The organism is Paenirhodobacter sp., from assembly GCF_041916475.1.
Lineage (GTDB): Bacteria > Pseudomonadota > Alphaproteobacteria > Rhodobacterales > Rhodobacteraceae > Rhodobacter.
On sequence record NZ_JAYRZN010000026.1, the window covers coordinates 1 to 55,741 of the forward strand.

Below are 55,741 nucleotides of genomic sequence, written 5' to 3' on the forward strand. Positions count from 1 at the left end.
CCTCCCCACCCTCATCGCCGCCGTGATCGGGCTTGCGGGCGTGCTGCTGCTGCTGTTCGCCTGGCGCCTGCCGCCCTTCGCCTCCTCCGAGCCTACGACCGAGAACGCCTATGTCCGCGGCAAGGTGACGACGCTCGCGCCGCAGCTTTCGGGCTATCTGAGCGCGGTCGAGGTGGTGGATTTCCAGACGGTGAAGAAGGGGGAGCTGATCGCCCGGATCGACGACCGCAGCTACCGCGAGAAACTGGCGCAGGCGGAGGCGACGCTGGCCACGGCGCGCGCCGCGCTGAAGGTAGGGGCGCAGACGGTGGCCTCGGCCGAGGCGGTGCGCCAGTCCGGGGAGGCGGCGCTCGATGCCGCGCATTCGGCGGTGGATACTGCGCAGACCAATGCCGCGCGCAACCGTGCGCTGAAGGACCGCGGCGTCACCGCGCAATCGGCGATCGACCAGACCGAGCTAACCCTGCGCCAGGCCCAGGCGGCGGAGCGGCAGGCGGCGGCGCAGCTGGAGGTGGACCGGCAGAACATCCTGACGGCCGAGGTTCAGATCCAGGCGCAGCAGGCGGCGATTTCGAGCGCCGAGGCCGCCGTGGAGATCGCCCGGATCGACCTTTCGAATACCGAGATCCGCGCCCCCGAGGACGGCGTTTTGGGCCAGGTATCGGCGCGGGTCGGGCAATATGTGACGGCGGGCACGGCGCTGGTGTCGCATGTGGGCCGCGATCTCTGGGTGATCGCGAATTTCAAGGAGACCGAGCTGAACGGCATGGAGGTGGGCCAGAAGGTCCGGTTCCAGGTCGATGCGATGGGCGGGCAGGCCTTCACCGGCCGGGTGGAATCGCTCTCCCCGGCGACGGCATCGGAGTTCAGCGTGCTTGCGGGCTCGAATGCGACCGGCAACTTCACCAAGATCGCGCAGCGCCTGCCGGTGCGGATCGGGCTGGATCCGGATCAGGCGCGCGCGGGTGACCTCGCCCCGGGAATGTCGGTCGAGGTCACCGTGCGGACGCGCGGCTGAGGGAGGCTCAGGCCTCCATCGCCTCCAGCTCGTCGATGAAGCCCGCGATCATCTCGAGCCCCTTGTTCCAGAAGGCCGGGTCGGTGGCATCGAGCCCGAAGGGCGCCAGGAGCGCCTTGTGGTGCTTCGATCCGCCGGCCTTCAGCATCTCAAAATACTTCTCCTGGAAGTCCGGCAGCCCGCCCGCATAGGCCGCATAGAGCGCGTTCACCAGCCCGTCGCCGAAGGCGTAGGCATAGACGTAGAACGGCGAATGCACGAAATGCGGGATATAGGTCCAGAAGGTCTCGTAGCCCGGCATGAACTCGAACGCCGGCCCGAGGCTCTCGGCTTGCACCGACATCCAGAGCGCGTTGATGTCCTCCGGCGTAAGCTCCCCTTCGGCGCGCGCGGCATGCAGCTTGCACTCGAAATCGTAAAACGCGATCTGGCGCACGACGGTATTGATCATGTCCTCGACCTTGCCCGCGAGCAGGGTCTTGCGCTCTTCGGGGGTCTTGGCGGCATCGAGCAGCGCGCGGAAGGTCAGCATCTCGCCGAACACGGAGGCCGTCTCGGCAAGCGTCAGCGGAGTATCGGACAAGAGCGCCCCCTGGCCTGCCGCCAGCACCTGGTGCACGCCATGGCCGAGCTCATGGGCGAGCGTCATCACGTCGCGCGGCTTGCCGAGGTAATTCAGCATCACATAAGGGTGCACGGTGACCACGGTCGGATGGGCGAAGGCGCCGGGCGCCTTGCCGGGCTTCACGCCCGCGTCGATCCAGCCCTTGTCGAAGAAGGGCTGCGCGATCTCCGCCATTTTCGGGGCGAAGGCGCCATAGGCGTTCAGCACGGTGCTTTTCGCCTCTTCCCAGCCGATGGTGCGCGGCGCCTCGCCCGGCAGCGGCGCATTGCGGTCCCAGACCTGGAGCTTCTCCAGCCCGAGCCATTTCGCCTTCAGCGCATAATAGCGGTGGCTGAGCCGCGGATAGGCCGCGACCACGGCATCGCGCAGCGCCTGCACCACCTCGGGCTCCACATCGTTGGACAGGTGGCGCGCGGTCTGCGGCGTGGGCAGCTTGCGCCAGCGGTCCTCGATCTCCTTTTCCTTCGCGAGCGTATTGTGTACCCGGGCGAAGAGCTTGATATTGGCGCCGAAGACGCGGGCCAGCTCCTTCGCGGCGGCCTCGCGCTTGGCGCGGTCGTAGTCTTGCAGCAGGGTGGTGGTCGCTTCGAGGCTCAGCACCTCGCCATCCACCGTGAATTCGAGCCCGGCCGTGGTTTCGTCAAACAGCCGGTTCCATGCGGCCGATCCGGCCACCGATTGATCGTGCAGGAATTTCTCCAGCTCGTCCGAAAGCTGATAGGGCTTCATCGCCCGCATCCGGTCGGTCACCGGCTTGTAGCGCGCGAGCGCCGGATCGGCATAGAGCGCCTCATAGGCCGCATCGTCGATCCGGTTGAACTCCAGCGAGAAGAACACCAGCGGCGCGGTATAGGCGGTGATCGCATCCTGCGCGTCAGACATCTGCTTGGCGCGCACCGCATCCATCGTGTTCTGATAGTAGCGCAGCCCGATATAAGACATGATCCGCCCGGCCGCGATGTCGATCGCCTCGTAGCGGTGCGTGCAGGCGAGCATCGCGGCCGCGTCGAGCGTCGCGAGCCTGCCCTGGTAATCGGCGGCGAAGGCCGCGCATTCCTGCTCCAGCCATTTCATGTCGCGGGTGAATTCGGGGGCATCGGGCGCAGTATAAAGATCGCTCAGGTCCCATTCCGGCAGGAGCCCGAACGGGCCCGCGCCGCCAGCATTGGCATTCGCATCGGAAAGGGGCTGCGGGAAGGGTCTGGTCATGGTGTCCTCATCGCTTTGTCACATGACAGATAGGCAGGCTGCCCCCCCGGGCGCAAGGGCGCCCGGACGGCAAGGGCCGTGGCAGCGGCATCCGGGCGGTGGCGGGAGGCCCGCGGAAGGGGCGGGATGCCGCCCTGCTGCTGATCGGGATACATCAGCGCGCGCCGCGCGCGGGCGGCTGCCCCTGCGCGGGGCGGGAATGCAGGCGCTGGCGTGCCCGGGGCAGGGGCTGAGCTGATCGATCCGATGGCCGAAGTGGCCACTATGTTGCGCCGCCAAAGGCAAAAATGAGTTAAAAATAAGCAAATGCATGCATATTAATCGTAATTTGCGGCATTCAGCGGCGAAACTCCGGGACCCGCTTCCTTCCCCCGAAACCGCTGCTTAAGGTTTCCTCAAGGCCGGAGGAATCAACGCCCCATGAGCGACTATTTCAACGAAATGTATGAGCAAGGTCTGGTCCGGGCGCCCTATGCGCAGCTCGAAGACTGGACCAGGTCGATGCCTGCGGAATTCCGTCAGATGAAGCAGGCCGAGGCGGAGGCGCTGTTTCGCCGCATCGGCATCACCTTCGCGGTCTATGGCGAGGGCGGGGACCCGGACCGGCTGATCCCGTTCGACATGTTCCCGCGGGTGTTCAGCCAGCTGGAATGGCGCAAGCTGGAAAAGGGGATCAAGCAGCGGGCGCGGGCGCTGAATGCGTTCCTGCTTGATGTCTACAGCCGCGGCGAGATCGTCAAGGCGGGCAAGATCCCGGCCCGCCTCGTCTATCAGAACGAGGCCTATGAGCGCGCCGTTTCCGGCTTCACGCCGCCGCGCGGGATCTACAGCCACATCGTCGGCATCGATATCGTCCGCACCGGCCCCGATGAATTCTTCGTGCTGGAGGACAATTGCCGCACGCCCTCGGGCGTGAGCTACATGCTCGAGAACCGCGAAATCATGATGCGGATGTTCCCGCAGCTGTTCCGCGAGAACCGGATCGAGCCGGTGGATGGCTATGCCGATGCGCTGCGCCGCACGCTGGCCTCGGTCGCGCCCGCCAAATGCGACCGCGAGCCCACGATCGCGATCCTCACGCCCGGGCATTTCAACTCCGCCTATTACGAGCACAGCTTCCTGGCGGACCTGATGGGGGTGGAGCTGGTCGAGGGGGCGGATCTGTTCGTCGAGGGCGGCTTCGTGTGGATGCGCACGACCGAAGGGCCGAAGAAGCTCGACGTGATCTATCGCCGGATCGACGATGCCTTCCTCGATCCGCTCTGCTTCCGCCCGGATTCGATGCTGGGCGTGCCGGGGCTGATGGATGTGTACCGCTCGGGCGGGGTGACGATCTGCTCTGCGCCGGGGGCGGGCGTGGCCGATGACAAGGCGATCTATACCTTCGTGCCGGAGATGGTGCGCTTCTACCTCGGCGAGGAGCCGATGCTGAACAATGTGCCTACCTGGCAATGCGCCAAGGCGGACGAGTGCAAATATGTGCTCGACAATCTGGGCGAGCTGGTGGTGAAGGAGGTGCACGGATCGGGCGGCTACGGCATGCTCGTCGGCCCGAAATCCACGAAAGAGCAGATCGAGACCTTCCGCAAGAAGGTCGAGGACAACCCCGACAATTATATCGCCCAGCCGACGCTTGCGCTCTCCACCACGCCGACGTTCGTGGAAGAGGGGATCGCGCCGCGCCATGTGGACCTGCGGCCCTACTGCCTTGTCGGCGAAAAGATCGAACTGGTGCCGGGCGGGCTCACCCGCGTGGCGCTGAAGGAAGGCTCGCTCGTGGTGAACTCGTCTCAGGGCGGGGGCGTCAAGGACACCTGGGTGCTGGCGGAGTAGGACCATGCTGAGCCGGACGGCGGAAAACCTTTTCTGGATCGCGCGTTATATCGAACGCGCCGAAACCATGGCGCGGTTGCTGGAGGTGGGGGCGCGGATCGCGCTGATGCCCTCGGCAGGGCATGGCTACCGCAGCGAATGGGAGAGCCTGTTGCAGGCCTCCGGCACGGCGGCGGGCTTCGCCGCGAAATACGGCGACCCGGTGCAGCGCAACATCGAGAGCTACCTGTTCTTCGACCGCGACAACCCGTCCTCGGTGATATCCTGCCTGGAGCGGGCGCGGGAGAATGCGCGCATCGTGCGCACCGCGCTCACCGCGCAGGTCTGGGATGCGCTGAACATGGCCTTCCAGGAGATCCGCAAGCTGGAGCGCCGGCCGCGCTCGGAGCTGGAGCTCACGGAACTCACTGAATGGGTGATGCAGCAGGCGGCGATGGTGCGCGGCTGCATCGAGGCCACGATGCTGCGCAACGATGGCTACAATTTCCTGAACCTGGGCTTCGCGCTGGAGCGCGCCGACAACACCGCCCGGCTGATCGACGTGAAATACTACGTCCTGCTGCCGAGCGTGGATTTCATCGGCTCCGGGCTCGACAATTACCAGTGGCAGACCCTGCTGCGGGCGATGTCGGCGCAGCGCGCCTTCCATTGGGCCTATGGCGGCGACATCACCGCGAAGAAGATCGCGCATTTCCTGATCCTGAACCGGCAATCGCCGCGCTCGCTGATCACGGCGACGCTTTCGACCATGCAGAACCTCGACGAGCTCTCGCGCGCCTATCACAAATCCGGCCCGGCGCAGATGCGCGCGCGGGCGCTACTGGGGGAGCTCGCGGAAATGGGGGTCGAGGAGATCTTCGAGGAGGGTCTGCATGAATTCCTGACGCGGTTCATCCGCGATGTCGGTGAATTGTCGGATATGGTCTACAACACCTATCTGTCGGGAGAGGCGCGATGATCTTCACCGTCAATCACGTCACCACCTATCGCTACGATGCGCCGATGCGCTCGGCCGTGCAGTCGCTGCGGCTGTTCCCGTCGCGCTTCGACGGGCAGCGCACCGTGTCGTGGGAGGTGAAGGTCGAGGGCGGCACCCGCGGCGGCAGCTTCCGCGACGGCGCGGGCGACAAGATCGAGGGCTGGTCGATCCGCGGCCCGGTCTCGGAAGTGTCGATCGCGGTGACGGGGCAGGTCGAGACGATCGACCTCGCGGGCGTGCTGCGCGGCCATCGCGAGCTGGTGCATCCCTTCGCCTATCTGCGCGAGACCACGGCGACCTGGATCGACGATGCGCTGGACCTGCTCGCGCGCGAATCCATTGCCGGCGCGAATGACGATCTGGCGCGCGCCCATGCGCTCGCGCGCGGGGTGGGCGAGGCGATCAGCTATACCCCCGGCGCGACCGATGCCCGGACCACCGCGGCCGAGGCGCTGGCGCAGGGCGAGGGGGTTTGCCAGGACCATGCCCATGCCGTCTGTGCGGTGGCGCGGGCGGTGGGGATGCCCGCGCGCTACGTCTCGGGCTATCTCTATGCGCGCGACGATGGCGAGCTGCATGATGCGAGCCACGCCTGGGCCGAGATCTGGGTCGAGGGGATCGGCTGGATCGGCTTCGATGCCGCGAATGAATGCTGCCCGGATGCGAGATACATCCGGCTCGGCTCAGGGCTCGATGCGCGCGAGGCCGCGCCGATCAAGGGCATCGCGCTCGGGGCAGGCGAAGAGGAGCTCGATGTGACGGTTGCTCTCGAAGCCGTCCAGCAATAGAACGGCGCGGGACGGTTCGGGGCATCAGATGACGTATTGTGTAGGTCTTCTTCTGAATGAAGGCATGGTTTTGCTGAGCGACACGCGTACTAACGCGGGGCTCGACAATATCGCGACCTATCGCAAGATGTTCCTGTTCGAGGATCCGGGCGAGCGGATCATCGCGATCCTCACCGCCGGCTCGCTGTCGGTGACGCAGACGACGATCGCGCGTATCCGCGAGGCGATCGACGACAACGAGGCGACATCGGAAAGCTCGATCATGCTCGCGCCCACCATGCTGAAGGTGGCGGAGATCGTCGGCAACACGCTCTCGACGGTGCGCAACGACATCGACAGCAAGATGGAGGCGAGCAAGGTCTCCACCGCGGCTTCCATGATCGTCGCCGGGCAGCGGCGCGGCGGCGCGATGCGGATGTTCCTCGTCTATCCCGAGGGCAATTTTATTGAATCGACCGAGGACACCCCGTTCCTCCAGATCGGCGAGCACAAATACGGCAAGCCGATCCTGGACCGGGTGGTGCGGATGGACATGTCGCTCGAGGACGCGCAGAAGGCGATGCTGCTGTCGATGGATTCGACCCTGCGCTCGAACCTCTCGGTGGGTATGCCGCTAGATCTCGCGGTGATCCGGCGCGACGATTGCCGGGTATCGGAGCGGCGCCGGATCGAGAAGAACGACCCCGATTTCGCGCGGATGTCGCAGATGTGGTCCGAGGCGCTGCGCGACGGCTTCACCAAGATCACGCTCTGACGAACAGCCCCTCTACCGCATCCAGAAACGCGGTGCGGGTCGCTGGGCCCTCCATCATCACCTCATGGCGCGCCTGCGGATAGTCCAGCAGGCGGCCGCCGGGCCAGCGCGCCATTCGTTCGCGCACCGCAGCGGGGTCAATGATCTTTTCCTGCCCGCCAAGGCCCGCGATGCAGGGCAGGGCGGGCGAAGGCTGCGCCGCAAGCGCGCTGCATTCGATCAGGCTCTCCGCGATCCAGTTCACCGAAGGCCCGCCAAGTGCGAAGGCGGGCTCGCCCGCGGCCTGCTCGATCAGATAGGCCCACATCGCCGCATCCCCGGTGAGCTGATTGTCGCGGAACGCCGTGCGCAGCACATAGGGCGCGGGGCCGCTGCCGGGCAGGTAGCTCTCAGCAAGCGCGGTGCGGTCCAGCGCGCGGGCCAGGGGCAGGCTCACCGCGCGCAGCCAGGGCGGCAGGGCGATGCCCCACATCGGCGCGCTGAAGGCTACGGCGGCGAAAGGATGCGGCCCGCCGATGCGGCGCAGCAGGATCGCCCCCGCCATCGAATGCGCCAGCCCGACCCAGGGCTTCGGCAGCGCCAGCTCCGCCGCGGCGGCAAGCAGCGCCTCGATATCGTGCTGGAAATCGGGAAAGCCGAGGATATGGCCGCGCGCCGGATCCGCATGCAGATGCGTGGACAGGCCCTGGCCGCGCCAGTCCACCACCAGCACCGAAAGCCCGCGCGTCGTGAGATCGCGCGCGACGAGGCCGTATTTCTCGATATATTCCGTGCGCCCGGGCAGCAGCAGCACGGTGCCGCGCGCTTCCTCGGCGGGCCAGAGGGCGATCCGCAGCCGCAGGCCATCCTGCGTCCGGATCCACCAGGCAGAGCCGCCCGCGGGGCCGCGGGCGAGATCGTTGCGCAGGGGCGCGGCCTCCATCAGCTGAGCGCCGACCCCAGCTGCATTGCAAGCCCCATCGGCCCGTCGATCTTCAGCCGCCCCGACATGAAGGCCATCGTCGGGTTCACCTCGCCCTTCAGCATGCCGATGAACGTATCGGCATCGGCGGTCAGGGTGACATCGGCGGGCGCATCGCCCACGCGCACGCCATCGGGATCGGCGATGATCGAGCCCTCGTCCTCGATGACGAATTTCGCCGTCGAGGCAAAGCCGTCGGGCAGCCGTTTGCTCAGGGCTTCGACCGCCTTGTCGATCAGGTCGCTCATCTGTCGTGATCCTCCGGTGCGGCACGCCGAAAAGTGAAACAGCCACTCTCGCATTTCGCCGCGCATAAGTTACAGTCGCACTATGCGCAGGCTCTCGACCATTCTCAATCCTCTCCTCGCGGCAACCGCGATCACGCTTTGCGGCACGGCGTCGCGGGCGGAGACGGAGGGGCTGGAGCGGCAGTTCCAGGAGCTGGCCGATCCCGGCTATGCGGGCTGGGCGCGGGCCGAATCGGATATCGAACGGGCCTGGTCGCGCTCGGGCTCTCCGGCGATAGACCTGCTGCTGAAGCGCGGCGAGCAGGCGCTGGACGCAGGCGATGCCCAGGCCGCGATCGAGCATCTGAGCGCGCTGACCGATCATGCGCCGGATTTCCCCGAAGGCTGGAATGCGCGCGCCACCGCCTTTCTGGCCACCGGGCAGTTCGGCCCCGCGATCGCCGATCTGCGCGCCGCGCTGATCCTGGAGCCGCGGCACTGGGGGGCGCTGGCCACGCTCGGCGCCGCCTATGAGCAGATGGACCTGCGCGACCGGGCGCTGGCCGCCTATCGCGCGTCTTTCGCCTTGAACCCGCACCGGGCCGATGTGAAAGACGCGATCGCGAGGCTGGAAAAGGAGCTTGCGGGCGTCGCCCTGTGACGCGCGCATCACGAGATGGCAGGACGGATCACCGCGGTTCTCGGGCCCACCAACACGGGCAAGACGCATTATGCGATCGAACGCATGCTGGCGCATCGCACCGGCGTCATCGGCCTGCCGCTGCGGCTTCTGGCGCGCGAGGTCTATGACCGGATCGTGAAGGCGCGCGGCCCTTCGGTGGTGGCGCTGGTCACCGGGGAGGAGCGGATCGTGCCCGAACGCGCCGCCTATTGGGTGGCCACGACCGAGGCAATGCCCGAGGTGGGCGCGGATTTCGTCGCGATCGACGAGATCCAGCTTTGCGCCGATCCGGAGCGGGGGCATGTCTTTACCGACCGGCTGCTCCATATGCGCGGCCTGCACGAGACGCTGTTCCTCGGCTCCGAGACCATGAAGGGCGCCATTGCCGCGCTGGTACCGGGGGTGCAGTTCATGCGCCGCGACCGGCTCTCGAAGCTGAGCTGGGCCGGCTCCAAGAAAACCTCGCGGATGCCGGCGCGCAGCGCAATCGTCGGATTTTCCGTGGAAAACGTCTATGCTATCGCCGAGCTGCTGCGGCGGCAGAAGGGCGGCGCCGCGGTGGTGATGGGCGCGCTCAGCCCGCGCACGCGCAACGCCCAGGTAGCGATGTATCAAAACGGCGACGTGGACTACCTGGTGGCCACGGATGCCATCGGGATGGGGCTGAACCTGGACATCGGCCATGTGGCGTTCTCGGCCACGGCCAAGTTCGACGGGCGCCGGATGCGCCACCTGTTCCCGCACGAAATCGGCCAGATCGCCGGGCGCGCCGGGCGCCATACGATGGATGGCACCTTCGGGGTGACGGGCGATGCCTCGCCCCTGCCGCCCGAGGTGATCACGGCGGTGGAGGAGCACCGCTTCGCGCCGATCCAGCGGCTGCAATGGCGCAACCCGCGGCTCGAATTCGGCACTGCCGAGCGGCTGATCCGCGCGCTGGAGGAAAGCCCGCAGAACGAATGGCTCAGCCGCGGCCGCGAGGCCGACGACCTGCGCGCGCTGAAGGCGCTGGTCGCGGTGCCCGAAATTGCCGACCGACTGCGCCACCCGCACGACATCCGCCTGCTCTGGGATGTGTGCCGGATCCCGGATTTCCGCTCGATTTCCGAATCCGAGCATGCGACCCTGCTCGGGCGGATCTTCGGCTTCCTGCAGGCGGGCAAGGGCGTGCCTTCGGACTGGCTCAAAAGCCAGATCGAGCGCATTGACAAGCCGCTGGGCGACATCGACACATTGTCGCGCCGCTTGGCATTCATCCGCACATGGACCTATGTTGCGCAACGCAAGGGCTGGGTCGATGACGAAGCCCATTGGCGCGAGGAAACGCGTGCGGTAGAAGACCGACTGTCCGACGCGCTCCACGGCGCGCTGACCCAACGATTTGTGGACCGGCGCACATCCGTGCTGCTGCGCCGGCTCAAGCAGAAGGAGACCCTCGTGGCCGAGGTGAACGACAAGGGCGAAGTGATGGTCGAAGGCGAATTCGCCGGCCGTCTGGAAGGGTTCCGTTTCCGGCAGGATGGGACTTCCTCGCCCGACGAGGCGAAAATGCTGGCGCGTGCCGCCTACGAGGCGCTGAAGCCCGAGTTCAGCCTGCGGGCGGACCGGTTCTACAACGCTCCCGATACCGAGATGGATTTCACCGAACAGGGCGGCCTGATGTGGGGCAGCACTGCGGTGGGCAAGCTGGTGAAGGGCGCCGATCCGCTGAAACCCTCGGTCGAGGCTTTCGTCGATGAGGAAGCCGGGGCGGATGTGGCCGAGAAGGTCAAGCGCCGCCTGCAGCATTTCATCGACCGCAAGGTCGCGGCCCTGTTCGAGCCGCTCCTGGCGATGAGCCGGGACGAGGCGCTGACGGGCCTTGCGCGCGGCTTCGCCTTCCGCCTGGTGGAGAACCTGGGCGTGATCCCGCGCGAGAGCATCGCCACCGAGGTGAAGGAGCTCGATCAGGATGCCCGCGGCCAGCTGCGCAAGCATGGCGTGCGCTTCGGCCAGTACACGATTTTCCAGCAGGCGCTGCTGAAGCCCGCGCCGACGCGGCTGCGGCTGGTGCTGTCCTCGCTCTGGGAAGGGCTGCAGGAGTTCCCCGAAAGCCCGCCGCCCGGGCTGGTGACGATTCCCTATATCGCCGAAGTGCCGACCTCGGCCTATACCCTCTCGGGCTATCGCCCGGCAGGCAGCCGCGCGATCCGGATCGACATGCTGGAGCGGCTGGCCGATATCCTGCGTACGCAAGATACCAAGGGCGGCTTCGAGGCGGTGGCGGACATGCTCTCGATCACCGGGATGACGCTCGAGCAATTCGCCGATCTGATGCAGGGGCTGGGTTACAAGGCCGAGAAGGGCGAGCGCGAGAAGAGCCGCCCGGCCGCGGAGCCGAAGGCGCCAGTGGAGGGCGGCGAGAACCCGATCCCGGAGGAGGCCTCGCCGATCGCCGAGGCCGAGGCCGAAGCCGCCGAGACCGCGCCCGAGACCGAGGTGTTCTACACCTTTACCTGGGCGCCGCGCCCGCGCGCCCCGCGCCATGACCGCGGCCCGCGCCGCGAAGGCGGCAACCGGGAGGGAGGCAACCGCGAGGGCGGCGAGAAACGCCAGGGCGGCAAGCCCGAGTTCCGCCGCGACCGAGAGAAGGGCGATGGCGAGCGCAAGTTCGACAAGCCGAAGGGCAAGAAGCCGCATGGCAAGCCCCGCGACGAGGAGAAGGCGCGCCACTTCGAGGCCCGCCCGCCGAAGAAGGACAAGCCGATCGACCCGGATAACCCCTTCGCCGTTCTGGCCGCGCTGCGCGACCGGAAGTGAGCGAGGCCCGGATCCGGATCGACAAATGGCTCTGGCACGTGCGTCTGGTAAAGACGCGCGGGCTGGCGGCGGATCTGGTGACGGGGGGGCATGTGCGCCTGAATGGCACACGGCTGGACAAACCGGGCCGCGCGATCGGCCCGGGGGATGTGGTGACCGTCGTCGCGGGTGGGCGTGTGCGGGTGCTGCGCGTTCTGGACTGTGGTCTGCGCCGCGGGCCCGCCAGCGAGGCACAGACGCTCTACGCCGACCTCGACGCCGTTCCGCCGCAACCCGCGCCCGGAGAACAGCTTTCCTGAGCCGTGACATCTGCGCGGCAGGATGTCTTTCCGGGCCGGGTGGTCTTGATTGATGACGCAAGCGGGGCTAGGTAACGCCGCAAACGCGAAAGAATGAGCCGGGGTTTCCCATGACCTATGTCGTCACTGACAACTGCATCGCCTGCAAGTACACCGACTGCGTCGAAGTGTGCCCCGTGGACTGCTTCTATGAGGGCGAGAACACGCTGGTGATCCACCCCGACGAATGCATCGACTGTGGTGTCTGCGAGCCGGAATGCCCGGCCGACGCGATCCGCCCCGACACCGAGCCGGGGATGGATGAATGGGTCGAATTCAACCGCAAATATGCCGAGTTGTGGCCGGTCATCACCCAGAAGAAAGAGCCGCTCCCGGGCCATGAGGAGCGGGATGGCGAGCAGGGCAAGATGGAGAAATACTTCTCGCCGAACCCTGGCGCGGGAGACTGATTCCCTCCGCCCGGAGGGGCGGGGAGAAGGGGGCGATCGCGGCCGATTCTGTGCCGGAACATCCCCCGCATGAATATTTAACGGATGGTTAAAGCCTTCCTGCAGCACGATTATCGCGAAATCTCTTGATTTCACGCCTTCGTGCTGTGCTGCGGCGCTTTGAAATGCCGCGATTTTATGCTACATAACTGTCACAGAATTCAACCTCCCCCAAACCGGCGGTCCTGATCGCGATGCCGGAGTATTTCACTGTCAGGCCGTGACATCGCGGCGCTTCGGCGCCGAGGGTGTTTTCTGCGCTGTAGCGGGGGGCGGAAGGACCGGCTGCAAGGAAGTGACTGAATGACCAAGACCAAGAAGACCGAGTTTCGTCCGGACGATTTCGTTGTCTATCCCGCGCATGGTGTCGGCAAGATCATTTCGATCGAAGAACAGGATATTGCGGGGCTGCGCATGGAGCTTTTCGTGATCTCGTTCGAAAAGGACAAGATGACGCTGCGCGTGCCCACCGCCAAGGCGCTCGATATCGGCATGCGCAGCCTGTCCACCCCGGATGTGGTGCTCAAGGCGCTGGAAACGCTGAAGGGCAAGGCCAAGGTGAAGCGGGCGATGTGGTCCCGCCGGGCGCAGGAATACGAGCAGAAGATCAATTCCGGCGATCTGCTCTCGATCGCCGAGGTCGTGCGCGACCTGCACCGCGCCGACGACCAGCGCGAGCAATCCTATTCGGAGCGTCAGCTCTATGAGGCGGCGCTGGAGCGCCTGACCCGCGAAGTGGCGGCCGTGTCCGGCACCGACGAAGCGGGCGCCGCGAAGAAGGTGGACGACGTTCTGGTCGGCCGCGCGGCCTGATCCGGCTTTCAGAAAACAGAACGGGCGGTGCGCTGGCGCCGCCCGTTTTGCATGTCCGGCTAGCGATGGAGAGGGTATAGGAGAGGCTCCTGAAACTCTCTGATCTTGCGAAATGCCAGATCCTGCAGGCGCAGGCCGAAACGCGGTTTGACACTCGGAAAGGTGCTGGCAAGCCGCGGGTCCTGATCCCGTCGGGCTTCGGCTTCATGGCGGAAGTCGGGGCGCTGCCGCGCGCAGCCGAGCTGCGCAAGCAGGTGGAGACTCAGACACACCAGGCGCGCGCGGGGCTGATGTGCGATGCAAAGTCACCACAGTGCCTCGATGCGGCGGCTCTGTCGGCTAGTCGATGTGCAGGGTCTTGTCGTCGCCTTCCGGCTCTTCCTTCAGGTCCGCGCGGCGCGAGAACCGGGCCATCATTGCCGCCTCCAGCTCCGAATTCAGCTCCTTGGACCGCTTGATGTAGTCCACATTTTCCTGAATCGGCACGCCCGGCTTCCAGTGCTGGGCGAGGTCGCGCAGCGAGGCCCGGTCGAACTTGAAATAAAGCCGCTCGAGCTCCGTCGCCTCGAATTCGCTCAGGCCGACGTTTTCGAGCACATAGCGCCCGGCGCGCAGACTCGAATCGAACATTTCACGCACGATGTCATTCGCGCCGGCCTTGTAGAGCTCGAACACATGCTCGCGGTCGCGTGCCCGCGCGACGATATGCAGATCGGGCCGCATCTGCCGTGCATAGGCCACCAGCCGGTTTGCGGAGGCGCGGTCGTCGAGGCTCACCACCAGCACCCGCGCCTTCGACAGGCCCGCGGCCGCGAGCAGGTCCGGCCGCGTCGGGTCGCCGTAATGCCCCTTGAAGCCGAAGGTGCGCATCACCTGGATCGTCTGCAGGTCGGTATCGAGAACCGTGGTCGGGAAGCCCGACATCGTCACCATCCGGTTCACCACCTGGCCGAAGCGCCCGACACCGGCGATGATGATCGGCTGCTGTTCGTCGATCGTGTCTTCCTCGGGCGCATCATCAGACTTCAGCAGACGGGACAGATGCTCATTGGCGATGAACAGCAGCGGCGACACCATCATCGACAGCGCGATCACCACCAGCACCTTCTCGGCGATCGGGCCGGGCAGGATCCGCTGGCCCACAGCGAAGGAGACCAGCACGAAGCCGAATTCACCGGCCTGCGCGAGGCCGAGCGCGAACAGGCCACGATTGGGGCCGTGCAGCTTGAACGCCACCGCGAGGCCATAGAGGATCGCGGCCTTCAGCGCGATCAGCGCAATCACCAGCCCCGCGATCTGGAACGGCTGTGCGGTGATCACGTCGAACTTGATCCCGGCGCCGACGGTGATGAAGAACAAACCCATCAGGAGGCCCTTGAACGGCTCGATGTCGGATTCGAGCTCGTGGCGGAATTCGCTGTCGGCGAGCACCACCCCGGCGAGGAAGGTGCCGAGCGCGGGCGACAGGCCGACCAGGTTCATCAGCGAGGCAATGGCCACCACGATCAGCAGCGCCATCGCGGTATTGATCTCGCGTAGGCGGGCGAGGTGCACGAAGCGGAACAGCGGCCGCGCCAGATAGTGCCCGGCGATGACGATCAGCGCCACCGCGCCCAGCGTCATCAGCGTGACGCCCCAGCCTGGCAGATCCTGAATGAAATGGACCGCCGCATGCTCGCCATTCTCGGCCTTGGCGAGCGCGCGCGCCCCCGGCAGCGCCAGCAGCGGCAGCAGCGCCAGCATCGGGATCACCGCGATATCCTGCATCAGCAGCACCGCAAAGGCCGAACGCCCGCCCGCCGTCTGCAACAGCCGCTTTTCGTTCAGCGTCTGCAGCACGATCGCGGTGGACGAGAGCGAGAAGATCATCCCCACCGCGACCGCCGTCGGGAAATCCAGGCCGAAGGCCAGCATGGCCGCTGTCACCGCCGTCATCGTCAGCAGCACCTGCAGCCCGCCGAGGCCGATGAGCTTGTCGCGCATCTGCCACAGCGCCTTCGGCTCCAGCTCCAGCCCGATCAGGAACAGCATCATCACCACGCCGAATTCGGCGAAATGCTGCAGGCTGCTGATCTCCGATCCGGCCAGATGGAACACCGGGCCGATCAGGATCCCGGCGCAGAGGTATCCCAGTACCGAGCCGAGGCCCGCGCGCGTGGCGAGTGGCACTGCGAGCACCATGGCAAACAGGAACAGGGTCGATTGGAGCAGGAAGCTGATCATGGCTCAGGCGGTGTCCGGGTCAGGATGTCCGGTGCGGGCATGTGGGGTCTATGCCCCAGCCATATCGCAAATGCCTGTATCGGCAAGTCGGAAAACCCGGAAAAGGCCTCCGATTGCGAAGCTGTGAAACCCGGCGCCTCAGCTGCCCTGCAGCAGCTTCAGCTGATAGAGTTTCGAGCCCTTCTGATAGGTCAGCTGCCCGTCGCCGATCGCGGTGACGCGGCCACCATCCAGCACGTCGCCGAGGCCGACCTTGATCATCTTGCCGCTCGGCATCCGGATCAGGGCGCGGCGGTTGCCCTGCGCGCCGTAAAGCCCGATCAGGTTCATGTCGCGCAGCTTGATCGCATCCTTCTGCGTGGCCTGCTTTGCCACCGAGGCGGTCGTGGGCATCGCCCGTGTCGGTTGCGTCGGCTCGGGTTCGTCGAGCTCTATCACCGGGTCGCGGCTCGCGACCTGGGGCGCGGGCTGGGCGGCGGGCGCGGGCTGAACGCGCGCAGGCTGCTGGGCTGCAGGCTGGGTGCGGGGCTGCGGCGCCGGGGCTGCGGCTGGCGCAGGAGCAGGAGCAGGCTGTGGGGCGGGCGCTGCCGGAACCGGCTCCGCCGCGATCGCAGCAGCCAGGGCCTGCTCGACCGAGGCGCGGTAATTGCGCGGCCGCGAGACTGGCCGGCGCGAGACCGAAACCGCCTGCAGGGTCGGCGCTTCGGCCGCTTCCGCGGCCTGCCGCGCGGCTTCTTCTTCGGCAGCCTTTTCCAGGGCCTTCCGCTGCGTCTCCGCAGCGGAGACGACGGACATCGGGCGGCCTTTCGGGCGCCGCGCCGGGACCTGCGCCTCCACGGCTTCGGCCGCGGGCTGGGGGGCTGCCTCGGGGGCGGGCTCAGGCTGGGCTGCGGGGGTAGGCGCCTGCGCGGCCTTCAGAATGGCGGCCGGGCGTGCCGCAGGCACGCGCGGGGGCTTCCCGGCATAGAGCGTCACGCCAGTGGCGGTCACCGTCCCGGCGGCGGTGGGCTCTGTGGTCGTCGTCTCCGCAACGCGCAGGAGGGTTTCGGGCGCGGCTTCGGCCAATTCCGGCGTCGGGGCTGGCGCGGCTTCGGGCGCCTGAGGGGCCTCCGGTTCCGCCTGCGCCATGTCGGCCGGGGCGGGCGCTTGTGGCTCGGGTTCGGCGGGCGTTTCCGGCGCGGCATCCAGCGCCGCGAGATCGGTCTGATCGGCTTCGGCCTCTGCACCGGGCGCGGCCTGAAGCGCTGCCGCCGCGGGTTCTGGTATGGGCTCCGGCGTTTCGACCGGCGCCAGGGCCAGGGTTTCGGGCGCAGGCTCGGCGCGTTCCTGCGCGGGCCCCTGCGCGAGCGAGGCCCAGAGCGCAGCCGCGGCCATCGCCCCGATCAGGCCGCCGGTCATGGTCAGGAGCAGCTTGCGCGACCCTGGCCGCCCCTCGGCCGGAGGCATGTCCGGCCCGGGGCGTTTCGTGGCATCAGGCCGCTTTGCGGCGGCGGATTTACGCTCGGGCAGCACGCGTTGCGGTGCCACGACGGGTTTGTCGCGCATGGCGCCGGGCAGGGCGGTGGTGCGCAGGGCCACCAGCGCGGGGGGCGCATCCGGCAGGGCCGCCTCGGTCGCCGTCTCCTGCTCCGGCGCTCCGGCGGTTTCTTCCGCGCTGGCGACCGCTTCATCCTTCGTGGTCTCCGCCGTGTCAGCGGAGCCTTTGGGCGCCAGCCCATCGTCTTCGCTACGCGCTTCGTCCGCCGCGTCGATTGCGTTTTCGGCGGCGGGCGTCGCGTCCTCAGGCAGGGCCGCAGCGCTCTCCGCCCCAGGCAGCGCTTCGGTCTCGCCCTCAGCAATCCACTCGGGCAGGAGATCCGGAGCTTCTTCAGCGTCCTCCGCCAGGGCGCTTTCGGCTTCGGCCGCGTTGTCTGCCGCATCCTCTGGCGCGGCGGCCTGCGCCTCGGTGCGCGCCTCCTCCTCGGCGGGGGCTTCCTCGGCAGGAAGCGCCTCGGCGAACAGGGGCGCGTCGATTGCGGCCTGCGCTTCCTCTGCAGGGGCTTCTGCCTCCTGCTGAATTTCCTCTTCCGCCGGAGGTTCCGGGCTTGCCGGTTCCGTCTCCGTGGCTTCCAGACCCGGATTCAGGGCCAGATCTTCCGCCGGAACCGTCGCGCTTTCCACCGGCTCGGAGGACGGGTCCTCGGGGGGGCTCAGCTCCGTTGCGGCCGGGCTCTCCGGTTCTGCGGGCGACGTTTCGCCTGGCAGTTCATCGGCCCCGCTCTGATCCACGGCCAGATCTGCCGGCTCCGCCGCCGCCGCGACCACATCGGGGGGGGGCACGGCCGCGTTCGCGTCTTCCGGCACTGCGCCCAATTCGGTCGCAGCAAGACCAGCCGCTGCCTTGGCCAGCCGATGCAGCGGCACCGGATCCTGATCGCGGTCGATCCGCGTGCCCTCGGTCTCCTGCGCGGCGGCCGCCGAACTCACGCCGAACCAGGGCTCGCCCGCGAAGGCGCCATGCTCCGGCACCGCCACAAAGGACACCGGGTTGAACCCCCAGTCCGCCGCAAAGGCCTCGGCCTCGCGCAGGGTTTCCCGGGCGACAACGGCCACGCGCACGGTTTCGGAATGGCCGGACCAGTCGAACACCAGATCCGTCACCGGATAGGGGGTCAGCCCTTCCAGCGCGGTCGCGATCTGGCGCCGCCGCGCCGCCGCCCGCGGCCCGGGCGCCTCGACCGACGTATACAGGATCTGCGAATTCGGCAGGATGATCTTGGTGCTGATCGGCCCCTCGGCGCGCGCTTCGGCGAGCGCGCGCAGCCGCCCCAGACGTTCGCTCAGATCGGGGGCATCAAGCGATACTTCGCCCAGATGCTCCCAGCCCGCCGCGGTGCGTTGCAGCAGGCCGATGCCGTCATGCGAGAGGTTGAGCGCAAAACCAGGTTTCATGAGGAGGCTCTAGCAGAGGTCGCAGCGCCGCGCGGGCGGCACAGGGTTCGCATCTTTGGTAGAGCAGATTTCCGCCCTTGAAAAGCCATACGCGACACAATGAATGGGGAGCCGGGTTGATCCGGCCCCCAGATGTTGCCAATTCAGGCAGTTGCCGCGCTGAGGGCGCGATCGAGATCGGCGATCAGGTCGGCGGCGTCTTCCGTCCCGATCGAGAGCCGCACCACGTTCGGCCCGGCGCCCGCGGCCACCTGCTGCGCTTCGGTGAGCTGGCGGTGCGTGGTCGAGGCCGAATGGATGATCAGCGAGCGCGTATCGCCCAGGTTCGCGACATGGCTGAACAATTTCAGGTTGTCGACCAGTCGCACGCAGGCCTGATAGCCGCCCTTCACCGCCACGGTGAACAGCGCGCCCGCACCCTTCGGGCAGATCCGGCCGACGCGGTCATGCCAAGGCGAGGAGGGCAGGCCCGCATAGGTCACATAGTCGATGCGCGGGTCGCGCTCCAGCCATTCGGCCACCGCCTGCGCATTCGCCACATGTTTCTGCATCCGCAGGCTCAGCGTCTCGATCCCCATCAGCGTGTAATGCGCGCCCTGCGGGTTCATCGTCATGCCGAGGTCGCGCAGGCCGATGGCGATCGAATGGAACGTATAGGCCATCGGCCCGAGCGCCGCATGGAACACCAGCCCATGATAGGCGGGCTCCGGTTCGCTGAGCGAGGGGAACTTGCCGGAAGCGGACCAGTCGAACTTGCCCGAATCCACGATCACGCCGCCCGTCACCGTGCCGTTCCCGGTCAGGTATTTCGTGGCCGAATGCACGACCAGCGTCGCGCCATGCGCGATCGGGCGGCACAGATAGGGCGAGGCCAGGGTATTGTCCACGATCAGCGGCAGGCCGACCCGCTCCGCCACCGCTGCCACCGCATCGAGATCTGTGATGTAGCCGCCGGGGTTCGAGATGGATTCACAGAAGATCGCGCGGGTATCGTCGTCCACCGCCGCGGCGATCGCCTCGGGGTCGTCGAAATCGACGAAGCGCGGGCTCCAGCCGAAGCGTTTGATCGTCTGGCTGAACTGCGTGATGGTGCCGCCATAGAGCCGCGTGGAGGCGACGATGTTCAGCCCCGGCCCCATCAGCGGGAACAGCGCCATGATCTGCGCCGCATGGCCCGAGGAGCAGCACACCGCCCCCGCGCCGCCTTCCAGCGCCGCCACCCGGTTCGCCAGAGCCGAGACCGTGGGGTTCGTCAGGCGGGAATAGATGTAGCCCACTTCCTGCAGCCCGAACAGCCGCGCCGCGTGATCGGCGTCTTTGAAGACATAGGCCGTGGTCTGGTAGATCGGCACCTGGCGCGCGCCGGTGGCCGGGTCGGGCTGGGTGCCGGCGTGGATCTGCATCGTGTCGAAGGAATAGTCGGTCATCATCTCCTCCCCTGGAAATCGCGCGGAGCCTAATGCGCGCGGTCGCCCCGCGCAATGCGGCACGCACGCCCCCCGGCATGGCGGGGTTCGGGAAGGGCCTCCGCCTTCAGGCTGCCCGCATCCGGTGCCAACGGCGCCCCGCACGCGGGCAGCCCTGCGCCGATCCCGGCAGATACGGATCTCCATCCGGCTGTGCGGGCGCCGCGCCCCACTGCGCCTGAACTCGGGTGAGGGCGGCCCTGGCGCGCCATCCCGCGGCCTCGGATGCGGCATGCGCCAGAGCGGCCCGGCTCGAAAAGCCCCGCCCTTGCCGCGCCGGGCGAGAAATAAATCTCGGAATTTTCGAAGCAAACGGAAATTTTATGACCGGGGGCGGTTGATTCTCCGGGCCGTGCTGGGGCAATTTGGGATCAGTTCCTCAGCCAGGCAGAGCGCGGCTATTTCGGGGCGGCCCCGGGGCGATGCCCCGCCGCCCGCGCGCCGGTGGCTTGTGGCCTCATGCACCCTCGGGAAAGGATATCCGCCGCCGATGATCGAACAGAACCTGCTCCTGATCCTGGTGCTGCTGCCGTTTCTCGGCGCGATTGCGGCCGCGACTCTGCCGGTCAATGCGCATAATGCGGCGGCCTGGCTTTCGGGTTTCACCATGGTGGCGGGCGGGGTGATCCTGACGGGGCTCTACGGCCCGGTGATGGCGGGGGCTGTGCTGCGCAGCCAGGTCGAATGGGTGCCCGCAATCGGGCTGAACCTCGATCTGCGCATCGACGGCTTTTCCTGGCTCTTCGTCACGCTGGTGCTCTCGATCGGGGCGCTGGTGGTGCTTTATGCGCGCTACTACCTCTCGAAAACCGATCCGGTGCCGCGGTTTTATTCCTTCCTGCTGGCCTTCACCGGGGCGATGCTGGGGGTGCTGGTCTCGGGCAACATCCTGATGCTGGTGGTGTTCTGGGAGCTGACCTCGTTCTTTTCCTTCCTGCTGATCGGCTATTGGGTCGGCAATCCGAATGCGCGCGACGGGGCGCGCACCGCGCTGGTGATCACCGCGGGCGGCGGCGTCTGCCTGCTCGCCGCGATGCTGCTCATCGGGCAGATCGTTGGCAGCTACCGGCTGGAAGATGTGCTGGCGGCGGGCGATACCATCCGCGCGCACCGGCTCTATCTGGTGGTGATCTGCCTGTTCCTGCTTGGCGCCTTCACCAAATCCGCGCAGTTTCCGTTCCATTTCTGGCTGCCCGGCGCCATGGCCGCGCCCACGCCCGTATCGGCCTTCCTGCATTCGGCGACGATGGTGAAGGCCGGGGTGTTCCTGCTGGTGCGTTTCTCGCCCGCGCTCGGCGGCACCGATATCTGGTTCTATGTCGTCACCGGCACCGGCATGGCGACGCTGGTCATTGGCGCGGCGATCGCGCTGTTCCGCCACGATCTGAAGGGCCTTTTGGCCTATTCCACCATCAGCCACCTCGGCCTGATCACCGCGCTCGCGGGCATCGGCGGCCCGGCGGCGATCCTGGCCGCGATCTTCCACATCGTGAACCATGCCGTGTTCAAGGCCTCGCTGTTCATGGCCGCGGGCATCATCGATCACGAGACCGGCACCCGCGACATGCGCCGCCTGTCGGGCCTGATCCGGGTGATGCCCTTCACCGGCGCGCTCGCGATCGTCGCGGCCTCCGCCATGGCGGGCGTGCCGCTGCTCAACGGCTTCCTGTCGAAGGAGATGTTCTTCGCCGAAGCGGTGGACTGGCACAACGGCACCTGGCTCGACGATGCGCTCCCCTGGCTCGCGACCCTGGCCGGGGTCTTCGCGGTGGCCTATTCGGCGCGGTTCATCTTCTCCGTCTTCTTCGGGCCCCAGGCGCGGGATCTGCCGAAGGCCCCGCACGAGCCGCCAGCCTGGATGCGCCGCCCGGTAGAGGCGCTGGTGCTGATCTGCCTCGTGGTGGGCGTCGCGCCGAACCTGCTCGGTGAGGTGCTGAACACGGCGCTGGCTTCGGTCACCGGGCCCGGCACGCCGCATTACGATATCGCGATCTGGCACGGCTTCACCCGGCCGCTGCAGATGAGCCTCGTGGCGCTGGCGCTCGGGGCCGGGCTCTATGCGCTCACCGGCCGCTGGGTCGCTGCGGGGCCGGAGGGGCTGCCGCTGCTGCATGTGATCCGCGGCCAGAAGATCTACGAATGGCTGATGCTGCGGCTCAGCTGGAAATGGCCGCGGCTGGTCTATAATCAGGTCTCCACCGAACGGCTGCAGCCGCAGCTGAGCATCCTCGTGCTTCTGGCCATCGTCTTCGCCTTCGGCGCGCTCTGGGGGCATGACTGGATCGGCCCCGGCCTGCGCCAGACCCCGCCGAGCCTCGCCTTCGCGCTGATGTGGCTGGTGGGGGCGGGCTGCGCGGTGGCCGCCGCCTGGCAGGCGAAATACCAGCGCTTCGCGGCGCTGATCCTGCTCGGCGGCGCGGGCACGGTGACCTGCCTGACCTTCGCCTGGTTCTCCGCGCCCGATCTCGCGGTGACGCAACTGCTGGTCGAGGTGGTGACGACGGTGCTCCTCCTCCTCGGGCTGCGCTGGCTGCCGAAGCGGCGCTCGGAAATCACCGCCGACAGGCTTTTGCCCGCGCGGGTGCGCCGCGCGCGCGACCTGGTGATCGCCGTGGTCTCGGGCACCGGGATTGCCGCCATCGCCTATGCGGTGATGAGCCGCCCGCTGGTGCCCAATATCGGCGACTGGTTCCTGCGCAACGCCTATTACGAGGGCGGCGGCACCAATACCGTGAACGTCATCCTGGTGGATTTCCGCGCCTTCGATACCTTCGGCGAAATCACCGTGCTGGCGATCGTGGCGCTCACCGTCTATGCGCTGCTGCGCCGCTTCCGCCCGGCGCCCGAATCCATCGCCGCCCCCGAGCAGCAGCAGGGCTCCACGCCGAAGATGCTCGGCAATTACCTCCATGTGCCCGGCGTGATCATGCAATACATGTTCCCGGTGCTGATCGTGGTCGCGGCGGATCTCTTCTTCCGCGGGCACGACCTTCCGGGCGGCGGCTTCTCGGCCGGGGTCACCGTCTCCATCGCGCTCCTGCTGCAATATATCGCCACCAATGCGAAATGGGTGGAGGCGCGCATCGTGGTGCTGCCGATCCGCTGGATGGGCTTCGGGCTTCTCATCGCGGGGGCGGTGGGCATGGGGGCCTGGCTCTTCGGCTATCCGTTCCTCACGGCGCATGCGCGCTACATAGACCTGCCGCTCATCGGCAAGACCCCATTTGCCACCGCGATGCTGTTCGACCTCGGCGTGTTCGCCACCGTGGTCGGTGCGGTGGTGCTGATGCTGATCGCGATCGCGCACCAGTCGCTGCGCGCGGCGCGGATGCGCGAAGCCGAGGACGAAGACGAAAAGGAGGCCGCGTGATGGAGCTGGTCCTCTCCGCCGCGATCGGGATCCTGTCTGCCTCCGGCATCTGGCTGCTGCTGCGCCCGCGCACCTTCCAGGTGATCATCGGGCTCAGCCTGCTCAGCTATGCGGTGAACCTGTTCATCTTCTCGATGGGCCGGCTCACCGTGGGCGTGCCGCCGATCATGCCCAAGGGCGGCTTCGTCGATCCGACGCGCTACGCCGACCCATTGCCGCAGGCGCTGGTGCTCACCGCCATCGTCATCAGCTTCGCGACCACCGCGCTGTTTCTGGTGGTGATGATGGCCTCGCGCGGCATGACCGGCACCGACCATGTCGACGGGAAGGAAAAGGAATGATCGCCGCCCAGCACCTGATCATGGCGCCGATCGTGATCCCGCTGATCACCGGGGCGCTGACGCTGCTCTATGACGAACGCCAGCGGCGGGCGAAGCTGGGCCTCAGCCTGGTCTCGGCGCTGGCGCTGCTCATCGTCTCGGTCGAGCTGATGAGCCGCACCAAGGGCGCGGGCCTCGCAGGCGGCGGCGAGACCACCTTCTACCTGCTCGGAGACTGGACCGCGCCCTTCGGCATCGTCATCGTGCTGGACCGGCTCGCCGCGATGATGGTGATGCTGACGGCGCTGCTCGCGATCCCGGTCCTCATTTATTCCGGCACCGGCTGGCACAAGCAGGGCCCGCATTTCCATGCCATGTTCCAGTTCCTGCTGATGGGGCTGAACGGCGCCTTCCTCACCGGCGATCTGTTCAACCTGTTCGTGTTTTTCGAGGTGCTGCTGGCGGCCTCCTACGGGCTTTTGCTGCATGGCTCGGGGCAGCTCCGGGTGCGCGGCGGGCTGCACTATATCGCCATCAACCTCGCCGCATCGCTGCTGTTCCTGATCGGGGTCAGCCTGATCTATGGCGTCACCGGCACGCTCAACATGGCGCATCTGGCCAAGATCGTGCCGGGGCTGCCCGCGTCGGAGCTGCCGCTGTTTCGCACCGGGGCGGCGCTTCTGGGGCTGGCTTTCCTCGTCAAGGCCGGGATCTGGCCGCTGTCGTTCTGGCTGCCCACCGCCTATATGGCCGCGGCCGCGCCGGTGGCGGCGATGTTCGCGATCATGACCAAGGTCGGCGTCTATGTCATCTTGCGGCTCTCCATGCTCACCTTCGGCGTCACCGCCGGGGCCTCGGCGGGCTTCGGCGCCGAGGTCCTGATCGCGGGCGGCGCGCTGACGATGATCTTCGGCGTCGCCGGTACGCTCGCCTCGCAGGGGCTCGGGCGGATGGTGGCGCATCTGATCGTGCTCTCCGCGGGCACGCTGCTGTCGGTAACCGGGCTCGCGCTCATGGGCGGCGGCGAGAAGATGCTCGGCGGCGCGCTCTATTATCTCGTGAGCTCCACCCTCGCCTCAGGCGCGCTGTTCCTGCTGATCGAGCCGATGAGCCGAGAGGAAGGCGGCATCGCCGCGCTGCTCGCGCTCACCGCCGATGCCTATGGCATCGACCAGCCCGAGGAGGACGGCGCGCCCGAAGTGGGCCTTGCCATTCCCGGTACGCTAATGGTGCTGGGGCTGAGCTTCGCGGGCTGCGTGCTGGTGCTGGCGGGGCTGCCGCCGCTGTCGGGCTTCATCGGCAAGGTGGCGATGCTCTCGGGGCTCCTTGGCAATCCGGCGCTGCCGCCCTGGCTCGGCTGGGGCTTCGGCGCGCTCCTGCTGCTCTCCGGCTTCGCCACGCTGATCGGGCTCGTGCGGATCGGGATCCAGACCTTCTGGGCCTCCGATGGCGCTGTGCCGAAGGTCTTCGCGCTCGAAATCGTGCCGGTGATCGTGCTGCTTTCCATGCTGGTGCTGATGACGCTGAAGGGGCAGGATACGCTGCGCTATATGGAGGATACGGCGCAGGCGCTGCTGAACCCCTCGGTCTATGCCAACGGCGTGCTGGCTGCGCCCTCGGTCGAGCAGGAGGCCGCGCGCCAGGAGGTGGTCCAGTGAAACGGCTGTTCCCGCATCCGCTGATGACGCTGGCGCTGCTGCTGATGTGGCTGCTGCTCACCCGCTTTTCGCTCGGCCAGCTCGTGCTCGGCGCGGCGGTGGCTTCGGTCGCGGGCAAGGCGCTGGCACTGGTGCAGCCCGAGGGGCCGCCCCTGCGCAAATGGTGGAAGGTGATCCCGCTCTTTTTCGTCGTCGGGCATGACATCGCGCTCAGCAACCTGAATGTCGCGCGCCGGATCCTGTTCGGCCTCGGCGGCGAGGGGCGCGGCTCTGCCTTCCTGCGGGTCCCGCTGCGGCTGCGCCATCCCGCGCAGCTTGCGGTGCTGGCGCTGATCATTACCGCCACCCCGGGCAGTGTCTGGGTCGATTTCGACCCGGAGAGCGGAGACCTCACCCTGCATGTGCTCGATATCGGCGAGACCGATTGGGTCGCGCTGATCCGCGAACGCTACGAACAGCCCCTGATGGAGATCTTCGGATGAGCGCCACGATCCTGTCTTTCGCCCTCGTCTATGCGCAGGTGACGCTCGCGCTGTCGGCCTGCCTCTGCGCCGCGCGGCTGATCCGCGGCCCGCGCGCGCAAGACCGCGTGCTGGGCGCGGATTCGCTTTATGCCTGCACGCTCCTGCTGTTCGTGGTGACGGGGATGCGGATGAACACCGGCTTCTTCTTCGAGGCGGCGGTGGTGATGGCGGTGATGGGCTTCGTCACCTCGGTCGCCTTTGCGAAATTCCTGTTCCGCGGCGAGGTGATCGAATGATCCCGCTCTGGCTCGCGCTGCTGCTTTCGGCGCTCCTCGTCATTGGCGGCACGCTGGCGCTGATCGGTGCGCTCGGCCTGTTCCGGCTGCCGAGCTTCTATCAGCGCATGCATGCGCCCTCGCTCATCACCAGCTGGGGCACCGGGGCGATCATCCTCGCCTCGATGGGCTATTTCAGCTGGCTCGACGGGCGCCCGGTGCTGCACGAACTCATCATCGGCGTCTTCGTGATGATCACCACGCCGGTGACGATGCTGCTTCTCGGGCGCGCCGCCGTGCAGCGCGACAGTGCCCAGAGTCTGTCGGAGCTGGCCGCGCCGCCGAAGCCGAAGGACTAGTCCGGGCAGGGAGCCTGCCCGGACGGACGTCTCGCGCAGCCGGAGCGCGGGGGCGGGCAAGAGGCAGGCCCTTACGCCTCCGTCTGCGCGTGGTCATGCGCGCAGAGCGTATGGTCCCCCAGAACCTCGATCACCCGGCAATCGCGGATCGCGCCATGCGCGCATTGCGCGACCATGCGCTCCAGCTCCCCCTCCAGCGCGCGCAGCTGCGCGATCCGCGCCCGCACCGCGCCAAGCTGCGCGCGCGCGATGCCATCGGCCGCCGCGCAGGATTGCTCGGGCCGGTCCGAGAGCGACAGCAGGTCGCGGATCGCCTCCAGCGGAAAGCCCAGCTCGCGCGCATGGCGCACGAAGCGTAGCCGCTCCAGCTGGCCCTTGCCGTAGAGGCGCTGGTTCCCGGCGCTGCGCTCCGGCGCGGGCAGCAGGCCGATCTGCTCGTAATAGCGGATCGTCGGCACCTTCACTCCGGTCGCCTCCGCCAGTTTTCCGATCGTGCGCATGAAACGCCCCTTGAAGCTATAGTTGCTAGAGAGATTAGAGTGTGAGTCGGCTGGATCAATAGGGCCGGAGACGAGCATGGCAAAAGACGAAATCCACTGCGAATGGCAGGTGACGGGGATGGACTGCGCGGGCTGCGCGCAGAAGGTCCGCGATGCGGTCGGCCGCCTGCCGGGGGTGCAGCAGGTGAATGTGCGGCTGATGTCGGAGAAGCTGACGCTCACGCTCGATCCTTCGGAGACCCCGCGCGAACGGGTGGAGGAGGTGGTGCGGTCGCTGGGCTATGGGCTGGGAGCGGGTGCGCCTGCGCACCACGATCCCCACGATCATGATCACGGCGGGCATGACCACGGCGCCGGGGATCATGAAGCCCAAGATCATGAAGGCAAAGATCACGGGGGGCACTCTGCGGGCGGGCATGGCCACGATCACGGGCCGCTGGATACCGTCTGGTACCGGAGCGCGAAGGGGCGGATCCTGCTGGCCACGGGGGCGGTGCTGGCGCTGGCCTGGGGCATCGGCTGGCTGGTGCCCCGGCTGGGCGATGCGGCGTTCGTTCTGGCCTGCCTGCTCGGGCTGATCCCGGTCGCGCGGCGCGCCTTCGCGGCGCTGCGCCTCGGGCAGCCCTTCACCATCGAGGCCCTGATGACCATCGCCGCGGTGGGCGCGCTGGCCATCGGTGCGGCCGAGGAGGCGGCGGTGGTGGTGTTCCTCTTCGCGCTCGGCGAGCTCCTTGAAGGGGTGGCGGCGGGGCGCGCGCGGCAGGGCATCCGGGCGCTGTCGGCCCTTGTCCCGACCGAAGCCCTGCTGGAGGAGGGCGACACCGCCCGCACCGTGCCAGCCGCCACGCTGGCGCCGGGGCAGGTGGTGCGCGTACGCCCCGGAGACCGGATCCCGGCCGATGGCGAGATCGTCGAGGGGCTTTCGGGTGTCGATGAGAGCCCCGTCACCGGCGAGAGCGTGCCGCGGCTTTGCGGGCCTGGGGATGCCGTCCATGCCGGGTCGATCAACACCGAGGCCGCGCTGCGCATCCGCGTCACTCGTGCCGCCGCCGACAATACCATCGCGCGCATCATCCGCCTGGTGGAGGAGGCCGAGGAGGCCCGCGCGCCGACCGAGCGCTTCATCGACCGGTTCAGCCGCTGGTACATGCCCGCAGTGGTGGGCGCGGCGCTCCTCGTGGTGCTGGTGCCGCCGCTGGCGATGGGGGGCGATTGGGGCACCTGGCTCTATCGCGGGCTGGCGCTCCTGCTGATCGGCTGCCCCTGCGCGCTGGTGATTTCGGTGCCCGCGGCCATGGCCTCGGCGCTGGCCACGGGGGCGCGGCGCGGGCTGCTGATGAAGGGCGGCGCGGTGGTCGAAACCGCGGCACGGGTGCGCCATGTGGCCTTTGACAAGACCGGCACGCTCACCCGCGGCACCCCGGTGGTGACGGATGTGATCTCCGCCGATCCGGCGGAATTGCTGCGCATCGCCGCCGGGGTGGAGGCGGCATCGAGCCATCCGCTCGGCCGCGCGATCCTCGCCCATGCCGCGGCGGCGGGGATTGCGCCCCCGCCCGCGACCGAGGCGCGCGCGATCCCGGGCAAGGGCGCGGTGGCGCTGATCGCGGGCGCGGAGGCCATGGTTTCGGCCCCCGAGGCCGCGAATGCGGAGGTCACGGCGTTGCAGGCCGAGGGCAAGACGGTGGTCACGGTGCACCATGGCGGGCGGATGCTCGGGCTGGTCGCGCTGCGCGACGAGCCGCGCGCCGATGCCGCCCAGGCCATTGCGGAGCTGCGCGCTATGGGGCTCGGCGCGACCATGCTCACCGGCGACAACCCCCGCACCGCCGCTGCGATCGCAAGCGGCCTCGGGCTGGAATACAAGGCCGGGATGATGCCTGAGGACAAGCTCGCCGCGATCCGCGCGCTTTCGGCCGAGGGCGGCGTGATGATGATCGGCGATGGCATCAACGATGCCCCGGCGCTGAAGCAGGCCGATGTCGGGGTGGCGATGGGCTCGGGCACCGATGTCGCGCTGGAAACCGCGGATGCGGCGCTCCTGCGCGACCGGGTGCGCGACGTGCCCGCCCAGATCCGCCTCGCGCGCGGGGCGATGGCCAATGTCCGTCAGAACATCGCGATCGCGCTCGGGCTGAAGGGGGTGTTCCTCGTCACCACGGTGCTCGGCATCACCGGCCTGTGGCCCGCGATTCTGGCGGATACGGGGGCAACGGTGCTGGTCACGCTGAATGCGCTGCGGCTTTTGCGCTTCGATCCGGAGCGCGGCTGATCAGGCCTCGACGACGAACTGCGCGGCCACGATCTCCCAGCCGCTCTCATAATGGCCCATCGTCGCGCAGAGCAGCGCGCCGATGCGGCCCGCGTCGGTGCCATCGGCATTCACGATCCCCGAAAGCACGAAGCGCTGCGAGAGCACCACCACCTCGGTGCCCACCGGCCGCACCCGGGTCTTGCCCGTCACCAGGCGCGCGCGGGAGAAGGCGCCCGCAAGCTCGCCCGCAAGCAGCTCGGCGATCTGGTCGCGGCCCTCGGCGATACCGCCGGTCAGGCTCAGGAATTCCGCATCCCGGGTGAACAGGTCGGAGAGCGCCACCGCATCGCGCGCGCCCCAGGTATGGGCGAAGGCGCGCGGCAGCTCCTCGGGCGATGCCAGCCCCATCAGACCGGCTCCGCATCGGGCACGACCTTGCCCGGGTTCAGGATCCCCTTCGGATCCAGCGCGCGCTTGATCTCGCCCATCACGTTCCAGGCCTCGCCATGCTCCTCGGCCATCAGGCCGCGCTTGCCAAGGCCCACGCCATGCTCGCCCGTGATCGTGCCATGCATTTCCAGCGCCATCGCGGCGAGATCATGCGCCAGATCGCGCGCGGTTTCGAGCTCCTGCGGGTTGTCGCGGTCCAGCAGCAGGATCGCGTGGAAATTGCCATCGCCGACATGGCCCAGGATCGGCCCCACCAGCCCGGCGGCGGCGATCATGTCGCGCGCGCGCTCGACCGATTCCGCCAGCCGCGAGATCGGCACGCAGATATCCGTCACCAGCCCCATGCAGCCCGGGCGCGAGGCCACGCAGGAGGAATAGGCCTGATGGCGCATCTTCCACAGCCGGTTGCGGTCCTCGGTGGTGGTGGCCCATTGGAAATCGGCGCCGCCCATCTCCTCCACCACCTCGCCGAAGCGGCGGCTGTCCTCGGCCACAGCCGATTCCGATCCGTTGAACTCGATCAGCAGATGCGGCTTTTCGGGCATCTGGGTGCCGTTGATCTTGTTGAACACCCGCGCGACCTCGGCATCGACGAATTCGATGCGCGCCATCGGGATGCCCATCTGGATGGTCAGCTGCACGGTTTCCACCGCCGCCTCCAGCGTATCGAAGGCGCAGACCGCGGAGGACACCGCCTCGGGCTGGCCATGCAGGCGCAGCGTGAGCTCGGTGATGATCCCGAGCGTGCCTTCGGAGCCGAGGAACAGCGCGGTCAGATCGTAGCCCGAGGAGGATTTCACCGCGCCCGATCCGGTGTGGATGATCCGCCCGTCGGCCAGAACCACCTCCAGCGCGGCGGTATTGTCGCGCATCGTGCCGTAGCGCACCGCGGTGGTGCCGGAGGCGCGCGTGGCGGCCATGCCGCCCAGCGTCGCATTGGCGCCCGGATCCACCGGGAAGAACAGCCCCGTCGCGCGCAGGTCGTCGTTGAGCGCGACCCGCGTCACCCCGGGCTGCAGCCGTACCAGCCGGTCCTCGGTATCGGTCTCGAGGATCTTGTCCATCCGCGACATGTCGAGCACGACGCCGCCCTGCACCGGCAGCGCATGGCCCTCGAGCGAGGTGCCCGCGCCCCAGGCCGTAATCGCCACGCCCTCGCGCGCGCAGATCTTCACGATCTCCGAGACCTCGGCCGTGGTCTCCGGCCAGGCCACGACATCGGGCGGCGTGAGCGGATACCAGGTTTCCGAGGCGCCATGGGCGTTGCGGTCCGCGCGCTTGGCGCTGAGCCGGGTGCCGAGCAGCGCTTCCAGCGCCGCCACTGCCTGTTCGAGTGCCATGTTCTCCTCCGATGCTTTTGACCTGTCATAAGCCCGAATGCGCGGCGGGAAAAGAGGGCGGCGCCCCGGGGCCGCGCGATGCTGCCGATGGGGCTGCCGATGGGGCGCGCCTGCGGTCCGATGCCGCGACGCAGCAAAATCGTTTCGCAATCGCGCCATTCTCGCGGATCATGACGCGAGCGCAAGGAGAGCGGGATGATTCTGGAAAGCCTGACCTGGGAAGAACTGCAGCCCGGCATGACCGCCGAGCTGCGGCGGCTGTGTACGGTCGACGATTTCTATGCCTTCGCCGCGGCCTCGGGGAACCACAATCCGGTTCACCTGTCGGACCGCGACGGCGATGGCGACGGGCGCCCCGATGCCACTGCGCCGGGGATGTTCGTGGCCTCGCTGATTTCGGCGGTGCTGGGCAACCTGCTGCCGGGGCCGGGCACGCGCTACCGGGCGCAGACGCTGGAGTTTCACGAGCTGGTCTCGGCCGGAGACGAGCTCATCACCCGCATCACCGTGAGCGACAAGGACCCCGATGGCACGGTGGCGCTCGCCACCGAAGTGCGGCGGATCGCGGATGACAAGGTCGTGCTGAGCGGGGCCGCGCGGGTCTCGGCGCCGCCGGTGAAGCTCCGGTTCGACGATGTGGAGGTGCCGGGGCTGGTGGTGCAGCGCCACCGCCATTTCGATGCGATGATCGAACAGGCCGAGGCGCTGCCCGATCTGCTTACAGCAGTGGTTTGCCCGGAGGAGGAGCAATCTCTGGGCGGCGCGCTCCTGGCGGCGGAGCGGCACCTGATCGCCCCGATCCTGATCGGCAATGCCGACAAGATCGCCGCTATCGCGCGCGGCATGGGCAAGTCGCTCGCGGGCTGCGAGGTGATCGCGACCGGATCCGACGAGGAGGCCGCGGCCTGTGCCGTCGATCTGGTGAATGTGGGCCGCGCGCATGCGGTGATGAAGGGGCATCTGCATACCGATGCGCTGCTGCATCCGATGCTGGACCGGGCCCGTGGCCTGCGGATCGGGCGGCGGTTCACCCATGTGTTCGTGATGGATGTGCCGGGGGTGGAGCATCCGCTTCTGGTTACTGATGCTGCGATCAATATCGCGCCCGATCTCGCGACCAAGGTCGATATCGTACAGAACGCGATCGACCTCGCGCTCTCGCTCGGGATCGAGATGCCGAAGGTGGGCGTGCTGTCGGCGGTGGAGACGGTGAACCCCGCGATCCCATCCTCGATCGACGCGGCGCTGCTTTCGAAAATGGCCGAGCGCGGCCAGATCCGCGGCGGCATGGTGGACGGGCCGCTGGCGATGGACAATGCGGTCGACCTCGGTGCCGCGCGCACGAAGGGCATCAAGAGCGCGGTCGCGGGCCGGGCCGAGGTGCTGGTGGTGCCCGGGATCGACGCGGGCAACATGCTGGCCAAGCAGCTGGCCTATATCAGCCATGCCGAAGGGGCGGGGCTGGTGCTGGGCGCGAAGGTGCCGGTGATCCTGAATTCACGCTCCGACAGCGCCAAGGCGCGGCTCGCCTCCTGCGCCGTGGCCGCGATCCACCATCACCGGAGCACGCAATGAAGGCGATCCTGACCGTCAACTCCGGCTCCTCCTCGCTGAAGCTCGGGCTGTTTGCCGAGGATCTCTCGACGCTGGCCATGTGCCATGTGGACCGCATCGGCCGGCGCGAGGCGGCGATGAAGATCCATGATGCCAAGGGCCGCGGCCTGCCGATGCCTGACCATGCGCCGAAGGCCTTCGCCACCAATACCCAGGCGCTGCGTACCGCGTTGGAAGTGTTCCGCGCGGATTTCCCGGGGCTGGAGGTGGTGGTGATCGGGCACCGGGTGGTGCATGGCGGCATCAGCCATGCCGCGCCGGTGCGCCTCGATGAGGAGACGATGAAAGACCTCGCGCGCCTCGCCCCCTTCGCGCCGCTGCACCAGCCGCACAACCTCGCGGGCGTGCGGGCCGCGGCGGAGCTGTTCCCGGGCACGCCGCAGATCGCCTGCTTCGATACCGCCTTTCACCGTGGCCATGATTTCGTGAACGATACCTATGCGCTGCCGCATGCCTATTATGCGCGCGGCGTGCGGCGCTATGGCTTCCACGGGCTGAGCTACGATTATATCGCGGGCGAGCTTGCGCGCACGGAGCCTGCGCTCCATGCCGGGCGGGTGGTGGTGGCGCATCTGGGCTCGGGCGCCTCCATGTGCGCGATTTCCGGCGGCCGGTCGGTGGATTCGACCATGGGCTTCTCGGCGCTCGATGGCCTGCCGATGGGCACCCGCAGCGGCCAGATCGACCCGGGCGTGCTGCTCTATATGCTGCAGAACGAGGGCATGGATGCCGGCCAGCTGACCGACCTGCTCTATAAGCAATCCGGGCTGCTCGGCATGTCGGGCGTGTCGAACGACATGCGCACGCTGGAGGGATCGGACGATCCGCATGCGGCCGAGGCGATCGCCTATTTCTGCCACCGGATCCGGCGCGAGATGGCGGCGCTCGCGGCCTCCATGGGCGGGCTCGATGGCGTGGTGTTCTGTGGCGGGATCGGCGAGAACTCGGCCCCTGTGCGCGCGCAGGCCTGCGCGGGCATGGACTGGCTCGGCCTGAGCATCGACGCCGCCGCCAATGCTCAGGCCGCGCGCGATATCGGCGCCGGGCGGGTGCGGGTGCTGGTGATCCCGACGAACGAGGAGATCATCATCGCACGCGCCGCGAAGCAGGTGATGGGCTAGATCGGCGCGCAGGCCCGGTCCAGCCAGGCCAGCGCCTCCGGCCCGACGAGCGGCCCGATCCGGGTGCGCACCTCGGCATGATAGGTGTTGAGCCAGCCGCGTTCCTCTTCGGAGAGGAGCGCGGGGATCACGAGGCGCGTGTCGAAGGGCACCCAGGTGAGGTTGCGCAAGCACAGCATCCGGCGCTGCATGTCGCCCAGCGGCAGCGCGGGCTCCACCAGCACCAGGTTCTCCAGCCGGATGCCGAAGGCGCCTTCGCGGTAATAGCCCGGCTCGTCCGACAGGATCATGCCCGGCACCAGCGGCACCTCCGACACGCGCGAGAGCCGCGCCGGCCCCTCATGCACGCAAAGCGCCGCGCCCACGCCATGGCCGGTGCCGTGGTCGTAATCCAGCCCCGCAGCCCAGAGCGGCGCGCGCGCCAGCGCATCCAGATCGCGCCCGGCAAGCCCCCGCGGCCAGCGCGCGCGGGCGATGGCGATGGTGCCGCGCAGCACCCGGGTGAAGGGCTCGCGCGCGGCCTCCGGCACCGGGCCCACGGCGACGGTACGGGTGATGTCGGTGGTGCCGTCGATATACTGGGCGCCCGAATCCACCAGCAGGATCTCTCCGGGCGTGACCGGGCGGTTGGTCTGTTCGTTGACCCGGTAATGCACGATCGCGCCATTCGGGCCCGCGCCGCAGATCGTGTCGAAGCTGATGTCCATCAGCGCATTGGTCGCGGCGCGGAAGCCTTCGAGCGCGCGCACGACGTCGATCTCGGTCAGCCCGCCGTTCGGGGCCTCCCGGTCCAGCCAGCTGAGGAACTCGACCATGGCCGCGCCGTCGCGCAGATGCGCGGCCTCCATCCCGGCGATTTCGGCCGGGTTCTTCTGCGCCTTGGGCAGGATGCAGGGATCCTCCCCCGCCAGGGCCTCCGCCCTGATCGCATGCCAGACGGCAAGGGGCGCGGAGCCCGGATCCACCTGCACCCGCCCGGTGAGCGCCGCGAGCGCCGCGGTGAAGCCCGCGATGGGATGGAGCGAGACCTCCGGGCCCAGAGCCGCCGCAATCTCCGGGCCGGCCTTCGCCGGATCCACGAACAGATCCACCCGGCCATCGCGGTGCAGCACCGCGAAGCCCTGTACGATCGGGTTGCGCGGCACATCGGCTCCGCGGATGTTCAGCAGCCAGCAGATCGAATCCGGCAAGGTGATCACGGCCGCATCGGCCGCCAGCGCGGCGCCAAGGCGGCGGCGCTTCTCGGCGCTGGTTTCGCCTGCGAATTCGGGCGGGTGCAGCCGGATCGGGGCCGCGGCCGGGGCAGGGCGGCCGGGCCAGACCGCATCCACCAGGTTCGCGCATTCCACCAGCGCGATCCCGGATCCCTCCAGCGCGCGGGCGATCTCTTCGATCTGTGCGCGGGTATGCAGCCAGGGATCGAAGCCCACGCGCCCGCCATCGGCCAGGGCCTCGCGCAGCCAGGGGCCGGGCTTCACCTCGGGCCAGTCCACCGGGGTATAGGCCGCAAGGTCCACCTCCGCGCGCACCTGTACCCGGTAGCGGCCATCCACGAACACACCCGCGCGCGCCGCGGTGGCAATACAGAACCCGGCCGATCCGGTGAAGCCGGTAAGCCAGGCGAGGCGGGCGTCAGCTTCAGTTACGTATTCGCCCTGCCAGGCATCGGCGCGCGGCACGATGAAGGCATCGACGCCCGCTTCCGCCATGGCGGCACGCAGCGCGGCCAGCCGCGCGGCCCCGGTCTCGGGCGAGGTTTTCGCCGAAAAATCCTGAAACATCAGCGTGCCGTCCGCCCAAGAGCCCGCGCCCGCGCGCGCGGATCCGCGTCAAACAGCGAGGCAAGCTGCTCCGTCATCGCGCCCGCGAGCTGCTCCACATCGGTGATCGTCACCGCGCGCTGATAGTAGCGGGTCACGTCGTGGCCGATGCCGATCGCGATCAGCTCCACCGCCTTGCGCCGCTCCACCATGGCGATCACGTCGCGCAGGTGCTTTTCCAGAAACACCGCCGGATTGACCGACAGCGTGCTGTCATCGACCGGGGCGCCATCCGAGATCACCATCAGGATCTTGCGCGCCTCGGGCCGCCCGAGCATGCGCCGGTGCGCCCATTCCAGCGCCTCGCCGTCGATGTTCTCCTTCAGCAGGCCTTCCTTCATCATCAGCCCGAGGTTCGAGCGCACCCGCCGCCAGGGCGCATCGGCGGATTTGTAGATGATGTGGCGCAGGTCGTTCAGCCGCCCCGGCGATTGCGGGCGCCCCTGCGCGAGCCATTTCTCGCGCGACTGGCCGCCCTTCCAGGCGCGGGTGGTGAAGCCGAGGATCTCGGTCTTGACCGAGCAGCGCTCCAGCGTGCGCGCCAGCACATCGGCGCAGATCGCGGCGATGGAAATCGGGCGGCCGCGCATGGAGCCCGAATTGTCGAGCAGCAGGGTCACCACCGTGTCGCGGAACTCGGTGTCCTTCTCGATCTTGAAGCTGAGCGGTGTCGTCGGGTTCGCCACCACGCGCGCGAGCCGCCCGGCATCGAGCGTGCCTTCCTCGCGGTCGAATTCCCAGCTGCGGTTCTGCTGCGCCTGCAGGCGGCGCTGCAGCTTGTTGGCAAGGCGGCTCACCGCGCCCTTCAGCGGCTCCAGCTGCTGGTCCAGATAGGCGCGCAGGCGCTCGAGCTCCACCGGCTCGGCCAGATCCTCCGCGCGGATCTCCTCGTCATATTCGGTGGTGAACACCCGGTAGAGCGGATCGGCGGCCGACGCCGGGGGCGGCGCGGGCGGCTCGGGCGGGCTGTCGGACTGCGGCATGTCGACTTCCTCGCCGAGGTCGTCGTCCGTGGTCTCGTCCATCGTGGCCGCGGCCTGCTTCTGGTCCTGCTGCTCCTCCTGCGAGCGCTCGGAGGAGGCGTCGCTGTCCTCCTGCTCCTCCTGGGACTGGTCCTGCTGGTCGCCGGTCTCGGGGTCGTTCTCGGCGTCCTCGTCGTCGGCCTGATCGTCCATCTGGTCGTCCGGGTCCTCGCCCAGCTGGTCGCCATAGCCGAGATCGGAAATCACCTGCCGGCTGAGCTTGGCAAAGGCCGTCTGGTCGGCCAGCAGCGCCCCCACCTGATCGAGCGCGCTGCCCGCCGATTGCTCGAGGAACGGGCGCCACAGATCGAGCACATGATCGGCCCCCGCGGGCAGCTTGCGCCCCGTGGCCATCTCGCGCACCAGATAGCCCGCCGCCACCGCCAGCGGCGCCTCGGACTGGCTGCGCATCTGGGCATAGCCGCGCCGCTCCGCCTCCTGCGCGATCTTGGCGTCGATATTGGTGAGCGTGCCCGGCATGTCGCGCGCGCCCAGGGCCTCGCAGCGCGCGCTCTCCATCGTCTCATAGAGCGCACGCGCCATCTCGCCCTGCGGCAGATAGCGGTTTGCCACCGATGCATCGTGGTGGCGCTGGCGCAGTGCCAGCGCATCCGCCGTGCCCCGGGCCAGAAGCACCTCCTCGCGCGTCATCCGCCGGCTCACCTGCGGCAGGCGCATCGTCTCGCCCGAGAGGCCCGCCGGATCGACCGAATAGGTCACGGTCAGCTCCGGGGCATGGGCAAGCGTTTTCGTCGCCTCGGCGAGGGCGCGTTTGAACGGATCGGCGGGGTTGTCGGCGGGCTTCTTCATGGCTCAGGTAAAGCACCCCGCACCGCGCCGGGCAAGGGGCATCGCGCCCGGATCGCACCGCCGCGGTGCAGCGGCGCGCAGAAACTTTTCTCGCCTTGTCACGTTGCGGGTCTATCTTCGGCGCATATCAATGGCCCGGCATGGGCGAGGGAGTACGGATATGAGTGACAAGCTGAACATCGCGATCATCATCGGATCCACGCGGGCTGCGCGCTTCGCAGACAAACCCGCGGCCTGGTTCTTCGATTTCGCGAAAAAGACGCACCCGGAGGTGAATTTCGAGCTGGTGGACCTGCGCGATTTCAACCTGCCGCTGTTCGACGAGGCGGCCTCGAACGCCTGGGTGCCGTCGAAATCGCCTGAGGCCGTGGCCTGGCAAAAGAAGATCGGCGGGTTTGACGGCTACATCTTCATCACCGCCGAATACAACCATTCGATGACCGGATCGCTGAAGAACGCGCTCGATCAGGCCTATGTCGAATGGGGCAAGAAGCCGATGGGCGCGGTGGGTTACGGCGGCGTGGGGGCCGCGCGCGCGGTCGAGCATCTGCGCCTCGTGGCGGTGGAGCTGCAGATGGTGCCGGTGCGCAATGCCGTCCATATCGGCGGCGGCGATTTCTTCGCGGTCTCGCCCCTCGGCAAGAACGGCGACATGGCGGAGATTGCGGCCCATCTGGAGGGCTCGGCCAAGGCGCTGCTGGGCGATGTGATCTGGTGGGGCAACGCTACCAAGGCCGCGCGCTGAGCCATGCCTCCGAGGCGCGTCCGGGCTTTACTGGGCGCGCCGCAAGAAGGGCTCGACCATGGTCCAGCATTGGGCAAGCCCGCCGCCCGCGCCTTCGGGGCCGGAGGCCTTCGCGCCGAAATCCAGCATGCCGCTCTGGCCCATCAGCGATTTCGCATCGGCGGCGCCGCGGCTTTCGGCGCGCTTCAGCGGGAAGCCCAGGCTCCAGCCCTTGGTGCGGGTTTCGGCCTCGGCCATCAGATAGGCGTCGATCTTGGGCGAAATCACCGAGACCATGCCCGGATCGAGCTCGCGCAGCTTGCTCAGCATTCCCGCGCAATAGGCGAGGTCCTCGCCGGTATAGGCGGCATCGAGCGTGGGCGTGGGGGCCTGCGCCGGCGCAGCCTCCTGCTGGGCCGTGGCCAGCGCGGGCCACAGCAGCAGGAGCATCGTCAGGGCAGCTCTCATCTTCCGGCGATCACCGCCGCCGATTCCGGCAGTTCCTCGTCGAACAGGCGCTGGTAGAACTCGGCCACGGTGGAGCGCTCCAGCTCGTCGCATTTGTTGAGGAAGGTCAGCCGGAAGGCATAGCCGATGTTGCGGAAGATCTCGGCGTTCTGCGCCCAGGCGATCACCGTGCGCGGGCTCATCACCGTGGACAGATCGCCCGCCATGAACGCCTGCCGGGTCAGAGCTGCCACATGCACCATCTGGTTGATCTGCTTGCGGCCTTTCTCGGTGTTGTAATGCGGCGCCTTGGAGAGCACGATCGCCACTTCGGCATCGTGGCTCAGGTAGTTCAGCGTCGCCACCAGCGACCAGCGGTCCATCTGGCCCTGGTTGATCTGCTGGGTGCCGTGATAGAGGCCGGTGGTGTCGCCCAGGCCCACGGTGTTCGCGGTGGCGAACAGGCGGAAATACGGGTGCGGCGTGATCACCTCGTTCTGGTCCAGCAGCGTCAGCTTGCCGTCGGCCTCCAGCACGCGCTGGATCACGAACATCACATCGGCGCGCCCGGCGTCATATTCGTCGAAGATGATCGCGGCCGGGTTGCGCAGCGCCCAGGGCAGAATCCCCTCCTGGAACACCGTCACCTGCTTGCCGTCGACCAGCTTGATCGCATCCTTGCCGATCAGGTCGATCCGGCTCACATGGCTGTCGAGGTTCACTCGCACGGTGGGCCAGTTCAGCCGCGCCGCGACCTGCTCGATATGGGTGGATTTGCCGGTGCCGTGATAGCCCTGGATCATCACGCGGCGGTTGTAGGCGAAACCGGCCAGAATGGCGAGCGTGGTATCCTGATCGAACTTGTAGGTGTGGTCCAGATCCGGCACCCGGTCGGTGCGGTCGGCAAAGCCCTTGACCTTCATGTCGCTGTCGATGCCGAAGACCTCGCGCACGTCGATTTCTTCGGTGGGTTTCGCAGTGGTATCGAGCATGGCGAATATCCTTTCAGCGCTTGCCTAGCCTTTTGGACCATCGCCAGAAGCGGTGCAAGAGGGCGCGCGCGCGCAGGGGCTGCCGCGCGGGCGCCGCGCCCGGGCGCGGCGCGAGCCGGGTGACGGAGCGATCGAGATACCGGCTCCGCCGTGGCACCCCGCGCAGCCGCCCTCGCAGCGTGGCGATTTCGGCCTGCAGCCGGGCCTGATAGCCGGGGGCCATCGGGAAGCTCGCGTCGTCCATATCGACCTTGTCGAAGAAGTCGAGGTCGCGCAGGCGGTCGGCGCGGGTGGCGCGGCCGCGCGCCATCTTCTTGTGGATGAATTCCGCGCGCGATTTGATGATGTAGTGGCGCAGCCGCGCCACCCCCCAGACATAGGATTTCGCAAGCCCGCTGCTCTCGGCCACGCGCAGCGGCGCGCCCGCGCTGTCGACGCTGCGGAAGCCCTCGCGCGGGACCGGGTGATGCGGGTTGTCGAAGCCGCGGATCGCGCCTGTGCGCACGATGGATTTGTAGTAGCGGTTCATGCCGCCGGCCTTGGCGGTGCCGCGCTCGAACCGGGCCGTCACCGTGCCGCGCCCGGCGCTCTCGCGCCCGGAGGAGCCGAAGACCAGCCAGTTCAGCGCCACCACCCCCACATCCGCAGGCAGCGCCCTGAGCCAGTCTTGCAGCGGCGGCTGCCCGGGCATCGGCTCGATAAATTCATCGGCGTCGATCAGCGCGAACCATTCCGCCTCCGCGCCATGCGTATGCAGGATTTTGGTATAGGCCGGGAGCTGCGCCGCGACCGGCACGGGGAAGGGGATATGGGTGATCACCCCCGCCTGGTCCAGCGCCGCCAGAAGCTCCGTGGAGCCATCGTCGCTCAGATTGTCGCAAATATAGATCGCCTCGATGCCCAGCAGCCGGTGATGCGCGATCCATTCCAGGATATAGGGACCTTCGTTGCGGAAGATGGCGCCAATCGCGAGCGGCACGCGGGCAGGCAGGGACAATGGCATCGACAGGTCCTGAAATGTTCCGATATTGCGCGTTTATAGCCCGAGTCGGCGCCGATTGTCAGCGCTGTTCCTAGAGGTTACGCTGACGGAAACGGAGAGGTGCATATGAGTGGTTTGCTCGCGCTGCTGGACGATGTGGCGGGGATCGCCAAGATCGCGGCGGCTTCGGTCGATGATGTGGCGGGGCAGGCCGCGAAGGCGGGGGCGAAGGCTGCGGGCGCGGTGATCGACGATGCCGCGGTCACGCCCAAATATGTGCATGGCTTTGCCGCCGCGCGGGAATTGCCGATCGTGGGCAAGATCGCGCTCGGCTCGATCCGCAACAAGCTGCTGATCCTCCTGCCGCTGGCGCTGCTGCTTTCGGCCTTCGCGCCCTGGGCGATCACGCCGCTGCTGATGATCGGTGGCGCCTATCTGTGCTTCGAGGGGGCGGAGAAGGTCTTTCATGCGCTGGTCCCGCATGCGGCGCATGAGGAAGGCGCCGAGACCGGCAGCGCGGAGCATCTGGAGCAGGCCAAGGTCGCGGGTGCAGTAAAGACGGATTTCATCCTCTCGGCCGAGATCATGACGATTGCGCTTGCCGCGCTGCCGCAGGGCCAGCCGCTGTGGATGGAGGCGCTGGTGCTCGCCGTGGTCGGCATCGGCATCACCGCGGCGGTTTATGGCGGCGTGGCGCTGATCGTGAAGATGGACGACATCGGCCTGTGGCTCGCGCAGAATGCGCGCTTCGGCCTGACGCGCAGCTTCGGGCGCGGGCTGGTGCGGGCGATGCCGGTATTCATGCGGGTGCTCACGGTGGTGGGCACGGCGGCGATGCTCTGGGTCGGCGGCAATATTGTGCTGCATGGCGCGGCCGCCACCTTCTGGGCCGCGCCCTATGACGCGATCCACCATCTGGCGGAGGCGGCCGCGCACCGGGTTTCCGCGGCATGGGCGCCGGCGGTCTCCTGGGCGGTGACGGCGCTGTGCGACGGCATTTTCGGCATCGTCTTCGGCTGCGTGCTGATCCCGCTGGCGCTTTATGTCGTCAATCCGCTGATCGGGCTCCTGCGCCGGGCGCCTGCAGGGCATTGAGGCCGCCCGCGCGGGATTTCGGCGTTGACACTCCGCGCTCGCCTGTGGTCTCAGCAGCCCAGAGCATCCGCGCGCCGGTTCCGGCCGCGCGGGCTGTCCAGAACGGAACGCACGACCGGAGAGGATGTCGGATATGGCAGGATCGGTGAACAAGGTCATTCTGGTGGGCAACCTGGGGCGCGACCCCGAGGTGCGTACCTTTGCGAACGGCGGCAAGGTGTGCAACCTGCGCATCGCCACCTCCGAGACCTGGCGCGACCGCGCCTCGGGCGAGCGCAAGGAGCGCACCGAATGGCATTCGGTCGCAATCCTGAACGAAAACCTGGCGAAGATTGCGGAGCAGTACCTGCGCAAGGGCTCCAAGGTCTATATCGAAGGCCAGCTCGAAACCCGCAAATGGCAGGACCAGTCGGGCGCCGACCGCTATTCGACCGAAGTCGTGCTGCGCCCGTTCCGCGGCGAGCTGACGCTGCTTGACGGCCGCGAGGGCGGCGGTGGCGGTGGCGGTGGCGGCGCATCGGGCGGCGGCTATGGCGGCGGCGGTTACGACGACGGCCCGTCCTATGGCGGCGGGGCCTCCTCGGGCGGCAGCCAGAGCGGCGGCGCTGGCCGCGGCGGCTTCGACGACGAAATCCCGTTCTAGGCCGGAACGCAGCAGATTTTGTAAAATTTCCTGTGCTAGAGCGCTGTTTTACAGCGCTCTTTTTCTTGACAAATTCGTCGTCGCTCTACAGCTTGCTGTTAGGTTAGGGCGGAACGCTGATTCTTGTCAAAAAACACCCGAAACCCATATGCAGTACGATGGGCGAAATTCGCCGACGGAGAGCGCATGCCGTTTCTCGTCCGTGTGGCGACGGGCCTACCGCTGCAATCGGCGACATACTGGATCGTATCGAAGCGCCGCCCCTCAGGAAGTCAGCCGAATACGCTGCACAATGATCTTCGGGCGCTGATGTACCTGTATCTCTGGGCAGACGCCCGCGGCGTAGACCTGCAAGAGCGTTTCGAATCCGGGGCACTTCTCACGCTGACCGAAGTCACCGACCTCGACACTTTCTGCGGGCGATATCTCAAAGAAGCCTTGGTGGAACTGCCCGGGCAGACAAGCGGCGTTACGCGCCTCGAGCTCCAGAGCTCCCAGGCACGCCGCCGCGCGGTCAATCTCCTCGAAAAGCGGCACCGGCTCACGGCTATTCACTCCTTCATCGAGCACACAAGCGCCGACCACCTCTCCCGCCTCAACCTCTGGCCTGACAGATGGAGCCACTACAACAGCGTCCGCGACAACTGCCTCCAATGGATTATGTCCCGATATAAGGGAATAAAGAAGCCGCAACGCAATGATGTTGGCGCTCGGGAAGGGCTCGCGGAAAAGGAAATCATACAGGCACCATAGGATTGCGGTTGCGGGCCCGCCAGAAATAGTCGCGTTGGTATAATGACATAAGGCCGAGAGGTCAGTGATGGCCAAGACCGGGCGCTGGGTCAATGGGGTTGAGCGGCAGAGAGCGCCGGGTCGCTAACCGACGTCTGGATGGCCGCTACATCCGAGCCTTTCAACATCTGCCGAACCGCCGTGGCGGTTATGATCTTGCTGCACGGCGTCTGAGCGGCCGCTTCGACGCATGCCGCCGGACAGCACCTGTGATGATCGACTGGCCGGTTAGGGCCGTCTTGCGTCGGCCGATGGAGTCGATGCGCGGTTCGCTCCCAGACAGGTGGCGACCGCCGTTCGGCGCAGAGTCCACCGCTTACAGATCGTCTACGGCGGCGGCATCCGCCGTGATCCCGATCCCCTCACAGACAATCTGCATTCGATCAGAGGGAAACGGTCGCAGGAGACGCGCAGCATCCTCGGCGCTGCCAGCGAGCCAGGTGTCATAATCCTGCTCGTCCAGGATCACCGGCATCCGTGTCGGATGCACTGGCTTGACCAGATCGTTGGCCGTTGTCGTGACCATCGTATGGGTCAGCCAATCGCCAGCCTCACCGTCGATGCCTGGCTGCCCCGCGCGCCAGAAAGTGCAGACTGCTGAGGGAAAGCTATTTCTGTTCGTCGGCATCGACCGCACAAGCAAGTTTGCCGTGACCCAGCTCGTCGATAAGGCGGATAGGAAGACGGCCTGGGAGTTCCTGCAACACATGCTTGAAGCAGTGCCCTATCAGGTCCACACCATTCTCACCGACAACGGCATTCAGTTCGCCGAGCAGCCGCGGAATCGTAACACCATCTCTTCCCGGCCCATGCGCTTCGACATGATCTGCGAGGCCAACGGTATCGAGCACCGCCTCACGAAGCCAAACCACCCTTGGACCAATGGCCAGGTCGAGCGGATGAACCGCACGATCAAAGACGCAACGGTAAAACGCTTCTATTACGAAGACCACAACCAGCTCCGCACCCATCTCGCCGACTTCATGGACGCTTACAATTTCGCCCGGCGGCTCAAGACCCTCGGCGGCCTCACGCCTTATGAATACATCTGCAAGATCTGGACATCCGAGCCAGACAGATTCATTCTCAACCCGATCCACCAGATGCCGGGACTGAACACCTAAGATCTTCCTCTCGGCAATCGCCCTCGCAGCAACCGTCATCTACTGGTTATGAATCCTGACCCTAGAGAATCAATGATTTTTGTGTAATATGTTTCTTAAAGAATACGCTTTTCTGCTGCATTTTCTCTGACTCGGTCCAGTGTTTTTCCATCTGTTGAGTGAGGTCGATAATGCTAAGACCTTCGTTTTTCGCCATTGCTTTTCTGATTGCACCCGGCATTTCGCTTGCCGAGCAAGGCAAGGCCCCTGTCGACGGTGGCCCGATGGACTGTGCGGCTTTGCAGTCCGCTGCACCTGATGGTGGCGGGCGCACGATCTGTGCCGATGTCGTGGCGATGGATCAGATGCTGGTCTATAACCGTTTCGGTTCTTTCAACCCCTTCGGGATGATCTTCGCGCTTCGGCGAGATGTCGTGCCGATGGAGACGCCGATCCTTGCAGCAACGGCTGAAGATTGCGATTCCCGCTTGGGCACCGAAACGGTGACGGGCGCTTTGCAGGCGGGGCAGGTGCGGCTGAAGGACTGCAAGCGGCCTCGACCGATGGTGCTGCGCGCCAATGTCGGCGATACGTTGCACATCCGCCTGACGAACCTGCTGCTGCCAAACCAGCCTGATCTGTCGTCGAGTTTCTGCCGTAATAACGATCAGCGCGGGCAGGACTGGACCAATGTCCGGCCTCATGTTTCCGACAGCGAGACCGTGACGCTTGGCGATGCGCTTTGTCCTTCGGCCGGGCCGTCGGCCGAAGCCGAAGAGCCGGATCAGAACTGGCCCCGCAGCCGCGGTCTGAATTTTGCGGTGCAGGGGTTGCAGGCCTTTGCGCCCGAAGGCCAGGTTGTCGACGCGGCCTGTCTGGGGCTAAGGGCTGTTCCCGCGAACACCCCGATCAACTGCTATTATCGGATCGAGCGCGAGGGGCCTTTTTTCCTGACCTCGACCGCCGCGCCTTCGGGGGGCGAGGGCGACGGCGGGTCGCTGACCCATGGGCTGTTCGGTGCTGTGGTCGCGCAGAAGGCGGGCACCAGTTGGTATCGCAGCCAGCTTAGCCCCGCCGCTTTCGAGGCATTCCGCGACCGTCTGACCAGCCTGGGCAAGTTGGTGGAAGCGGCATCGGGTGCCTTTGATCTGACCGCCTATGACACGACCGTTGACCAGAACGGCATTCCGGTTCTGGGCTTTCTGCAGTCGCGGGGCGGCACGGCCTATGAGATCGTGCATTCCGATCTGAACGCGGTTGTCGCCAACCCGGCCCATGCCGATGATCCGCGCGAAGGCGACAAGAAGCCCCCGGCGGCGTTCCGCGAATTCTCGGTTTTCTTTCATGACGAGCTGAAAAGCTTCTATACCCGCAATTTCGAGGAGCTGGCGAATTTTTCCCAGCTTGCCGGGGCGCGTGACGGGTTTGCGATCAACTATGGCGCCTCGGGCATGGGCACCGTGCTTCTGGCCAACCGCAAGGGCATCGGTCCTTCGGCCAATTGCGCCGAGTGTTTTTACGAGGAATTCTTCCTCACCTCATGGGCCAATGGCGATCCTGCCCTGTTGGAACAATATTCGGACGACCCGTCTAATGTGCATCATTCCTATCTGAATGATCCGGTGGTGTTTCGGAATTTCCATGCCGGGCCCAAGGAAACACATGTGTTTCACCTGCATGCCCATCAGTGGTTCGCAGGCAATGATGCCGGACGGGGGGCGTTTCTGGACAGCCAGACGGTCGGTCCGCAACAGGCCTTCACCTATGATATCGACGGTGGCCGGATGGAGGTCTATCACCCCGCCGCAGCCGACCGCCCCGGCTGGATGGAGGTTCTGGGGTCCGGGAACCGCAACCGGACTGTGGGGGATTCGATCTTCCATTGCCATCTTTAACCGCATTTCGCGCAAGGCATGTGGGAGTTGTGGCGCGTTCATGACGTGATCGAGGATGGAACGCGTAAGCTGCCCGACGGTCAGCAGAAACCAGGCCTGTCGCTGGAACAACAGGTTCTGGACGATGGAACGCCTGCGCCGGTGCTGCGGCGAACAGGTTCGGTGGATCGCCTGACCGGTCAGCAGATCGAACCGTCCGGGCGGCGCGACGCGCTTGGCACGCCGATCCCCGGACTGGTGCCGCTGCCCGGAGAGCCATGGCCGCTTCAACCCAGCTATGCCTCGGCTGATGCGGCCGAGGGGGCTGAAATCGACGCCTTTCCCGGCTATCCGTTCTATATTCCAGGCCAGCCCGGCCACCGTCCGCCACAGGCGCCGATGGATCTGGCACGTCGGATCGCGGCTGATGGCAACAGCCTGACCGATGAGGTGATGGATGGCGGCCTGCCGCGGCATGTGGTGACGGATGCGGCCACCCGCGTTCTGCCCTTCGATATCTCCAAGGCGGAACCGAAGCTGGCCTCGGCTGACCGGCACGAACGTGAGACCGCCCAAGCGCAGATCGTGGCCAAGGCGCTGGCGCTTGGCGACATGACGATGAAGCTGGAAACGGCCCCGCTTGAGTTGATCGACTATAACGGCTCGCCGTTGGAACGTGCGGCGATGCGGTTCCATTCCGACGGCGAGGGGCTGACGCTGAGGACGGTGGACGGTCGCAGCGTGTCGCAGCAGGGCGACGGGCTTTATCGTCCGGCGGGGGCGGCGAAGGGGTTTGCAGTCAACGGCTCGGCCCCGAAACCGGGTGCGCCCTTTGCCGATCCCTGCGGCAGGCCGCGCGGCATCGCCGGGGTCCAGCCGGGCACGGAATGGCCGCCGCTGCTGGCTGAACTGGCGGATCCGCTCTGGCGCTTCGGCAGGGCCGAGGACCGCCCGATTGCCCCGACACCGGGCTTTGTGGGCTTCCGCCGCTATGAGGCCTCGGCGGTGCAACTGGATCTGGTGACTAACCGTGCGGGCTGGCACGATCCACAGGCGCGGATCAATGTGCTGACATCGCAAGCGGCGCTTTACAAGGATGGCGCCGCCGTCACGGGTGACAGGCGCCTGCGCCGCTGGCCTGTTGCCGATGATGCCCGCCCCGATGTCTGGGCGCCGGTGGTGTCGGCGGATGAGGCACCGTTCTTCTTCCGCGCCGTATCGCGCGAATGCATCGAGTTCCGCCATCGCAACGAATTGCCGCATGTGTTGGAGCTTGACGATTTTCAGGTCCGCACTCCGACCGATACCATCGGCCAGCATATCCATCTGGTGAAATTCGACGTGACTTCGTCGGACGGGTCGTCGAACGGCTGGAACTATGAGGACGGCACCTTCGCCCCTGATGAGATCGCCCACCGCATCTGCGCCGCCAAGGCCGCCGGGATGGAGACCGTCCCGACAGGCAGCCGCAACGGCAGCCTGCAATTGGGCGAGGTCGAGGGGCTCTGCGAGGGCGGCCATGTCAGCCCCCGCTATGCCGACCGCATCTGGCGATTGCCATCCGATACCGACGCGACGCGCGATCTGTTCCAGACCACGGTGCAACGCTGGTTCGCGGATCCGATCCTGTCGCAGACTGGCATGACGGTGAACGAATCGCCTGAACAGCCGTTCGACCGCACGTTGCGCACCGTTTTCAGCCACGATCACTTTGGCCCGTCCTCGATCCAGCAGCACGGCTTTTACACCGCCCTGATCGTCGAACCCCGCACGGCCCGGATCTGCGATCCTGCAAACCTCGACAGTTGCGAAGCCCTGCGGCCCGACAATGATGCGGGCCTGCGCGTTGCGACCGCGAACCATGTGGGCGACCGCAAGTCGATCCGCGACATGGGCGCGCTGGACGATCAGGATCAGGATTACCGCGAATTCGCGCTGGCTGTCGCCGATTTCGCGCTGCTCTATGATCCGCGCGACCGTATCGGCGGGCGGGCGGCTGATATCACCGCCGCAGCCGGTCGCCATGACTGGACCACGCGGATGCCATCGGACCATGGAAAGGGCATGGCCGCGCTGTTCTGCGAGGGTCTGAACCCCGCAGATCCCGCCCGCTGCGAGACTGAAAGACCCGATGAGCCGGTCCTGATCCCCGCCAGCATCGCGGCGGGCTATCACCCGCAGCATCGGGCCGACCTGATCCCGGGGCTGCTGGACCGATCCGAAATCGCCCTGCGCTTCGCGGATGATCAGCATCCGACCGGCGCGCTGACCCTGGGCGATCACCTGCTGCGCTGGCGGCGGATGGCTGCGGGCTATCAGCCACATGATGCGGATGCGCCACTGGCCCGCCCGGTCGCGGCGCCCGACCGACCCGAAAGCATCTCGGTCGATCATCACGACCCCTATCTGCTGAACTATCGGGGTGAGCCGATGCCCCTGCGGCTGGGCACCAGCACCCGCGCGGGCGACGATTGCAGCCTGATCCCGATTGCGGACTGGCTTGACCCGCTGGTCGAGGGCGCCACCCAACGCTGCGAGATCAGCATGCAACGCCCGCTGCCCGAGGGTGAATCCGCCAATGTCTTCGTCTCGGCCGGCGAGGTCGCCCATGGCGATCCGGCCCTGCCGCCCCTGCGTGTGAACGAAGGCGACCGGGTGATGATCCGTCTGGTGCAGGGCGCGCAAGAGGTGCAGCACGCCTTCACGCTGGAGGGCATGACCTTCCCCCGCAACATGGACCACATTTTCCCCTCGGCCATGATCCCGCTGGATAATCGGTTGAACAAGGGGACGCTGGCTGCCGCCTGCTGGGATTTCTATACGGCCTCGGGCGGGCACGCGCGCGATTATCGTGAATGGGCGCGGCAGGAACCCGTCACCGACGCGCCGTTCTGGCAGGATTACAAAAAGATGCTGGCCCAGTGCTTCAACGCCGAGGGCCGGATCTCGACGCAGGAAGTCGGTATTTCGGAACATTTCGAGTTCAAGGGAGCCTATGTCGCGGGCAGCAATATCGGCGCGCGTTCCATGTTCCCGGCAATGGCAGCTTCGGCCAATGCCAAGATGGCCGCCGAAATCCAGCGACTGCGCCCACACGGTGACACTCTGCTGCATTTCGGATCGGTGGATTCGCTGTGGAACGGCGCGTGGACCTTCCTGCGCGTGTTCGACCAGCCTGAACCCGTGTCGCGCCTGCAAAGAAACCCCGAGCCGGTCGAGCCAAGCGACGCCGAACCGGCACGCGCGATCCGCGAGGCGCTGACCGGTCAGCCCGAGGATGTCAGCGATCAGGCAAAAGAAGCGGCCAATGACTTGCTGGCATCGCTGAATATCGACAAGCCCCTGCCTTTCGGCGGCGAAACGCCGGTCGCGCTGATCCCGCCCGACATGTGCCGCGGAACCGCCACGGTCGAGGCTGTGGTGGCGGCGGTGTCTGCGCGGCGTGCCTTTCCAAGCAGCGGCGGCACGGGCTATTCGGACAGGCTGACGGACCCGGACGGCCTGTTCCTTGCGCTGATCGACCCGGCCAACCTGCCCGAGGCCCGGCGCACCAATCTTCCCGGCGCGACCGAGGGTGAGGTTCTAGCGGCGATCCGTGGCTCTTATGACCGGCCCGAGCCGCTGGTGCTGCCGTTCAGGGCGGGTGAATGTCTCAGGGTGCAATGGGTCAACCTGCTGGTGCCACACGCGCGCAATGCCAGCACGGTGATGCAGGGGCTGATGGATCACTATGGTGATGCCAGAATGCCGGGCATCACCTCGCTTGATGTGGATCGCGATTCTGACAGCCCATGGGCGCATGATGTGCGGCCATCGGCCCGTTTCGCGGTCTCGCTGGCGCTGCCGGTGATGGGCGATATGCGCAGCCTGCCAAATCCCTTCGGGATCAACGCGGGCCCGGCACTGGCGGCGGCATCGGGGCGGGAGGATCAACCCTTGCAGGCCTATTCGCCCGATAATCTGAACGGCCAGATCACCACCATCGACTATTACGGCGGTCAGGTCATCGTGCCACGCGGCAAGTCGGAACTGGAGGCCTTGACGACGCTGTTTGCCCCCACGACCTGGGCCGAGGTGCAGTCGCTGGACGCTGCCGCGCAGGACGATTTGATCGCCGCCCTGCTGGCCGACAGAAACCTTGACCAGCCCGGCCTTGTCGCCCCGGCGGCGGATCTGATGCGGAACCTTTTGCCCGCCACACCCGGCGAAACCCCCGAACAGGTTCTGGATCGCGTTGCCGCCGATATGGCCAGCGGTCCGCTTTTGCAGCGCAAGCGGGCCGAGGATACGGTCAGCCTGCTGGCCGCCTCGCAGGTGCATTTCATTCCCTATGCATATGGCGCGATGCCGATCCGGGCGACCGGCGATCTGGTCCAGCATGTCCTGCATGGCATGAACGGTGCCGTGCTGGTGATGCCGAAAGACGCCGAGGTGACGGAATCGGGGATCGAACGGCGCGTTGATGGTGCGCGGACGCTGCTGGTCCGCGCGCACGACGGGGACGAGCGGCTGCCGACCTGGGTCACGCGGATCACCACCAACGACCCGGACGAGCAGTCACATAGCATCCGTCAGTTCACGCTGTTCTGGCAGGATGGGCTGAACTTCCGCCAGAACGGCACACCTGTCCCCGATTGCCGGGTCTGTGGCGACAGCTATGACCGGGGCGAGGCCGGGGTGAACATGAAAAGCGAACCGTTCTTCGTGCGTCTTGCCCGCGCTGGCCACTCTACGACGATGGAGACCGATCTGAACGGGATTGATTTCGGTCCCGATTTCTTCCGCCTCGCCCCCAACGAGATTCCCGACGCGACCCCCATGCCGGTCCTGCGGGCAGAGGAAGGCGAGGAAATCACCATCCATGTCGTCCATCCCGGCGGCCGGGCGCGGCAGCGCGCCTTTGCGACCATCGGGCAGGATTACGAGGATCTGTTCCACGGCTTCGGCTTCCCGCGCGCGGCGCTGCTGGCGCCGGGCAAGACGGTCACGGCGCAACTGCTACACAAGGCGGTTCCCGGTTGCTATCTGTGGTTCGACGGTCCGACCACGCTGCGCGCCGGAGGCACATGGGGGCTGCTGGACGTGGTCAGCACGGGCGCAGGGCCGCAGGAAACAAGCTGCCGACGCGATGCGTCCCTGCCAAGCAAGTAGGTGGGCGATGAACCCGCTGCGTCCGGCACTCCTGTCGCTGATGATCGCCGCCGCGCCCGCGCTGGCGCAGGATGACCCGCCTGCAACTGATGACAGCGCCCTTCAGATGGTGCTTCATCTGTCCGATCCGGTCACCGGGCAGGCGGCCCAAGCGCAGGCGGACAGTCCGGTTCGCCTGACGGTGCGGTTCACCGATGTCGTGACCGGCGCGCCGCCACGGGGGCTGTCACCGCGCTTTTTCGCCCGGCCCGCCGCCCCCGGCATGTCCACCTGCGAGATGGCGGGGCGCGCTTTCCTTGCGACCGGGCGCACCCCGGCGGGGGCCACGGGTTTCGTCAGCCCGCTCTTGGCCTATCTGGTCGAGGACGGCGCGGTCGGCGTCGCCGATCCGCGTCTGAACCTGCAAAGCGCCAATATGATCGCGGCGTTGCGCCCGTCTTCCCCGCCCGCCGACATCCTTGCCGATCCGGCGCAGGGGCGGCTGATCCTGTCGCAACCCGAAACCCGAGAGGTCGTGGCCATGCCCGTCACCGGCGGCGCGGCGCAGGTTCTGGCGTCGGACCTTGCCGACCCGAGGGATCTGGCGCTCTGGCCCGATGGCATCGCGGTGGGCGTGAACGGCGGTGTTGCGGTGATTGCCACCGATAGCACGGTGCAGCGCCATGCGCTTGGTGCCGGGCCGGGACGGCTGCGCGGGCCGCTGGCCTTTACCGGCGACGGGGTTACGCTGCTGGACGGTGCCCGTCTGGACCTTGGTCCGCTGGCCGATGCGACGCCCGCAGGACCGGGGGCCGTCCTGTCGGTCGCCCCGGATGCCGATACCGCGCGGCTGACCTATACCGATGCGCCGCAGCAGCCGCTGACCATTCCGCTGGGCCGCAGGTTTTCGCGGCTGGATGCGGATCAGGCCGGGCGTGTCGCGATCGCCTGGACGCCGGGGGATGGCGCCTTCGTGCTGATTGATCTGTCGCTTGGGCAGGTGGTGCAGGCGGCCTCGCTGGACCCAGGCTCGACCTTGGCCGAGGTGCTGATGACCGGCGACCGCATTCACCTGCTGTCGGTCGATGGCGGCTTTGTCGGGTTGATCCAGAAAAGCAGCATCGCCCCCGGCCGCTCGGTCGAGCTGTCGCGGGTGATGCTGGGCGGGGCGGGTCCGCTGCCGCAGGGCCATGCCGCGCCGCGGCTGATGGTGCCCTTGGGGCCGCAGGGGCCGGTCGTCGCGATCAGCACGGCGGCTGAAACGGCCTTTGTCATCGACCCGATGCTGGCACTGAACGGCCAGCCCGCCAGCGACGGCACCCGGCTGCGGGGCGGCAGGCCGCTGCGGCTGACCGCCTATCCGCGCGACTTCACCGAAATCGAGACCGCCCGCTTTCAGACGGTCTGGGCCTTTGCCGCCGGCGAATGGGAGCTGGTCGTGACCACCGGTCCGCTGGGCATCACCCGCTGCCTACCGTTCACGGTCAACGGGCCGCGTGCGGCGCTGGCCCTGCCGGTGCGGGTGATCGCGCTGCCCGACCGGCTGCGCCCGGGGGTGGATACGGTGATCGCACTGCAACTGATCGACGATAGCGGCGCGCCCCTGCCGGTCCCGCCACAGCTTCCGTTACGGGTGGGGTCGCTGCAATCGGGCTGGCGCCTTGATACCGAGGCCCGCGCCACCGGCGCCGGGAATATGACAGTGTTAATCCGCCTGCCGCATGCGGGGCCATTCACCGTGGTTCCGGCGGCACTGCCGCCCGGCATGGAACTGCGCGGCGGCGCCAGCCTTCAGGCAGAGGAAACCGCACCATGAGCCATGCCCCTTGCACTGCCGCCCTGCTGGCCCTGATGCTGGCCGGTCCGGCCCTGTCGTCCGACTTCGACCGGATGCGCTTCACCCCGCCGGATGTCACGCTGACGGACGGGCGCCAGCAGCCGCACCCTTTGCCGGATCTATTCGCCACCAAGCCGGTGGTGATGACCTTTTCCTATACGACCTGCGCGTCGATCTGCCCGATCGGCAATGCCGTCATGGCCGAGCTTGACGACATGCTGGGACCGGATGTCAGCATCCTGACGGTAACCATCGACCCCACGAATGATACGCCCGCCCAGATGGCGCGGGCGGCGGCGGAATTCGGCGCCTCGGATCGCTGGTTGTGGCTGACCGGAGATCGGGACGATATCGGCAGGCTGCTGCGCGCGGTCGGCGCGCCCGAAGGCCCGTTGGAGTTTCACGACCCGATCTTCGTGATCTGGTCGCCCGGCTCCCGCCGCATCCATCGCAGCCTGTCGATCCCCGAACCGGCCGAGATCGCCGCGCTGTTGCCTCCGGCGTAATCGTGGCGGGATGGCGATGCGCATGGCCCTGATCGCTGCAATCATCGCACTGCCTGCCTCTGCCGATCCCGGTCTCTATACCGGGCAGGACGGGTCGGGCAGCCTGTCGCGCTTTCCCTGTCACAGCTGCCACGGTCGCGACGGTCGCGGCGGGATCGAGGGCACCGCGCCCGATCTGGTGGCGCTTGCGGGGCGCTATGACGCGCCGTCGCTGCTGCGGGTGCTGGCCGAGGGCGTGGCCTCGGATGGTCGCGCATTGTCGCGCAGTATGCCGCGGTATCGCGATGTGACCGAGGATCAGGCGGCGGGCCTGCTGCGAGAGATCGACGATCTGCCGCGCCGCGACCGCATTGGCATCAGCCCCGATAGGGTCATTTTAGGGGTCATTGCTGACGGCCCGGATGATCCCTATCCGGCGATGCTGGATTCCGCGCTTTCGCGCGCGTTGTCGGGCGCGCGACTTTACGGGCGCGGGATCGTTCTGCAGCGCTTTGTAAGCGCCGAACAGGCGGCTGAACAGGCGCTGGCCCTGATCGGACCGCCGTCAGGCGCAGAAGCCGCTGCGATCAGCGCCGGGCTGCCGGTGCTTTTCCCCCGCGCGTCGCTGGAGGGCGACGAGGATCCGACGGTCCGTCGCTTCAGAGGGGCACCAATGGCCGGGATAGGTCACTGCATATCGGCCTCGATTTCGTCAACACCCAGACCTATTCGGGTTGGGACGGACGCCTTTTCGGATGCGTGTCGGATTCCGAGCGGATGCAGATCATCGCCGAGACCCAGGGCTATACCGCCCGAGCGCTGCACAACCAGCAGGCCACCCGTGATGCCGTTCTGGCGGCCATGGCCGTGGATGCGGAACAGTTGGTCGAGGGGGATCACTATCTGCTGACCTTCGCCTGCCATGGCGGGCTGATCACCGATTTCAACAATGACGAGGACGATCAGCACGACGAGGCGCTGTGCCTTTACGATTACATGCTGGCCGATGACGAGATGTTTCTGGAGTTGGCCCGCTTCAAACCCGGCGTCCGGATTCTGACGGTGATCGACAGCTGCAATTCCGGCACGATCGTCCGCAAGGGGATGCCCGATCCCTTCGCGCCGCCGACCTCGGTCGGACTGGTGCGGGCCATGCCGCGCGATGTCGCGGACCGGGTGAACGCCGATCACATCAACGACTACAAGGCTCATGCCACCCGATACCAGCAGATCCGCGAGGATGTCGTTCACGGGCCGATGGGGCCGCTCCGCGCCTCGCTGATCCATCTGGCGGCCTGTCAGGACGATCAGAGCGCGCTGGAAATCAACGGTGGCGGTCGGTTCACCCGTGCCTTGGGCGAGGTCTGGGCGAATGGCGCCTTCACGGGCGATCATCCGACATTTCTGAACCAGATCCGAGATCGGCTCAGCGGCTATCAGGTGCCGAAATACACCACCTATGGCCCGGATGATGCGGCCTTCGTGGCGCAGATCCCGTTCACGCTACGCTCTAACCCGCGCGGCAATCCGGTGGTCGTGGCGGTCGAACAGTCCAAGGGCAAGACCGGCGTGCCGGTCGGCGCCCGCGATCCGTTGCCGAAGGAACCCGCGCCCGCCGTGTCGGGGTTCCAGACGGGGGGGGCGGGGCCGGGCGATCCGACAGCGCTTCTGGCCTGGCTCGCGGCGCTGAAACTGACGCATTTCGCCGCCGAGGAGTTTCTGGCCATGGGCGGGCCGAACGCACCGGACGGTTCCTGCGCCGGGCTTAACACGCTGCCCCCGCCCGAGCTTTGGCCGAATATCGAGCCGACGGCGCGGGTGCTGGACCGTCTGCGCGGCAGGTTGGGCCGCCCGGTGCTGATCATCTCGGCCTATCGCAACCCGGATTATAACGCCTGTATGGGGCGCGGCGAGGACAGCGCGCATCTGCGGTTTGCAGCGGTGGATTTCATGGTTCAGGGCCAGTCGCCCGCCGTGGCCGGGGCCGAACTCTTGCAGATGCGCGACATCGAAGGATTGTTCGAAGGCTCGGTCGTAGTGCACGACAAATATGTGCACTTGGATACGGCTCTGATGATGTGACCGCCCCCCGACGGCATCTCTGTGCCAAGGTGGGTCTGCGATGATCCACAAAGGAGGACGGTCATGTCGGAGATTATCACGGT

Annotated in this window: 43 protein-coding genes and 1 pseudogene; 29 read left to right on the plus strand and 15 right to left on the minus strand. The window is 67.1% G+C overall.

What is annotated here, in order from left to right; genetic code table 11:
* A partial coding sequence (locus ACOMG5_RS11745; RefSeq protein WP_420343989.1) for an HlyD family secretion protein occupies positions 1-1,018 on the plus strand: 1,018 nt, incomplete at its 5' end.
* Positions 1,019-1,025: 7 nt separating this feature from the next.
* Here the strand turns inward: ACOMG5_RS11745 and ACOMG5_RS11750 are convergent.
* A complete protein-coding gene (locus ACOMG5_RS11750; protein WP_420343990.1) occupies positions 1,026-2,852 on the minus strand; it encodes a M3 family oligoendopeptidase in 1,827 nt (608 codons plus the stop codon).
* Positions 2,853-3,272: 420 nt separating this feature from the next.
* On the opposite strand from ACOMG5_RS11750, the gene ACOMG5_RS11755 reads away from it, so the two are divergent.
* The 4 genes from ACOMG5_RS11755 to ACOMG5_RS11770 are packed head-to-tail and all read left to right on the plus strand — an operon-like array spanning position 3,273 to position 7,206.
* A complete protein-coding gene (locus ACOMG5_RS11755; RefSeq protein ID WP_420343991.1) occupies positions 3,273-4,685 on the plus strand; it encodes a circularly permuted type 2 ATP-grasp protein in 1,413 nt (470 codons plus the stop codon).
* Between the two features lie 4 nt (positions 4,686-4,689).
* Positions 4,690-5,643 carry an alpha-E domain-containing protein gene (locus tag ACOMG5_RS11760; protein ID WP_420343992.1) on the plus strand — a complete coding sequence of 318 codons (954 nt, stop codon included), beginning with the start codon at positions 4,690-4,692 and terminating at the stop codon, positions 5,641-5,643.
* Entirely contained in the window at positions 5,640-6,452 is an 813-nt protein-coding gene (locus ACOMG5_RS11765; protein WP_420343993.1) for a transglutaminase family protein, read from the plus strand. Before ACOMG5_RS11760 ends, ACOMG5_RS11765 begins: the two co-directional genes overlap by 4 nt.
* A gap of 28 nt (positions 6,453-6,480) precedes the next feature.
* Complete coding sequence (locus ACOMG5_RS11770; protein WP_420343994.1) at positions 6,481-7,206, plus strand: proteasome-type protease; 726 nt, start codon at positions 6,481-6,483, stop codon at positions 7,204-7,206.
* On the opposite strand, the gene ACOMG5_RS11775 is transcribed toward ACOMG5_RS11770, so the two are convergent.
* Together ACOMG5_RS11775 and ACOMG5_RS11780 are read right to left on the minus strand one after the other, a co-directional pair.
* Complete coding sequence (locus ACOMG5_RS11775; RefSeq protein ID WP_420343995.1) at positions 7,196-8,128, minus strand: alpha/beta fold hydrolase; 933 nt, start codon at positions 8,126-8,128, stop codon at positions 7,196-7,198. The two genes, ACOMG5_RS11770 and ACOMG5_RS11775, sit on opposite strands and share 11 nt — an antisense overlap.
* Positions 8,128-8,415 carry an SCP2 sterol-binding domain-containing protein gene (locus tag ACOMG5_RS11780; protein WP_420343996.1) on the minus strand — a complete coding sequence of 96 codons (288 nt, stop codon included), beginning with the start codon at positions 8,413-8,415 and terminating at the stop codon, positions 8,128-8,130. The genes ACOMG5_RS11775 and ACOMG5_RS11780 overlap by 1 nt, the downstream gene beginning before the upstream one ends.
* Before the next feature lie 82 nt (positions 8,416-8,497).
* Here ACOMG5_RS11780 and ACOMG5_RS11785 point away from each other — a divergent pair, with 82 nt between their 5' ends.
* From ACOMG5_RS11785 to ACOMG5_RS11805, 5 genes are all read left to right on the plus strand, one after another.
* The gene (locus tag ACOMG5_RS11785; RefSeq protein WP_420343997.1) at positions 8,498-9,055 is read left to right on the plus strand and encodes a hypothetical protein; all 558 of its coding nucleotides are present in this window, start codon (positions 8,498-8,500) and stop codon (positions 9,053-9,055) included.
* A 15-nt stretch (positions 9,056-9,070) separates the two neighbouring features.
* On the plus strand, positions 9,071-11,875 hold the full coding sequence (locus ACOMG5_RS11790; RefSeq protein ID WP_420343998.1) for a helicase-related protein: 2,805 nt from the start codon (positions 9,071-9,073) through the stop codon (positions 11,873-11,875).
* Positions 11,872-12,174, plus strand: a complete 303-nt coding sequence (locus ACOMG5_RS11795) for an RNA-binding S4 domain-containing protein (RefSeq protein ID WP_420343999.1) — start codon at positions 11,872-11,874, stop codon at positions 12,172-12,174. Before ACOMG5_RS11790 ends, ACOMG5_RS11795 begins: the two co-directional genes overlap by 4 nt.
* 110 nt (positions 12,175-12,284) lie before the next feature.
* Complete coding sequence (gene fdxA, locus ACOMG5_RS11800) at positions 12,285-12,623, plus strand: ferredoxin FdxA (protein ID WP_420344000.1); 339 nt, start codon at positions 12,285-12,287, stop codon at positions 12,621-12,623.
* 342 nt (positions 12,624-12,965) lie between these two features.
* Positions 12,966-13,475, plus strand: a complete 510-nt coding sequence (locus tag ACOMG5_RS11805; RefSeq protein ID WP_420344001.1) for a CarD family transcriptional regulator — start codon at positions 12,966-12,968, stop codon at positions 13,473-13,475.
* A gap of 339 nt (positions 13,476-13,814) precedes the next feature.
* On the opposite strand, the gene ACOMG5_RS11810 is transcribed toward ACOMG5_RS11805, so the two are convergent.
* The 3 genes from ACOMG5_RS11810 to ACOMG5_RS11820 all read right to left on the minus strand — a co-directional run bounded on the left by ACOMG5_RS11810 (position 13,815) and on the right by ACOMG5_RS11820 (position 20,056).
* Entirely contained in the window at positions 13,815-15,698 is a 1,884-nt protein-coding gene (locus ACOMG5_RS11810; protein WP_420344002.1) for a monovalent cation:proton antiporter-2 (CPA2) family protein, read from the minus strand.
* Between the two features lie 138 nt (positions 15,699-15,836).
* Positions 15,837-18,629, minus strand: a complete 2,793-nt coding sequence (locus ACOMG5_RS11815) for a hypothetical protein (protein WP_420344003.1) — start codon at positions 18,627-18,629, stop codon at positions 15,837-15,839.
* Positions 18,630-18,772: 143 nt separating this feature from the next.
* Positions 18,773-20,056, minus strand: a complete 1,284-nt coding sequence (locus ACOMG5_RS11820; RefSeq protein WP_420344004.1) for an O-acetylhomoserine aminocarboxypropyltransferase/cysteine synthase family protein — start codon at positions 20,054-20,056, stop codon at positions 18,773-18,775.
* A 529-nt stretch (positions 20,057-20,585) separates the two neighbouring features.
* Between ACOMG5_RS11820 and ACOMG5_RS11825 the strand changes: the two genes are divergently transcribed.
* Genes ACOMG5_RS11825 through mnhG form a run of 6 tightly spaced genes read left to right on the plus strand, consistent with a single transcriptional unit; the run spans position 20,586 to position 26,541 of the window.
* A complete protein-coding gene (locus ACOMG5_RS11825) occupies positions 20,586-23,465 on the plus strand; it encodes a monovalent cation/H+ antiporter subunit A (RefSeq protein WP_420344005.1) in 2,880 nt (959 codons plus the stop codon).
* A complete protein-coding gene (locus tag ACOMG5_RS11830; protein WP_420344031.1) occupies positions 23,465-23,806 on the plus strand; it encodes a Na+/H+ antiporter subunit C in 342 nt (113 codons plus the stop codon). Before ACOMG5_RS11825 ends, ACOMG5_RS11830 begins: the two co-directional genes overlap by 1 nt.
* Entirely contained in the window at positions 23,803-25,443 is a 1,641-nt protein-coding gene (locus ACOMG5_RS11835) for a monovalent cation/H+ antiporter subunit D (RefSeq protein ID WP_420344006.1), read from the plus strand. The genes ACOMG5_RS11830 and ACOMG5_RS11835 overlap by 4 nt, the downstream gene beginning before the upstream one ends.
* The gene (locus ACOMG5_RS11840; protein ID WP_420344007.1) at positions 25,440-25,925 is read left to right on the plus strand and encodes a Na+/H+ antiporter subunit E; all 486 of its coding nucleotides are present in this window, start codon (positions 25,440-25,442) and stop codon (positions 25,923-25,925) included. The genes ACOMG5_RS11835 and ACOMG5_RS11840 overlap by 4 nt, the downstream gene beginning before the upstream one ends.
* Entirely contained in the window at positions 25,922-26,203 is a 282-nt protein-coding gene (locus tag ACOMG5_RS11845) for a K+/H+ antiporter subunit F (protein ID WP_420344008.1), read from the plus strand. Before ACOMG5_RS11840 ends, ACOMG5_RS11845 begins: the two co-directional genes overlap by 4 nt.
* Positions 26,200-26,541 carry a monovalent cation/H(+) antiporter subunit G gene (gene mnhG / locus ACOMG5_RS11850; RefSeq protein WP_420344009.1) on the plus strand — a complete coding sequence of 114 codons (342 nt, stop codon included), beginning with the start codon at positions 26,200-26,202 and terminating at the stop codon, positions 26,539-26,541. Before ACOMG5_RS11845 ends, mnhG begins: the two co-directional genes overlap by 4 nt.
* Positions 26,542-26,612: 71 nt before the next feature.
* On the opposite strand, the gene ACOMG5_RS11855 is transcribed toward mnhG, so the two are convergent.
* Positions 26,613-27,041, minus strand: coding sequence for a MerR family transcriptional regulator (locus tag ACOMG5_RS11855; protein ID WP_420344010.1), 429 nt, complete (start codon positions 27,039-27,041; stop codon positions 26,613-26,615).
* Between the two features lie 76 nt (positions 27,042-27,117).
* Here ACOMG5_RS11855 and ACOMG5_RS11860 point away from each other — a divergent pair, with 76 nt between their 5' ends.
* Positions 27,118-29,313 (plus strand): heavy metal translocating P-type ATPase, encoded by a 2,196-nt coding sequence (locus ACOMG5_RS11860; RefSeq protein ID WP_420344011.1) that lies wholly within the window; start codon positions 27,118-27,120, stop codon positions 29,311-29,313.
* Here the strand turns inward: ACOMG5_RS11860 and ACOMG5_RS11865 are convergent, their stop codons facing one another.
* Complete coding sequence (locus ACOMG5_RS11865) at positions 29,314-29,703, minus strand: YybH family protein (RefSeq protein WP_420344012.1); 390 nt, start codon at positions 29,701-29,703, stop codon at positions 29,314-29,316. It abuts the gene before it with no gap.
* The gene (locus ACOMG5_RS11870; protein ID WP_420344013.1) at positions 29,703-31,085 is read right to left on the minus strand and encodes an FAD-binding oxidoreductase; all 1,383 of its coding nucleotides are present in this window, start codon (positions 31,083-31,085) and stop codon (positions 29,703-29,705) included. Before ACOMG5_RS11870 ends, ACOMG5_RS11865 begins: the two co-directional genes overlap by 1 nt.
* A 195-nt stretch (positions 31,086-31,280) precedes the next feature.
* Between ACOMG5_RS11870 and ACOMG5_RS11875 the strand changes: the two genes are divergently transcribed.
* Positions 31,281-32,660, plus strand: a complete 1,380-nt coding sequence (locus tag ACOMG5_RS11875) for a bifunctional enoyl-CoA hydratase/phosphate acetyltransferase (RefSeq protein ID WP_420344014.1) — start codon at positions 31,281-31,283, stop codon at positions 32,658-32,660.
* Entirely contained in the window at positions 32,657-33,820 is a 1,164-nt protein-coding gene (locus tag ACOMG5_RS11880) for an acetate/propionate family kinase (protein ID WP_420344015.1), read from the plus strand. The genes ACOMG5_RS11875 and ACOMG5_RS11880 overlap by 4 nt, the downstream gene beginning before the upstream one ends.
* Here ACOMG5_RS11880 and ACOMG5_RS11885 read toward each other — a convergent pair.
* Both ACOMG5_RS11885 and cobT read right to left on the minus strand, forming a co-directional pair.
* Positions 33,817-35,601 (minus strand): aminopeptidase P family protein, encoded by a 1,785-nt coding sequence (locus ACOMG5_RS11885; protein ID WP_420344016.1) that lies wholly within the window; start codon positions 35,599-35,601, stop codon positions 33,817-33,819. The genes ACOMG5_RS11880 and ACOMG5_RS11885 overlap by 4 nt on opposite strands.
* Positions 35,601-37,472: a cobaltochelatase subunit CobT gene (cobT, locus tag ACOMG5_RS11890; RefSeq protein ID WP_420344017.1), complete on the minus strand. Its 1,872-nt coding sequence runs from the start codon at positions 37,470-37,472 to the stop codon at positions 35,601-35,603. The genes ACOMG5_RS11885 and cobT overlap by 1 nt, the downstream gene beginning before the upstream one ends.
* Before the next feature lie 160 nt (positions 37,473-37,632).
* Between cobT and ACOMG5_RS11895 the strand changes: the two genes are divergently transcribed.
* Positions 37,633-38,217, plus strand: coding sequence for an NADPH-dependent FMN reductase (locus ACOMG5_RS11895; RefSeq protein ID WP_420344018.1), 585 nt, complete (start codon positions 37,633-37,635; stop codon positions 38,215-38,217).
* A 27-nt stretch (positions 38,218-38,244) separates the two neighbouring features.
* Here the strand turns inward: ACOMG5_RS11895 and ACOMG5_RS11900 are convergent, their stop codons facing one another.
* Genes ACOMG5_RS11900 through ACOMG5_RS11910 form a run of 3 tightly spaced genes read right to left on the minus strand, consistent with a single transcriptional unit; the run spans position 38,245 to position 40,638 of the window.
* Positions 38,245-38,646 (minus strand): hypothetical protein, encoded by a 402-nt coding sequence (locus tag ACOMG5_RS11900; protein ID WP_420344019.1) that lies wholly within the window; start codon positions 38,644-38,646, stop codon positions 38,245-38,247.
* A gap of 14 nt (positions 38,647-38,660) precedes the next feature.
* A complete protein-coding gene (cobS, locus tag ACOMG5_RS11905; RefSeq protein WP_420344020.1) occupies positions 38,661-39,635 on the minus strand; it encodes a cobaltochelatase subunit CobS in 975 nt (324 codons plus the stop codon).
* Between the two features lie 13 nt (positions 39,636-39,648).
* Positions 39,649-40,638 (minus strand): glycosyltransferase family 2 protein, encoded by a 990-nt coding sequence (locus ACOMG5_RS11910; RefSeq protein ID WP_420344021.1) that lies wholly within the window; start codon positions 40,636-40,638, stop codon positions 39,649-39,651.
* Between the two features lie 105 nt (positions 40,639-40,743).
* Between ACOMG5_RS11910 and ACOMG5_RS11915 the strand changes: the two genes are divergently transcribed.
* The 3 genes from ACOMG5_RS11915 (at position 40,744) to ACOMG5_RS11925 (ending at position 43,108) form a co-directional block, all read left to right on the plus strand.
* Positions 40,744-41,712, plus strand: a complete 969-nt coding sequence (locus tag ACOMG5_RS11915; RefSeq protein ID WP_420344022.1) for a DUF808 domain-containing protein — start codon at positions 40,744-40,746, stop codon at positions 41,710-41,712.
* 133 nt (positions 41,713-41,845) lie between these two features.
* Entirely contained in the window at positions 41,846-42,355 is a 510-nt protein-coding gene (ssb, locus tag ACOMG5_RS11920; protein WP_420344023.1) for a single-stranded DNA-binding protein, read from the plus strand.
* A 186-nt stretch (positions 42,356-42,541) separates the two neighbouring features.
* Complete coding sequence (locus ACOMG5_RS11925; RefSeq protein ID WP_420344024.1) at positions 42,542-43,108, plus strand: hypothetical protein; 567 nt, start codon at positions 42,542-42,544, stop codon at positions 43,106-43,108.
* Positions 43,109-43,463: 355 nt separating this feature from the next.
* Here the strand turns inward: ACOMG5_RS11925 and ACOMG5_RS11930 are convergent, their stop codons facing one another.
* Positions 43,464-43,673, minus strand: coding sequence for an SOS response-associated peptidase family protein (locus ACOMG5_RS11930; protein ID WP_420344025.1), 210 nt, complete (start codon positions 43,671-43,673; stop codon positions 43,464-43,466).
* 58 nt (positions 43,674-43,731) lie between these two features.
* On the opposite strand from ACOMG5_RS11930, the pseudogene ACOMG5_RS11935 reads away from it, so the two are divergent.
* The 6 genes and pseudogenes from ACOMG5_RS11935 to ACOMG5_RS11960 all read left to right on the plus strand — a co-directional run.
* Positions 43,732-44,271 (plus strand): annotated as a pseudogene (locus tag ACOMG5_RS11935) (integrase core domain-containing protein); the annotation flags it as partial.
* A 170-nt stretch (positions 44,272-44,441) separates the two neighbouring features.
* Positions 44,442-46,145 carry a hypothetical protein gene (locus ACOMG5_RS11940; RefSeq protein WP_420344026.1) on the plus strand — a complete coding sequence of 568 codons (1,704 nt, stop codon included), beginning with the start codon at positions 44,442-44,444 and terminating at the stop codon, positions 46,143-46,145.
* A gap of 18 nt (positions 46,146-46,163) precedes the next feature.
* Complete coding sequence (locus tag ACOMG5_RS11945) at positions 46,164-51,275, plus strand: hypothetical protein (RefSeq protein WP_420344027.1); 5,112 nt, start codon at positions 46,164-46,166, stop codon at positions 51,273-51,275.
* Positions 51,276-51,282: 7 nt separating this feature from the next.
* Positions 51,283-53,070: a hypothetical protein gene (locus ACOMG5_RS11950; protein WP_420344028.1), complete on the plus strand. Its 1,788-nt coding sequence runs from the start codon at positions 51,283-51,285 to the stop codon at positions 53,068-53,070.
* Entirely contained in the window at positions 53,067-53,597 is a 531-nt protein-coding gene (locus tag ACOMG5_RS11955; protein WP_420344029.1) for an SCO family protein, read from the plus strand. Before ACOMG5_RS11950 ends, ACOMG5_RS11955 begins: the two co-directional genes overlap by 4 nt.
* 738 nt (positions 53,598-54,335) lie before the next feature.
* Positions 54,336-55,658, plus strand: coding sequence for a D-Ala-D-Ala carboxypeptidase family metallohydrolase (locus ACOMG5_RS11960; protein ID WP_420344030.1), 1,323 nt, complete (start codon positions 54,336-54,338; stop codon positions 55,656-55,658).
* Positions 55,659-55,741: the final 83 nt, after the last annotated feature.

Excerpts from the sequence above, each read along its gene's own strand:
- ACOMG5_RS11750 (WP_420343990.1), bottom strand. The coding sequence starts at position 2,852 with ATGACCAGACCCTTCCCGCAGCCCCTTTCCGATGCGAATGCCAATGCT.
- ACOMG5_RS11755 (WP_420343991.1), top strand. The coding sequence starts at position 3,273 with ATGAGCGACTATTTCAACGAAATGTATGAGCAAGGTCTGGTCCGGGCG.
- ACOMG5_RS11760 (WP_420343992.1), top strand. The coding sequence starts at position 4,690 with ATGCTGAGCCGGACGGCGGAAAACCTTTTCTGGATCGCGCGTTATATC.
- ACOMG5_RS11765 (WP_420343993.1), top strand. The coding sequence starts at position 5,640 with ATGATCTTCACCGTCAATCACGTCACCACCTATCGCTACGATGCGCCG.
- ACOMG5_RS11770 (WP_420343994.1), top strand. The coding sequence starts at position 6,481 with ATGACGTATTGTGTAGGTCTTCTTCTGAATGAAGGCATGGTTTTGCTG.
- ACOMG5_RS11775 (WP_420343995.1), bottom strand. The coding sequence starts at position 8,128 with ATGGAGGCCGCGCCCCTGCGCAACGATCTCGCCCGCGGCCCCGCGGGC.
- ACOMG5_RS11780 (WP_420343996.1), bottom strand. The coding sequence starts at position 8,415 with ATGAGCGACCTGATCGACAAGGCGGTCGAAGCCCTGAGCAAACGGCTG.
- ACOMG5_RS11785 (WP_420343997.1), top strand. The coding sequence starts at position 8,498 with ATGCGCAGGCTCTCGACCATTCTCAATCCTCTCCTCGCGGCAACCGCG.
- ACOMG5_RS11790 (WP_420343998.1), top strand. The coding sequence starts at position 9,071 with ATGGCAGGACGGATCACCGCGGTTCTCGGGCCCACCAACACGGGCAAG.
- fdxA (WP_420344000.1), top strand. The coding sequence starts at position 12,285 with ATGACCTATGTCGTCACTGACAACTGCATCGCCTGCAAGTACACCGAC.
- ACOMG5_RS11805 (WP_420344001.1), top strand. The coding sequence starts at position 12,966 with ATGACCAAGACCAAGAAGACCGAGTTTCGTCCGGACGATTTCGTTGTC.
- ACOMG5_RS11810 (WP_420344002.1), bottom strand. The coding sequence starts at position 15,698 with ATGATCAGCTTCCTGCTCCAATCGACCCTGTTCCTGTTTGCCATGGTG.
- ACOMG5_RS11815 (WP_420344003.1), bottom strand. The coding sequence starts at position 18,629 with ATGAAACCTGGTTTTGCGCTCAACCTCTCGCATGACGGCATCGGCCTG.
- ACOMG5_RS11820 (WP_420344004.1), bottom strand. The coding sequence starts at position 20,056 with ATGACCGACTATTCCTTCGACACGATGCAGATCCACGCCGGCACCCAG.
- ACOMG5_RS11825 (WP_420344005.1), top strand. The coding sequence starts at position 20,586 with ATGATCGAACAGAACCTGCTCCTGATCCTGGTGCTGCTGCCGTTTCTC.
- ACOMG5_RS11830 (WP_420344031.1), top strand. The coding sequence starts at position 23,465 with ATGGAGCTGGTCCTCTCCGCCGCGATCGGGATCCTGTCTGCCTCCGGC.
- ACOMG5_RS11835 (WP_420344006.1), top strand. The coding sequence starts at position 23,803 with ATGATCGCCGCCCAGCACCTGATCATGGCGCCGATCGTGATCCCGCTG.
- ACOMG5_RS11845 (WP_420344008.1), top strand. The coding sequence starts at position 25,922 with ATGAGCGCCACGATCCTGTCTTTCGCCCTCGTCTATGCGCAGGTGACG.
- mnhG (WP_420344009.1), top strand. The coding sequence starts at position 26,200 with ATGATCCCGCTCTGGCTCGCGCTGCTGCTTTCGGCGCTCCTCGTCATT.
- ACOMG5_RS11855 (WP_420344010.1), bottom strand. The coding sequence starts at position 27,041 with ATGCGCACGATCGGAAAACTGGCGGAGGCGACCGGAGTGAAGGTGCCG.
- ACOMG5_RS11860 (WP_420344011.1), top strand. The coding sequence starts at position 27,118 with ATGGCAAAAGACGAAATCCACTGCGAATGGCAGGTGACGGGGATGGAC.
- ACOMG5_RS11865 (WP_420344012.1), bottom strand. The coding sequence starts at position 29,703 with ATGGGGCTGGCATCGCCCGAGGAGCTGCCGCGCGCCTTCGCCCATACC.
- ACOMG5_RS11870 (WP_420344013.1), bottom strand. The coding sequence starts at position 31,085 with ATGGCACTCGAACAGGCAGTGGCGGCGCTGGAAGCGCTGCTCGGCACC.
- ACOMG5_RS11875 (WP_420344014.1), top strand. The coding sequence starts at position 31,281 with ATGATTCTGGAAAGCCTGACCTGGGAAGAACTGCAGCCCGGCATGACC.
- ACOMG5_RS11880 (WP_420344015.1), top strand. The coding sequence starts at position 32,657 with ATGAAGGCGATCCTGACCGTCAACTCCGGCTCCTCCTCGCTGAAGCTC.
- ACOMG5_RS11885 (WP_420344016.1), bottom strand. The coding sequence starts at position 35,601 with ATGTTTCAGGATTTTTCGGCGAAAACCTCGCCCGAGACCGGGGCCGCG.
- cobT (WP_420344017.1), bottom strand. The coding sequence starts at position 37,472 with ATGAAGAAGCCCGCCGACAACCCCGCCGATCCGTTCAAACGCGCCCTC.
- ACOMG5_RS11895 (WP_420344018.1), top strand. The coding sequence starts at position 37,633 with ATGAGTGACAAGCTGAACATCGCGATCATCATCGGATCCACGCGGGCT.
- ACOMG5_RS11900 (WP_420344019.1), bottom strand. The coding sequence starts at position 38,646 with ATGCTCCTGCTGCTGTGGCCCGCGCTGGCCACGGCCCAGCAGGAGGCT.
- cobS (WP_420344020.1), bottom strand. The coding sequence starts at position 39,635 with ATGCTCGATACCACTGCGAAACCCACCGAAGAAATCGACGTGCGCGAG.
- ACOMG5_RS11910 (WP_420344021.1), bottom strand. The coding sequence starts at position 40,638 with ATGCCATTGTCCCTGCCTGCCCGCGTGCCGCTCGCGATTGGCGCCATC.
- ACOMG5_RS11915 (WP_420344022.1), top strand. The coding sequence starts at position 40,744 with ATGAGTGGTTTGCTCGCGCTGCTGGACGATGTGGCGGGGATCGCCAAG.
- ssb (WP_420344023.1), top strand. The coding sequence starts at position 41,846 with ATGGCAGGATCGGTGAACAAGGTCATTCTGGTGGGCAACCTGGGGCGC.
- ACOMG5_RS11925 (WP_420344024.1), top strand. The coding sequence starts at position 42,542 with ATGCCGTTTCTCGTCCGTGTGGCGACGGGCCTACCGCTGCAATCGGCG.
- ACOMG5_RS11930 (WP_420344025.1), bottom strand. The coding sequence starts at position 43,673 with ATGGTCACGACAACGGCCAACGATCTGGTCAAGCCAGTGCATCCGACA.
- ACOMG5_RS11940 (WP_420344026.1), top strand. The coding sequence starts at position 44,442 with ATGCTAAGACCTTCGTTTTTCGCCATTGCTTTTCTGATTGCACCCGGC.
- ACOMG5_RS11945 (WP_420344027.1), top strand. The coding sequence starts at position 46,164 with ATGTGGGAGTTGTGGCGCGTTCATGACGTGATCGAGGATGGAACGCGT.
- ACOMG5_RS11950 (WP_420344028.1), top strand. The coding sequence starts at position 51,283 with ATGAACCCGCTGCGTCCGGCACTCCTGTCGCTGATGATCGCCGCCGCG.
- ACOMG5_RS11955 (WP_420344029.1), top strand. The coding sequence starts at position 53,067 with ATGAGCCATGCCCCTTGCACTGCCGCCCTGCTGGCCCTGATGCTGGCC.